Annotated in this window: 48 protein-coding genes and 1 riboswitch (2 of these 49 only partly in view); of the genes, 23 read left to right on the plus strand and 25 right to left on the minus strand. The window is 39.6% G+C overall.

Annotated elements, in window-relative coordinates; all coding sequences use genetic code 11:
* The 6 genes from gnpA to BM390_RS01000 all read left to right on the plus strand — a co-directional run.
* On the plus strand, positions 1–1,256 hold the 3' portion of the coding sequence (gnpA, locus tag BM390_RS00975) for a 1,3-beta-galactosyl-N-acetylhexosamine phosphorylase (RefSeq protein WP_062319459.1). It extends 901 nt beyond the left edge of the window; 1,256 of the gene's 2,157 nt are visible here — the last part of the coding sequence; its start codon lies off the left edge, out of view; its stop codon occupies positions 1,254–1,256.
* A 98-nt stretch (positions 1,257–1,354) separates the two neighbouring features.
* Complete coding sequence (locus BM390_RS00980; protein WP_089852720.1) at positions 1,355–2,203, plus strand: protein phosphatase 2C domain-containing protein; 849 nt, start codon at positions 1,355–1,357, stop codon at positions 2,201–2,203.
* A 153-nt stretch (positions 2,204–2,356) separates the two neighbouring features.
* Entirely contained in the window at positions 2,357–3,529 is a 1,173-nt protein-coding gene (locus BM390_RS00985; protein ID WP_089852721.1) for an SIS domain-containing protein, read from the plus strand.
* Positions 3,530–3,553: 24 nt separating this feature from the next.
* A complete protein-coding gene (fba, locus tag BM390_RS00990; protein ID WP_062319465.1) occupies positions 3,554–4,411 on the plus strand; it encodes a class II fructose-1,6-bisphosphate aldolase in 858 nt (285 codons plus the stop codon).
* Between the two features lie 48 nt (positions 4,412–4,459).
* Positions 4,460–5,569 carry a radical SAM/SPASM domain-containing protein gene (locus BM390_RS00995; RefSeq protein ID WP_062319467.1) on the plus strand — a complete coding sequence of 370 codons (1,110 nt, stop codon included), beginning with the start codon at positions 4,460–4,462 and terminating at the stop codon, positions 5,567–5,569.
* Between the two features lie 13 nt (positions 5,570–5,582).
* Positions 5,583–7,046: an arylsulfatase gene (locus BM390_RS01000; RefSeq protein ID WP_062319468.1), complete on the plus strand. Its 1,464-nt coding sequence runs from the start codon at positions 5,583–5,585 to the stop codon at positions 7,044–7,046.
* Positions 7,047–7,102: 56 nt separating this feature from the next.
* On the opposite strand, the gene BM390_RS01005 is transcribed toward BM390_RS01000, so the two are convergent.
* The 7 genes from BM390_RS01005 to BM390_RS01035 form a co-directional block, all read right to left on the minus strand.
* On the minus strand, positions 7,103–8,041 hold the full coding sequence (locus BM390_RS01005) for a hexose kinase (protein WP_062319470.1): 939 nt from the start codon (positions 8,039–8,041) through the stop codon (positions 7,103–7,105).
* 10 nt (positions 8,042–8,051) lie between these two features.
* Positions 8,052–9,200: an N-acetylglucosamine-6-phosphate deacetylase gene (nagA, locus tag BM390_RS01010; RefSeq protein WP_089852722.1), complete on the minus strand. Its 1,149-nt coding sequence runs from the start codon at positions 9,198–9,200 to the stop codon at positions 8,052–8,054.
* Between the two features lie 57 nt (positions 9,201–9,257).
* On the minus strand, positions 9,258–10,100 hold the full coding sequence (locus BM390_RS01015) for a PTS system mannose/fructose/sorbose family transporter subunit IID (protein WP_062319473.1): 843 nt from the start codon (positions 10,098–10,100) through the stop codon (positions 9,258–9,260).
* Positions 10,090–10,881, minus strand: a complete 792-nt coding sequence (gene agaW / locus BM390_RS01020) for a PTS N-acetylgalactosamine transporter subunit IIC (protein WP_062319475.1) — start codon at positions 10,879–10,881, stop codon at positions 10,090–10,092. Before agaW ends, BM390_RS01015 begins: the two co-directional genes overlap by 11 nt.
* A gap of 22 nt (positions 10,882–10,903) precedes the next feature.
* Positions 10,904–11,383: a PTS N-acetylgalactosamine transporter subunit IIB gene (gene agaV, locus BM390_RS01025; protein WP_062319477.1), complete on the minus strand. Its 480-nt coding sequence runs from the start codon at positions 11,381–11,383 to the stop codon at positions 10,904–10,906.
* Between the two features lie 41 nt (positions 11,384–11,424).
* Positions 11,425–11,850 carry a PTS sugar transporter subunit IIA gene (locus BM390_RS01030; RefSeq protein WP_177220592.1) on the minus strand — a complete coding sequence of 142 codons (426 nt, stop codon included), beginning with the start codon at positions 11,848–11,850 and terminating at the stop codon, positions 11,425–11,427.
* A gap of 201 nt (positions 11,851–12,051) precedes the next feature.
* Positions 12,052–12,771 (minus strand): GntR family transcriptional regulator, encoded by a 720-nt coding sequence (locus BM390_RS01035; RefSeq protein ID WP_062319479.1) that lies wholly within the window; start codon positions 12,769–12,771, stop codon positions 12,052–12,054.
* Between the two features lie 190 nt (positions 12,772–12,961).
* Here BM390_RS01035 and BM390_RS01040 point away from each other — a divergent pair, with 190 nt between their 5' ends.
* The 4 genes from BM390_RS01040 to BM390_RS01055 all read left to right on the plus strand — a co-directional run bounded on the left by BM390_RS01040 (position 12,962) and on the right by BM390_RS01055 (position 15,177).
* On the plus strand, positions 12,962–13,435 hold the full coding sequence (locus BM390_RS01040) for a DUF2975 domain-containing protein (RefSeq protein WP_062319481.1): 474 nt from the start codon (positions 12,962–12,964) through the stop codon (positions 13,433–13,435).
* Between the two features lie 9 nt (positions 13,436–13,444).
* Positions 13,445–13,660: a helix-turn-helix domain-containing protein gene (locus BM390_RS01045; protein ID WP_062319484.1), complete on the plus strand. Its 216-nt coding sequence runs from the start codon at positions 13,445–13,447 to the stop codon at positions 13,658–13,660.
* A gap of 24 nt (positions 13,661–13,684) precedes the next feature.
* Positions 13,685–14,164 (plus strand): hypothetical protein, encoded by a 480-nt coding sequence (locus tag BM390_RS01050; RefSeq protein ID WP_062319486.1) that lies wholly within the window; start codon positions 13,685–13,687, stop codon positions 14,162–14,164.
* A 77-nt stretch (positions 14,165–14,241) separates the two neighbouring features.
* A complete protein-coding gene (locus BM390_RS01055; RefSeq protein ID WP_089852724.1) occupies positions 14,242–15,177 on the plus strand; it encodes an aldo/keto reductase in 936 nt (311 codons plus the stop codon).
* A 65-nt stretch (positions 15,178–15,242) separates the two neighbouring features.
* On the opposite strand, the gene BM390_RS01060 is transcribed toward BM390_RS01055, so the two are convergent.
* Positions 15,243–15,587: a hypothetical protein gene (locus BM390_RS01060; protein ID WP_062319488.1), complete on the minus strand. Its 345-nt coding sequence runs from the start codon at positions 15,585–15,587 to the stop codon at positions 15,243–15,245.
* 228 nt (positions 15,588–15,815) lie between these two features.
* Here BM390_RS01060 and BM390_RS01065 point away from each other — a divergent pair, with 228 nt between their 5' ends.
* The 4 genes from BM390_RS01065 (at position 15,816) to BM390_RS01080 (ending at position 20,193) form a co-directional block, all read left to right on the plus strand.
* Positions 15,816–17,852, plus strand: coding sequence for a methyl-accepting chemotaxis protein (locus BM390_RS01065; protein ID WP_089852725.1), 2,037 nt, complete (start codon positions 15,816–15,818; stop codon positions 17,850–17,852).
* Positions 17,853–17,942: 90 nt separating this feature from the next.
* On the plus strand, positions 17,943–18,503 hold the full coding sequence (locus tag BM390_RS01070; protein WP_062319496.1) for a histidine phosphatase family protein: 561 nt from the start codon (positions 17,943–17,945) through the stop codon (positions 18,501–18,503).
* On the plus strand, positions 18,496–19,236 hold the full coding sequence (locus BM390_RS01075; protein ID WP_089852726.1) for a sulfite exporter TauE/SafE family protein: 741 nt from the start codon (positions 18,496–18,498) through the stop codon (positions 19,234–19,236). Before BM390_RS01070 ends, BM390_RS01075 begins: the two co-directional genes overlap by 8 nt.
* 165 nt (positions 19,237–19,401) lie before the next feature.
* Entirely contained in the window at positions 19,402–20,193 is a 792-nt protein-coding gene (locus BM390_RS01080; protein ID WP_062319499.1) for a mechanosensitive ion channel family protein, read from the plus strand.
* Positions 20,194–20,293: 100 nt separating this feature from the next.
* On the opposite strand, the gene BM390_RS01085 is transcribed toward BM390_RS01080, so the two are convergent.
* Positions 20,294–20,734: an OsmC family protein gene (locus BM390_RS01085; protein WP_062319501.1), complete on the minus strand. Its 441-nt coding sequence runs from the start codon at positions 20,732–20,734 to the stop codon at positions 20,294–20,296.
* A gap of 93 nt (positions 20,735–20,827) precedes the next feature.
* Positions 20,828–20,926: riboswitch (SAM riboswitch) on the minus strand.
* Between the two features lie 227 nt (positions 20,927–21,153).
* On the opposite strand from BM390_RS01085, the gene BM390_RS01090 reads away from it, so the two are divergent.
* Complete coding sequence (locus BM390_RS01090; protein ID WP_177220593.1) at positions 21,154–22,500, plus strand: methyl-accepting chemotaxis protein; 1,347 nt, start codon at positions 21,154–21,156, stop codon at positions 22,498–22,500.
* Between the two features lie 63 nt (positions 22,501–22,563).
* Here BM390_RS01090 and BM390_RS01095 read toward each other — a convergent pair whose 3' ends face one another.
* The 5 genes from BM390_RS01095 to BM390_RS01115 all read right to left on the minus strand — a co-directional run bounded on the left by BM390_RS01095 (position 22,564) and on the right by BM390_RS01115 (position 26,950).
* Positions 22,564–23,004 carry a GNAT family N-acetyltransferase gene (locus BM390_RS01095; RefSeq protein ID WP_062319506.1) on the minus strand — a complete coding sequence of 147 codons (441 nt, stop codon included), beginning with the start codon at positions 23,002–23,004 and terminating at the stop codon, positions 22,564–22,566.
* A gap of 81 nt (positions 23,005–23,085) precedes the next feature.
* Entirely contained in the window at positions 23,086–24,093 is a 1,008-nt protein-coding gene (locus BM390_RS01100) for a FecCD family ABC transporter permease (RefSeq protein ID WP_062319508.1), read from the minus strand.
* Positions 24,090–25,091, minus strand: coding sequence for a FecCD family ABC transporter permease (locus BM390_RS01105; RefSeq protein ID WP_089852728.1), 1,002 nt, complete (start codon positions 25,089–25,091; stop codon positions 24,090–24,092). Before BM390_RS01105 ends, BM390_RS01100 begins: the two co-directional genes overlap by 4 nt.
* 115 nt (positions 25,092–25,206) lie before the next feature.
* Positions 25,207–26,154 (minus strand): iron-hydroxamate ABC transporter substrate-binding protein, encoded by a 948-nt coding sequence (locus BM390_RS01110; protein ID WP_062319510.1) that lies wholly within the window; start codon positions 26,152–26,154, stop codon positions 25,207–25,209.
* A gap of 1 nt (position 26,155) precedes the next feature.
* Positions 26,156–26,950 (minus strand): ABC transporter ATP-binding protein, encoded by a 795-nt coding sequence (locus BM390_RS01115; protein ID WP_062319513.1) that lies wholly within the window; start codon positions 26,948–26,950, stop codon positions 26,156–26,158.
* A gap of 273 nt (positions 26,951–27,223) precedes the next feature.
* Between BM390_RS01115 and BM390_RS01120 the strand changes: the two genes are divergently transcribed.
* The 3 genes from BM390_RS01120 to BM390_RS01130 all read left to right on the plus strand — a co-directional run bounded on the left by BM390_RS01120 (position 27,224) and on the right by BM390_RS01130 (position 36,871).
* Positions 27,224–28,255: an NAD(P)/FAD-dependent oxidoreductase gene (locus BM390_RS01120; RefSeq protein ID WP_062319515.1), complete on the plus strand. Its 1,032-nt coding sequence runs from the start codon at positions 27,224–27,226 to the stop codon at positions 28,253–28,255.
* Positions 28,256–28,403: 148 nt separating this feature from the next.
* Complete coding sequence (locus BM390_RS01125) at positions 28,404–29,312, plus strand: DMT family transporter (protein ID WP_246806730.1); 909 nt, start codon at positions 28,404–28,406, stop codon at positions 29,310–29,312.
* Positions 29,313–29,611: 299 nt separating this feature from the next.
* Entirely contained in the window at positions 29,612–36,871 is a 7,260-nt protein-coding gene (locus BM390_RS01130) for a Cna B-type domain-containing protein (RefSeq protein WP_089852729.1), read from the plus strand.
* 61 nt (positions 36,872–36,932) lie between these two features.
* On the opposite strand, the gene BM390_RS01135 is transcribed toward BM390_RS01130, so the two are convergent.
* Positions 36,933–38,063 (minus strand): response regulator, encoded by a 1,131-nt coding sequence (locus BM390_RS01135; protein WP_177220594.1) that lies wholly within the window; start codon positions 38,061–38,063, stop codon positions 36,933–36,935.
* 131 nt (positions 38,064–38,194) lie between these two features.
* Between BM390_RS01135 and BM390_RS01140 the strand changes: the two genes are divergently transcribed.
* Together BM390_RS01140 and BM390_RS01145 are read left to right on the plus strand one after the other, a co-directional pair.
* Positions 38,195–38,743: a GGDEF domain-containing protein gene (locus tag BM390_RS01140; protein ID WP_062319526.1), complete on the plus strand. Its 549-nt coding sequence runs from the start codon at positions 38,195–38,197 to the stop codon at positions 38,741–38,743.
* Positions 38,744–38,773: 30 nt separating this feature from the next.
* On the plus strand, positions 38,774–41,833 hold the full coding sequence (locus BM390_RS01145; RefSeq protein WP_062319529.1) for a hybrid sensor histidine kinase/response regulator: 3,060 nt from the start codon (positions 38,774–38,776) through the stop codon (positions 41,831–41,833).
* A 79-nt stretch (positions 41,834–41,912) separates the two neighbouring features.
* Here the strand turns inward: BM390_RS01145 and mnmH are convergent, their stop codons facing one another.
* From mnmH to BM390_RS01165, 4 genes are all read right to left on the minus strand, one after another.
* Complete coding sequence (mnmH, locus tag BM390_RS01150) at positions 41,913–42,935, minus strand: tRNA 2-selenouridine(34) synthase MnmH (RefSeq protein ID WP_089852731.1); 1,023 nt, start codon at positions 42,933–42,935, stop codon at positions 41,913–41,915.
* A 5-nt stretch (positions 42,936–42,940) separates the two neighbouring features.
* Positions 42,941–43,984, minus strand: a complete 1,044-nt coding sequence (gene selD / locus BM390_RS01155; protein ID WP_062319531.1) for a selenide, water dikinase SelD — start codon at positions 43,982–43,984, stop codon at positions 42,941–42,943.
* Positions 43,985–44,091: 107 nt separating this feature from the next.
* On the minus strand, positions 44,092–44,418 hold the full coding sequence (locus tag BM390_RS01160; protein WP_062319533.1) for a nucleotide pyrophosphohydrolase: 327 nt from the start codon (positions 44,416–44,418) through the stop codon (positions 44,092–44,094).
* 92 nt (positions 44,419–44,510) lie between these two features.
* Positions 44,511–45,440 (minus strand): glycine betaine ABC transporter substrate-binding protein, encoded by a 930-nt coding sequence (locus tag BM390_RS01165; protein WP_062319535.1) that lies wholly within the window; start codon positions 45,438–45,440, stop codon positions 44,511–44,513.
* Between the two features lie 460 nt (positions 45,441–45,900).
* On the opposite strand from BM390_RS01165, the gene BM390_RS01170 reads away from it, so the two are divergent.
* Together BM390_RS01170 and BM390_RS01175 are read left to right on the plus strand one after the other, a co-directional pair.
* Entirely contained in the window at positions 45,901–46,572 is a 672-nt protein-coding gene (locus tag BM390_RS01170; RefSeq protein WP_062319536.1) for an NAD(P)H-dependent oxidoreductase, read from the plus strand.
* Positions 46,573–46,687: 115 nt separating this feature from the next.
* Positions 46,688–47,419, plus strand: a complete 732-nt coding sequence (locus BM390_RS01175) for an alpha/beta hydrolase family protein (RefSeq protein WP_062319538.1) — start codon at positions 46,688–46,690, stop codon at positions 47,417–47,419.
* A 78-nt stretch (positions 47,420–47,497) separates the two neighbouring features.
* Here the strand turns inward: BM390_RS01175 and BM390_RS01180 are convergent, their stop codons facing one another.
* The 3 genes from BM390_RS01180 to BM390_RS01190 all read right to left on the minus strand — a co-directional run bounded on the left by BM390_RS01180 (position 47,498) and on the right by BM390_RS01190 (position 52,205).
* Positions 47,498–49,294 carry an ABC transporter substrate-binding protein gene (locus BM390_RS01180; RefSeq protein WP_089852732.1) on the minus strand — a complete coding sequence of 599 codons (1,797 nt, stop codon included), beginning with the start codon at positions 49,292–49,294 and terminating at the stop codon, positions 47,498–47,500.
* A 67-nt stretch (positions 49,295–49,361) separates the two neighbouring features.
* Positions 49,362–50,834: an ABC transporter permease gene (locus BM390_RS01185; protein ID WP_062319539.1), complete on the minus strand. Its 1,473-nt coding sequence runs from the start codon at positions 50,832–50,834 to the stop codon at positions 49,362–49,364.
* 33 nt (positions 50,835–50,867) lie between these two features.
* A complete protein-coding gene (locus tag BM390_RS01190; RefSeq protein WP_089852733.1) occupies positions 50,868–52,205 on the minus strand; it encodes an ABC transporter permease in 1,338 nt (445 codons plus the stop codon).
* A gap of 216 nt (positions 52,206–52,421) precedes the next feature.
* Here BM390_RS01190 and BM390_RS01195 point away from each other — a divergent pair, with 216 nt between their 5' ends.
* A complete protein-coding gene (locus BM390_RS01195) occupies positions 52,422–54,119 on the plus strand; it encodes an ABC transporter ATP-binding protein (protein WP_062319546.1) in 1,698 nt (565 codons plus the stop codon).
* 78 nt (positions 54,120–54,197) lie between these two features.
* On the opposite strand, the gene BM390_RS01200 is transcribed toward BM390_RS01195, so the two are convergent.
* The 3 genes from BM390_RS01200 to BM390_RS01210 all read right to left on the minus strand — a co-directional run.
* Positions 54,198–55,994, minus strand: a complete 1,797-nt coding sequence (locus BM390_RS01200; protein ID WP_089852789.1) for a M3 family oligoendopeptidase — start codon at positions 55,992–55,994, stop codon at positions 54,198–54,200.
* Positions 55,995–56,091: 97 nt separating this feature from the next.
* Entirely contained in the window at positions 56,092–56,811 is a 720-nt protein-coding gene (locus tag BM390_RS01205) for a YebC/PmpR family DNA-binding transcriptional regulator (protein ID WP_062319549.1), read from the minus strand.
* Positions 56,812–56,919: 108 nt separating this feature from the next.
* Positions 56,920–57,671: the 3' portion of a DUF2264 domain-containing protein gene (locus tag BM390_RS01210; RefSeq protein ID WP_062319551.1), read on the minus strand. The gene runs 391 nt beyond the window's last position; 752 of the gene's 1,143 nt are visible here — the last part of the coding sequence; the start codon falls outside the window, past its right edge — the gene reads right to left on this strand; it ends in the stop codon at positions 56,920–56,922.

The raw sequence follows: 57,671 nt of genomic DNA on the forward strand, positions 1-57,671 counted from the left end.
ATGGGAAAGAAGCGATGATGTTTTTAGGTGACCACTGGGCTGGTACAGAACCATACGGAAAGTACTTTAAGAACATCGGCTTAGATGCGGTTGTGGGTTCCGTTGGTGACGGGACGACGTTACGGATGATTGCCGATATCCCACATGTTGACTATCATGAAGGACGCTTTTTACCTTACTTCTTCCCAGATACCTTTAACGAACATAACAATCCAGTCATTGAAGCGAATCAGAACTGGCTTCAATCAAGACGTGCGATTTTGAGAAAACCGATTCAACGGATGGGTTATGGTGGTTATTTATCACTTGCTTTAGATTTCCCAGACTTTGTTGATCGCGTGGAAGAAATTACGGATGAATTTAGAGATATGCATGATCATGTGAAAGAGGCCGATCCTTATGTTGCACCGTTTAAAGTAGCGATATTAAACAGTTGGGGTGGTCAACGGAAATGGATGAGTCACCATGTACACCACGCTATTTGGTATAAACAATGTTATTCTTATTACGGCATTTTAGAAGCGCTAAGCGGCCTACCGTTTGAAGTAGAATTTATTAGCTTTGAAGATATTAAAGCAGACGGTATTTCAGATGACATTGGCGTTATCATTAATGCCGGTGAAGCGCGTACGTCTTGGGTTGGTGACGATTACTGGAAAGACCCAGAAGTTGTCGAGAAAATCCGGGCTTTCGTCCAATGTGGCGGTGGTTTTATCGGTGTGGGAGAACCGACGTCATATGAACATCAAGGCGCGTTCTTCCAGTTACCAGATGTGCTCGGTGTTCAAAAAGAAATCGGCTTTAGCTTGAGTAAAGATAAGTATAATGACCAACGAACACCTGATCACTTTATTTTACAAGATCAACACGAGGCGATTAATTACGGTGAAAGTACACGCTACGTGTATCAAACATCAAAATCAGCTACCGTACTAGATATTGAGGCAGATGATATTAAGTTAGCGACCAATACATTTGGTGACGGACGAGCGGTATATTTAGCAGGCTTACCTTATTCACCAGAAAATGCCCGGTTATTAAAACGTGCCTTATACTGGGCGGCTTCTAAAGAAGACGTCTTCCATGAGTGGCATACGACGAATATTTATACGGAATGTGCCGCTTATCCAGAATCGGGTACCTTTGTCGTTATTAATAACGCTTATGAAGAACAAGTGACGCAAGTGACGAAGCCGAATGGTATGGTTATCGATGTTACGCTCGCACCAATGGGCTATCAATGGTTTGAAATATAAGAAATAAAACAGATGCGTGTATGTCTTTTCATACACGCATCATTAGAATTTGAATGAATATAAACGTTTGAATCAAGACAGTGATGAGGAGGGGTAGTGTGAGAATCATTGATTATGTCAATGATCGTGGGAACCGTTGTAAAGAGGACCGGATTGGCTTTGGTGAAAACTATGCCTATGTGATGGACGGAGCAACAGGCCTCACAACGGGACTTATCGATCAGTATTTATCAGACACCGTCTGGTTTGTCGAACATGCCACCAAATACTTAAACGAAACATTAACACATGATGTTGCCATAGAAAGTACGCGCCTGTTTCAGAATCTTTCCAATGATCTACGCTCAAAATTACGTGCGTATATTCATAGTGAAGACTATCGCGAAGAACAATTGCCATCTGCGGCCATCATCTTATTAAGAAAAATAGGCGAGGAATTGGTCATTGAATCATTCGGTGACTGTACCGCGGTTATTGAATATAAGGATGGTCGCTATGAAGTTGTACACGACGGTCGGGCAACAGAATTAGATCGTGGTATTATTCATCAGATGCAAGTACTCGTAAGAGAAGAGGGCATCTCGATGACGGAAGCAAAGAAAGTCATCCATCCATTGTTATTAAATAACCGCCAATTAAAAAATAAACCAAATGGCTATGCAGCCATGGATATAACAACAGATTATATCGATAAAGGCTTAAAACGTGTCCTTAACTATCAAGATGTTCAATCGGTCTGGTTATTTAGTGATGGGGTGGATAGCTATTATACAGATGTAAATCTCGCGACGGATGCGGTAGATATGGTTCAACAAATGAAACAAACGAGTGTGCATCAAGTCATTGATCGGTTAAGAATAAGAGAAGAAGCGGACGGAATTTGTGAGACTTATCCGCGAATGAAACCAAAAGATGATGCGTCACTCATATATTTAACGTGTGAATAACGAAAAAGAGTTTACAAATAAACAAGGTCGCGATACAATAGACTCAACTGGTTATAACCACATAATAAATAGAGATGAAAAATGGGCGCAATTTAATTGCGCTCAAAAAATATACTAACTGGTTATGACGACATAACCATAAGGAGGGCTTCCATGTTTAATCTTGCAGAGCAAGACTTAGAAAAGTTAGGAGCTGTTCACACGGCTTCTGAGATTGATCAACAACCACATGTTTGGAGAAAGATGTTAACAACGTTAGCTGAACAAAAAGACACCCACCAAAGGTTTATTCAGCAGTTAAAAGAAAAGCATGCACATGTTAGGGTCATCTTTACTGGTGCCGGAACATCTGCTTTTGCGGGTGATACGTTAACGCCTGAATTGAATCAATCAACAACTGAGAGTACCTTTAGGTTTGAATCGATTGCGACAACAGATATTGTGTCAAACCCTTATGCCTATCTAAAAGCACATGTCCCAACGGTGCTCGTATCATTTGCCCGATCGGGTAACAGTCCTGAAAGTGTGGCGGCTGTTAATGTGACAGAAAGTATCATTGATGATTTTTATCAAGTCGTCATCACGTGTAACAGTGAAGGACAACTGGCGGTTAATACGAAGGGTGACGATAAAAGTTTACTCATCCTAACACCCCCCGAGGCTCATGATAAGAGTTTTGCGATGACAAGTAGTTTTACGACGATGATGGTAACGGCCTATTCATTGTTCAGTGAGACCGAGACCGAAGCGGTGATTGAACAAAGTATTAAACAAGCAGAGCAATTACTTGATGTGGTGGGTGACTATGTCGATGTCGTTTTAGAACAATCTTATGAGCGGATGGTCTTTTTAGGGTCAGGCTTATTAGGTCAACTGGCACATGAAGGGGCACTAAAAGTACTTGAACTGACCGCAGGTAAAGTAGCGGCGACGTATGAAACCTCATTAGGGTTTAGACACGGACCTAAATCGATACTAAATGACCAATCTTTAGTCGTTATGTTCATGTCGCAGGATAGTTATACAAGACAATACGATAGGGATTTATTGAATGAACTTGCCAATGACAATTCAGGTATAAAGATTGCCGTTGTTGATTATCAACACGATGACTGGGTAAGTGAGCGAGCGGATTTCGTGATCCATTTAGATGTAGAAAAAGGACCGGAAGTAAATGACTTTAGTCTTGCTTTAGTTTATATTATCTTCCCGCAAGTCTTAGCGATGAAAAATTCGTTGAAATTAAGTATTACGCCAGATAATCCGAGCCCTAGTGGCCTTGTCAATCGCGTCGTTCAGGGTGTTACCATTTATCCGATTAACTAATTATTAGAAATGGAGTGTGAGAACATGAGTCAAATTGTCAATACAAAACAGATGTTACTAGATGCACAAAAAGGGAAATATGCGGTACCAGCTTTTAATATTCATAACATGGAAACAGTTCAAGCTGTTATTGAAACAGCTGTTGAAATGCGTTCGCCAGTTATTCTTGCAGCAACACCAGGTACAATGGATTATGCGGGACGTGCTTATATTCAAGCGATTGTAGAAGTTGCAGCCAAGGAAAATGATATTCCAATCGCCTTACACTTAGATCATCATGAAACAGTCGATAGTATTCAAACGTCACTTGAACTCGGAACAAAATCAGTCATGATTGATGGCTCGCATCATTCATTTGAAGAAAATATTGCCCTAACAAAACAAGTAGTTGAATTAGCGCAAAAGCACGGAGCGACAGTTGAAGCAGAGCTCGGTAAACTTGTGGGCCAAGAAGATGATTTAGTCGTTACCGAACAAGAAGCGGCTTATACTGACCCAGATACGGTAGAAGAGTTTGTGGAACGTACCGGAGTGGATTCGCTTGCGGTTGCGATTGGTACGGGGCACGGTGTTTATGAAGTGGAACCACAACTTGATTTTGACCGTTTAGAAAAAATCGCCCAATTAGTCGATGTTCCGATTGTGTTACACGGCGCTTCAGGTATCTCTAAAGCAGATGTTCAAAAATGTATTGAACTTGGCTGCTGTAAAGTGAATATCTCAACGGAACTCAAGATTCCATTCTCAACAGCGTTACGTGACTTTTTAGTGGCTCACCCAGAAGCAACCGATCCACGTAAATATATGACACCAGCAAAAGAAGAAATGAAAAAAACAGTGCGTGAGAAGATTAGTATTTGTAAGAGTGATGGGAAAGCTTAAGTTTCTATAACAGCGACATTTCTCACTTAAGTAATGGAGGAGCAGACTATGCAAGCTTTATCGATTTTAATTAAGCCAGTATCCTCTAGCTGTAGCTTAGATTGTGATTATTGTTTTTACAACGATCTAGCTGATCAACGCATGACAAAAAACTACGGAAAAATGAATGAAGCGACGATGACCGTCATAATTAAAAAAGCCATGGCGGCCCATCCTCGTGTGATTTCATTTGCCTTTCAAGGCGGCGAACCAATGCTCATTGGTTTGCCGTTTTACTATACCTTTATGTCCTTGGTTAAAAAATATAATACCAACAACATTCCAGTATTTTTTTCTATTCAAACGAATGGCTATCACATAAACGATGACTGGATTGATTTCTTCAAGACGTATCGTTTCCTTGTGGGCATCTCTGTTGACGGCATAAAAGCGATACATAATCAGTTGCGCCAAACGAAAGCAGGCAAGCCGACGTTTGATGTGATTATGAAAAATATCGAAAAAGTAAAAGATGCTGAGATTCCGTTTAATATTCTTTGCGTCTTAACATCAGTAACCGCCAGATATATTGATGAAGTTGCCCGTTTTTTTGATCAACAAGGCTTTAAACATATTCAGTACATCCCATGTCTTGATCGCTTAAATCGCCCAAGAGAAGAACAAAAATTATTAATGACACAAGAACAGTATAGTAAAGTATTGTCGGTATTATTTAACCGGTACTTAACCAGTTACTTGTCAGGAAGTTACGTCAGTAATCGTTTATTTGATAATTTTGTCGGTATTCTTCTCGGCCAACAACCTGAAGATTGTAGTTTAGCGGGGCAATGCACCACCTATTTTGTGATAGAAGCAAATGGCGATGTCTTTCCGTGTGATTTTTATGTGGATGATTGTTATTTATTAGGCAGTATCTTTGAGGAAAGCTATGCGTCACTGTTTCATTCTGATACAGCAAAAGCATTTAGAAAAGAAACCGTATTAGCGGATGATTGCCTTGATTGCCCGTTTCTCACACTCTGCAAAGGTGGATGTAAGCGCTACAAAGTTGGTGGGAAATATGCCTACTGTGAAGCGTATCAAACCTTTTTTAATAAACATCTACATGCATTAGAAATACTCGCCCAAAGGGTGAAGAGTGGACAAGTAAGTGGATGAAAGGAGAGTACGTATGAAACCTAATATTGTTATGATAATGGTCGACCAAATGCGCTTTGATTGTTTAAGTATTTTAGGTCATCCTGTCATTGATACCCCGTACCTGGATGAATTAGCTAGAAATGGAACGATTTTTAAAAATGCTTATGCGGCAACACCCTCCTGTGTTCCAGCACGAGCCGCTTTATTAACCGGTATGTCACAGAAAAATACGGGACGTGTTGGCTATGAGGACAAACTTCCGTGGGATTATTCACACTTTTTACCGTCAGTCCTGAGTAGTGCGGGTTACTATACACAAGCGATTGGAAAAATGCACGTTTATCCGACGCGCAAACTTTGCGGCTTTCATCATATTGAACTGCATGATGGCTACATGCACTATAACCGGTTTAAACAAGCGACAAAGACAGGCGAATCTTTTAATGAAGTGGATGATTATTTACAGTGGCTAAAAGATAAAGCAGGGCATGATGTCGACTTAACTGATTTAGGCTTAGATTGTAATTCCTCAACGGTCACAAGACCGTGGGCGCTTGACGAATCTTTGCATCCAACGAACTGGGTCGTGACCCGTTCGATTGATTTCTTAAGACGAAGAGATCCAACTTTGCCATTCTTTTTAAAGATGTCATTTGTACGACCACATCCACCTCTTGATCCGCCACCACATTACTATGATATGTATTTAGATGAGGACTTACCCGCACCTCCAGTGGGTGAGTGGGCGGAACAATCAGATGATGAGAAATCAGGCTATAACCCGGTGACCGGTAAAGGTATTGTACCTGAAAAAAGATTTAAAAGAGCTCAAGCTGCTTATTATGGTTTGATTACCCATATCGATCATCAAATCGGACGATTTTTAATGGCGTTAGAAGAATATCAATTAAAACAGAACACGATTATTCTTTTTGTGTCTGATCATGGCGAGTTAATGGGTGACCATCATTTATATCGAAAATCTTTACCTTATGAGGGGTCTGCGAAAGTACCGTTGATTATATCTGATCCAGGAAAGTATTTAAAAGCACCGCTCATGCCTGTGTCGCAAAAGGTGACAGAACTAAGAGATGTAATGCCAACCGTGCTTGATCTATTGGATATCCCAATCCCAGCTCATGTTGATGGAAAAAGTTTATTGCCACTCACCAGGAAAGAAGACGCACCTTGGCGTGATTATCTACATGGTGAGCATGAGTTTGGTGAAAAAAGTTATCATTATATTACAACAGGGAAAGAAAAGTATATATGGTTTTCACAATCAGGCGAAGAACAATACTTTGATTTAGTGAATGATCCAGAAGAGTGTATCAATCATGTCGACACACACGCGTATCAAGACAAAGTCACTAGATTAAGACAGAAACTAATTGAAGAGTTGACACCAAGAGAAGAAGGCTATACGGATGGAGAGAAACTCATAGCTGGAAAACAAGCTACACCGAGCTTACCACATTTAAAAGCAAAAAAATAAATGGAAACACCTTCCTGTTATTAAAGACAGGAAGGTGTTTTTTAACGTTGTTTAAGCTATAACACTTGAGTAATTGTAATCTGACGATAGATGTCATCAAAGTTATCTCGATTAATTGCGCCGGTCTGTTTCTCCATCGCATTTAGTACACCTGTTGTCATCGCTGTTTGAATACAGACAGCAGGTTCTAATTGTTGATTGACACTAAACGCTAGTCCGGCCACCGTCGCATCACCTGAACCGACAGGATTGACAGCTGTCACACTTGGCAGTGTTGCCTCATAAATGGAATCTTTCCATTTCACAAGGGCGCCTTGTTTTCCTTTGGATAAGACAATGACATCAATGCCATTAAAAAGGTTATCATGAAGCGCCTGTATTTGATCATCTGTAGTAGGTAAGGATTGATGTAATAGCGCTTCAAGTTCCTCTAAGTTAGGTTTAATGATCAATGGTTTCGTGTTGCTTTCTAAGACGCGTAATAGCGCTTTATTGGACGTATCTAAGATACATTTGGCACCGCTATCGTTAATATGTCTCACGACATCAACGTAAAAGTCATCGGGTAGTCCTTTCGGTAAACTTCCAGAGACAGTCACGGTTGTGATATCTTTTGACAGTATAGCATCTAGATGAGATAAAAAGGCTTCCCCTTCTGTTTTTGTTAGAGAAGGACCTGGTTCTAGAATCTCTGTTTGATGTCCATCATCATGCATAATGGCAATACAGTTTCTCGTCGGTTTGTCTATTGTGAGAAAGGCTTCCGTGACGTCAAGTTTTTCAAGTTCAGTCTTAATGAACGTACCTAATTCCCCGCCCAAGACGCCGGTTGCAGTGACGGGTGCTTGAAGTGATGTTAATACACGTGTGACGTTTAAACCTTTTCCACCCGCTGTTTTAGACACCTCTAACACACGATTCACTTGATTGATCTGAAGGGTATCAAGTGAATACCCAATATCAACGGAAGGATTCATCGTTATAGTTAATATCATGTCGCGTCCTCTATTCTTTCGTATATTTACATTGTCCGTCAATGTAAGTCGCTTGTAAATGAAGGTTATGATCAAGCACGATAAAGTCAGCAGCAGCCCCAGATTTGATGATTCCTGTGTCGTCTAAGCCTAATGACTTGGCAGGACTCGTGCTCGCCATTTTAATTGCTTCATGAGGCGTTGCCACGCCCCAGTCAACAAGATTTTTAACCGCATCTTTTAACTCTAAAATGCTACCTGCCAAACTTCCGGATGGTATCGTTGCTTTTCCGTCTTTCACAATAACATCAAACTCACCAAGTTTATATTGGCCTTCTGGTTTTCCGCCGGCCATCATGCAGTCTGAAATCAACACGGTTTCATCAATACCCCGCGTTTTGATTAGCGTTTTAATCGCAGCTGGATGGACATGGTGACCATCGCCAATGACTTCAACAAAGGCATGCTCTGAATTAAGCGCCGCACCGACAACGCCAGGCTCCCGGTGGTGGAATCCACTCATGCCGTTAAATGTGTGAGTAAAGATAGAGGCGCCTGAGTTAATAGCGTCCATCGCTATGGAATAATCAGCATCGGTATGAGCAAGTGCGACTTTAATATGGTGTTTCTTAGCATATGAAATAAAGGCATGTGATCCAGTTCGTTCAGGTGCAATGGCAATTTTTTTGATCTGATGATGAGATAGTTGTATCCACCGGTCCAAAATATCAGTGGAAGGATCCATAAAGTAATTGGGATTTTGCGCCCCTTTATGTTTTTCGGTAAAGAATGGTCCTTCGATGAAAAATCCTCTTGCTTTTGCTCCTGTTACTTCTTTCATATGTGGCCCAATTGTTTGAATAACGGCATCTAATTGGTCAATCGGTGCTGTTAACGTAGTAGGTAAAAATGACGTAACACCGCACGAAAGAAGGTCTTCAGACATTTTTTTAAACCCAGCTAGATCATTATCCATAACGTCATAACCGTTATAGCCATGAATATGAGTATCAAATAAACCAGGTGCGATAGCGTAATCGCTGTAATCGATGACGTTATAGTGTGCATCTGGTTTGTCTTTAGTAAATGACACGAATTTGCCGTTATCTATTAATAGATACCCGTCGTGAACGATTTGATTATGTAAGTAAACGGTGCCTGCTTTTATTGCGATAGACATAATATTCTCCCCTTATTGTTAATAAAGAAAGGGCATATATATGCCCTTTCTGTCTCTTTACATTATACCTAATAAACTACCAGCTAAGCCAACCACGATGGTCATACCAATCAGTGCTAGAGGTGATTTTCCTTTCTTTAATAACCAGTAGCAAAAGACAGTATAAAGAAGTGGTAACAATCCTGGCATGATCGCATCAATGACTTCGCCTTGAATGTCAACCGGGATCTCACCAGCTTGGATGGTCCAATCAAGTCTTAAATTGATGTAAGAAGCAACAAGGGCACCAACAACAGTAAGGCCAACAATTGAAGCCGCACGGGACACTTTCTTTGTCCCTTCTTTTAGCATGGATATAGCCTTTGTTCCCATACCATAACCATAATGCATTAAGAAGAATCTTAAGCCAAAGTGCACAATGTTAAAGGCAATTAAGAATAAAAGTGGTCCAGCCACATTCCCCTCGGAGGAGAGCGAGGCGGCTATACCGCCGGTAATAGGTAGTAAAGTGAGCCAGAATAAGGCGTCACCTATCCCGCCAAGTGGCCCCATAAGAGCTACTTTGATACCGCGAATAGTTTCACGTTTTTCTTTATTTTCCTCCATCGCAAGGATAACCCCTTGAATAAAGGTAATAAGGAAAGGGTGGGTATTAAAGAACTGCATGTGATCTTGAAGGGCGTTAGATAAATCTTTTTTATTCTTATGGATTTTCTTTAACCCAGGAATAATACTGTAAGTCCAACCGCCACCCTGCATCCGCTCATAGTTAAATGAACTTTGGAGTAGAAGGGAGCGCCAAACCATTTTATTCAAGTCTTTCTTATTCAATACTTTGTCATTAGAGGTGTCTTGAATATCGTTATTGATGAGTTCTTCATTTTCTTTATTATATTCCATCGCTATAATCCTCCTCATCATCGATTGATACATTAGAGTGACCAGCAACTTTTAACTTGGTGTTATTCTGGTTAAAGTAGTCATAAGCAGCAATCGCCACACCAACAATCGCAATAGCTAAAATAGGTAAGTTACCATAAGCAACAGCAACAAAACCAATGGCGAAGAATGGGGCATACACCCACTTAAACATAATGTTCAATAACATCGCAAAACCAATAGCTGGCATAATGCCCCCAGCAACAGATAAGCCATTAATTAACCACTCAGGTAACATATTCACAATGTTTGCTGCTTGTTCTGCCCCGAAAAAGATTGGTAAAAAGGCAATAATGAAGAAGAAAGCAAATAGTAAGATAGGTTGAAGATAGTTCAATCGATCAATACCGTCGGTATTGGCTTGTTTTGCGTGTTCATCCATTTTGTGCATTAATGGAGAAAAACCTGTAAAAATTAATGTAATAATTGCTTGTGCTGCTACGGCGAACGGCACGGCTACACCAACGGCAACCGCTGGGTCTTGATTTGTGAGTATCGCAAAGGCAGTACCAATGACCCCACCGATAACAACGTTAGGTGGTTGGGCACCAGCGAGTGGTACCATACCGGCCCATACAAGTTCTAGAGTGGCCCCTGCCATTAAACCAAGTTTTAAATCGCCTAAGATTAGACCAATAATTGCTCCTGTTACGATTGGTCTATGTATGTGGGTGAGACCATTAAACTGATCAATACCGGCTATACCAGCCCATAGACCAATTAACAACGCTTCCATTAACATAATTGTTCATCCTCCTCTACGGTTATAGTTTAGACATGAGATTAAAGCCTTTATCGCTTGGAACGCCTTTAACTTCTAATTCAATTCCTAAACGATCGAGTTCTTTAAACGTTTTAATATCGTCTTCATCGACAGAGACTGTTGATGAAATTTGTTTCTTACCTTCTGAGAAGTGCAAATTACCCACATTGATCTTCTTGATTGGGACACCTCCTTCAACGAGTTTAAGTGCATCTTGAGCTGTTCTTACAACAAGAAGAATTTTTTGTCGTGGAGCAGCTTTGTGGATAATGCGGATGACTTTATCTAAAGTAAAAAATCTACTCTCAGCTGATTCTGGTAAGACCATTTCCATAAGATTTTGTTGAACCTCATCTTCTGACACTTCATCATTAGCAACAATGACTAAGTTTGCTCCTAATGTATTTGTCCAAGTCATACCAACTTGTCCGTGTACTAATCGATTATCGATTCGCATTAATAAAATATTGGGTGTACTCATAATGATTATGCCTCCTTGTTTAGTTGTGTGTAAGTTAAACGTTAGATACCATCATCGCTAGCGGTGACTTTTTGGGTTGATTTCTGTTGATAATACATAACATTATCCTGACCAGTGTTTATAAGCGATGTCAGTAAAACACCAATCGGTTGTTGGTCCATCATGCTCGCTTCGACCAGCATCGGTAGATTTGTACCAGATACTACTTCGATTGTTCGATCTGTTAATGTTGTTTTAATTAAGACGGATTGATTAAATGGGGTACCACCTGGTAAATCTGTGAAAATTAAAACATCATCGTTGGTTTCTTGAATTTTAGCTTGTAGTTCTTGATTTAACGCTTCTGCCCCCATGGATTCTAAAAAATCTACCGCAGTAAATTTTTCATCGAGTCCAGTAATTAATTTAACGGAGGATAATAAGCCACTCGAGAAATTCGCGTGTCCTGTCACGATTAATTGAGCCAAAAAAACACTTCCTTTCAACTGGTTATAACAAGTTAATATTAGTGTAAGCGCTTAAAGTGAAAATGTCAACTGGTTATAACAAGTTTATTATTATTTTTTTGGATTATGCCTTTCACTTTACAATTCAAGAAAATATTTTAGGGGAAGGAGGAAAGTGTATTATTAAAGGTCCTTTGACATAAAAATACACTGTCGAACTGATCAATTCAGTTCAACAGTGTATTTAAATTTATTCCCGCTAATAATACTCACAGTATATTCAATCAATGTTGCGTTATCATAGGCCAATCGTTCTAACAACATAGCTGGCGAGCCGATTTCTGCGTGTAAGTTTTCAGCTTCTTCGCTCCTAAGACTTGTAACAGAAAACTGTTCAGTCGCTTGTGATACGCCCATGTTATAGTCATCCATAAAAACTGAATACATCGGTCGTTCTTCTAGTGCTTGTTTAGTTAAGTTCGGAAATAAATGTGTCGGTAGATAGGATGTCTCACAAATAAACGGCACATTATCTGCTAGACGCAAACGTTTCACACGATAGACTTCCTGGTCGACATCAAGATGCATCTTGAGTGACAACCGTTGATCGATAGGAACAATATCAAATGAGAGGACCTTCGTTTGCGGGACTTTACCGAGCTTTTTCATCTCCTCTGTAAAGCTATACACTTTCACTAACTTTTGTTTGTAACTTTTCGGAGCGACAAAGGTACCTTTACCATGAAGCTTATAAATGTATTCTTCTTGTTCTAATTCTTGAAGAGCATTTCGGACAGTGATGCGACTTAGGTTGTAAATATCGCAAAGTTCTCGTTCAGATGGGAGCTTTTCATTTTCACTATAGTCCCCTTGCTCAATTTTTTTAATGATATCTTCCATCAGTTGTAAGTAAAGAGGGAGTTTATTTTTTTTATTCACCATGTTATCACAGCCTTATCTATGTTAGTAAGTACTTAGAGCTAGAATAACATGTTTAAAATTTTAAAGCTATTAGAATGTGGAAAACATCACCTAAACCAGTCGTTTTTATTGAAAATCAATAATAATTTATTGAAAAACAATAAATATTAGATTAAAATAGAAAGGAAATAATGATGAGAAGAGGGATCATATGACATATTCGACACGATTGTTGAAGCTTGCTTTAATCGTAATTGGGTCACCCATCGTTATCTTTGCCGGCTATTTAATTTATAGCCTTATTGCGCAACCATTTAACACAAGTTATGATCAGCTGATGTACCCAATTGTGATAGGGATGCTGTTGACAGCTGTCCCATTTTTCTATGCGCTAAGGAGGGCGTATGACTTGTTGAAATTTATTGACCGCCAACAAGCATTCACACCAGTCGCGGTGACGGCTTTAAAACAAATCAAGCAGGCGGCCATTGCTATTGCGGTGATATATACCATCATTTGGCCCTTTGTTTATGGGATTGCTGAAATAGATGATGCACCAGGACTCGTATTGGTTGGTGGGTTACCTATCTTTTTTTCAATGGTTATAGCCATCTTTGCCGCTTTACTTCAAAAGTTATTAAAACAAGCGATTGAAATCAAGCAAGAGAACGATTTAACGATTTGAGGTGTCGTCATGATAAAAATTCATTTAGATATTTTACTCGCTAAGCGCAAGATGAGTGTGACAGAGTTAGCTGAGCGTGTAGGCATTACGATGGCGAATGTATCGATATTAAAAAATGGTAAAGCAAAAGCGATTCGCTTTTCAACTCTAGAGGCCATTTGTGAAGCTCTTCAGTGCCAACCGGGTGATATTATTGAGTATGTGAGAGATGAACCATTGGATTAACGGATTACAAATGGGGGACGTGTCATGTTACAGACTACGAATATAAAAGCAGTGACGAACGAGAAAAATCACTTACGATATGATCTTGGACGCACGATGTTCATTGGGGCAATCTATGCCTTGTTTGGGTTTTTAATCACGGAATTGATTGTCAATACCTTACGAATCAGTCGCTTAACAGGCATAAACCTTGAAACGGTCAATGCCGTTAGTATCGTGCTGACAATCCTGCTTTTTATCGGTTTGATTGTGTTTGCGCTTACTGTTGCAGTGAAACTAGTATCAGGTCATGTTATCGATTTACTTATCATCGTCTTTGCGGTGGTATTTCTCCTCTTTAGTGTAGGGTTATTTGCATGGCTATTTCCCATGCTCAACCAAGCAGATGACCCAGGACCTGGTGCAGGGATTCTTCTATTGTTCTTTATAATCAGTTATCTGATGATTGTCTTTCTTAGCACCATTAGTGGTTTTGTCTACCATCACAATCGAAAGCGCAAGTAAAGACACACGTTTTACTTGCGAAAGTAACGAAAGCGCTTTAGTATTGACCTTAACTAGAATAGAGGAGTGAGATTAGTATGGATAGACAACGATTGGGTCAGACAAGTTTTCATGTGTCACGTGTAGGATTTGGTGCTTGGCAACTCGGTAACTTAAAAGACTGGGGAGAAATGGATGACAAAACAGCGGTTAAGCTTGTGCATGAAGCGATCGACTTAGGGTGTAATTTTTTTGATACCGCGCCTAATTACGGTTTAGGTAAGAGTGAGACGATTTTAGGCGAAGCGTTTAAAGGTAGACGAGAAGAGGTTGTGATTAATAGTAAATGTGGGCACCACATTGATGATGTTCAGAGCTTTGATCGAAAACGTTTAGTTGAATCTGTTGATGGTAGTTTAAAACGACTCCAAACGAACTATTTAGATTCATTATTGCTTCACAACCCACCATTTGACGCACTCTCACAAACAAGTGAAGCATATGGTGTACTAGAAGACTTAAAACGACAAGGAAAGATTAAAGCCTATGGTGCTTCTGTTGATACAGGTAAAGAAGTTGATCAAATTATTACTGAAACTAATAGTGACGTGATTGAGGTTATGTTTAATATCTTCCATCAAGAACCACTTGAAGCAATCAAGCGCGCAAACGATAAAGGCGTTGGTGTGATTGCCAAAGTGCCCCTTGATTCCGGATGGTTATCAGGTAAATATGGTGCAAGTAGTACTTTTACTGGTATTCGCAGTCGTTGGAGCGAAGCGGAAATTAGAGAACGCAGTGAATTTGTTCAAGACGTGCGAAAAATCATTGGCGACAATCAATCGATGGCAAGCGTCGCACTTCAATATATTTTATCATTTGACGCATTCTCATCCGTCATTCCAGGTGCCAGAAATAGCGAACAGTTAAGACAAAACATGTCCGCTACTCATAAGCCACTAAACGGAAGAATAAAACAACAATTACATGATTTATACGAGACAAAAGTGAAGCAGCTAAATCTTAACTGGTAAATTAATAAGCCATCTAACCATTCGTTAGGTGGCTTTTAAAAAATAAAAGAAAAAAATATTTACATTCATGTTAGAACGACACGTTCCACAAAATCAATGACGACAATGATTAAAATAACGGTTTTTACTACGTTATGAAGCTGTGTTGTGATGGTTGGATTCACATCAAAGCCAAACCGTCTAAACAAATAGTGAAAGAAATCTTCATTCTTTCGCGCATAGCCATGATTTTGTTGAAGTGTGGTGAGGATGCAACCATTGTGTAATCTTTCATGGGTATAGTGACCGATAATAAGTAGTAGGCCGATATAGTATGGAAAAACAATCGCTACATAGAATGAAAAAACAATAAAAGCAACGTGCACAACTAGAATTGAGAAATCAAAGGACTTCTTTGATGGCTCTGACATGATGTTCACTCCTTTGAAAAAGTATTATAGTCTTTCTTACCCTAAGAAACAAAGCGGTAAACTGTTGCTATAAGAATAGTTGGGATGTAATTAGTTATTATATCGGTCAGTAATAAATAGACAGAATAAATCAATATTAATATTATTTAATAATAGCGCTTTCCTTTTTACACTTATCGTTTTAAAAATCCGATAATAGTTATATATAAAGGAAAAGGGGATGCGCCTATGAACGCAAAAATAAGTATTCAAAAGAAAATTTTAATTTTTGTCCCAATTGTTTTAGTTAGTTTAGCTTTACTTGCTTATCTTAGTTATCAATCAGCCAAACAAGCTATAGAAGAAGAAATCAACGACAAGATGCTTTATTTGTCGAATGATATTGAACACTTTATCGATGGACAGTTGATGAGTCACCAGCGCCTAGGAGAAACAATGGCTCAAACTATAAAGGCATTCGGTTCAGAATTAACACGTGAACAATATCATCAGCTAATGGCTGATTTTATCCAATTGAATGATGATACTTATGGTATGGGCGTCTGGTTTGAACCGAACCAGTATAACGCAGCATTAGAATACTTTGGTCCTTATGCATATAAGGATGGTGAGTCTGTTCTCTTTACTGATGAATATGAAACGCGGGATTATCATTATCCAGCCCAAGATTGGTATCAATCAGCAAAAGAAACACAGGCTGTCATATGGTCAGAGTCCTATTATGATCAAGCGCTGGATATGACAATGATTACAACGAGCATTCCGTTTGAGGTGAACAATAGATTTACTGGTGTTGTGACAAGTGATATTGATATATCAAACCTTCAGTCGGTTATTAATAATGTTTCAATCGGAGAGTCAGGTCAGGCTTTTTTATTAAATGATCAAGGGCATTTCATCGCCCACCCAACAGAAGCTCTGGCCGCACATTTTATTGGAGATGATGAGCAGTATAGTGAAGTTGCGGATGTGTTAGGAGAACAATCTGATGTCGGTTTTTCAATCAGTAGCAACGAGCAGCCGAGTAAGGTTTACTTAACCAATGTACCTAGAACGAATTGGACGCTAGGATTTGTGATGCCTGAATCTGAAATGTATCAATCACTAGAAGATTTATTGATACGTGTGATCGCCATTGCTGCAGCAATTACTATTATCTTTATTATTATTGCTTTAGTTCTAGCGCGTACGCTTACGCGCCCAATTAAACAACTATCAACAGAAGTTAAAAAAGTCGCTAGTGGTGATTTTAGAGTTATGTTAGAATCCCGTTCACATGATGAAATTGGCGAATTAACCGAAGATTTTAATACGATGATTCAGTCCGTTAGTCAGTTGATTTTTGGTGTGAAACACTCCGTTAGCCAAGTACATGACGCTTCGACGCAACTGAGCGCAGTAGCAGAAGAGACATCCGCATCAAGTGAAGAAATTAGTCGAGCGATGTCGCAAGTATCGGCTGGCACAACCGAGGCGGCTCATTTTGCGGAGGCAACGAATGAAGAAACACTCCAGTTATCAGAGAAGATTCAAAATCTTTTAACACAAGCAGAAGAGCTTAAGAGCTTTGTTGAATCGGTGGAGTTAATCCAATCTGAAGGTGCTTCCCAGATGAATGAACTGAGTACACAAGCAAAAGCATCACTTCGAGTCGTCAATGGTGTTAGCCATTCTATGACAGAACTTGCAAATAAAATTCAAAAAATCGCTTCTGTGGTCACAGTGATTGATGACATTTCAAATCAAACAAACCTATTGGCACTCAATGCCTCGATTGAAGCTGCTCGTGCCGGTGAACACGGAAAAGGCTTTGCGGTTGTCGCAGAAGAAGTCCGTAAGTTAGCAGAAGGAACATCAAAAGCAACAACAGAAATTGCCCAAACGATTGATGAAGTAAGTCAAGGTTCAACGGAAGCTATAAAGGCGATGAGTGAGTCTAAAGACATGACGGAACGTCAAGCGGATGTTATTAATCAGACGACAGCTAGATTTACTTCGCTCGCATTAGAAAACACGAAAGTAATGAAGGCTGTTGAGGCAATCACAACAGACGTCTTAGATATTAACGCATATAAAGATCAAGTCGTTCAGGCTATTTCACAAATTGCGTCGATATTGGAAGAGACAGCAGCCGCAACGGAAGAAGTTGATGCATCAAGTGCTGAACAGTTAGTAGCACTAAAGATGGTGACAGAATCAGCAGAAAGTCTCCAACAAAACGGCGAGGCGCTGAATAGCGAAATAAATAATTTTAAAACAAACTGAAGCCAAAAACCTTGAAGCACCTCCATGCGTCAAGGTTTTTTACTGTGGTATACTAGTTGATAACATATCATACATACAAGGAGTGAGAAAATGAAGCTATTTTTCATCCGTCATGCGGAACCAGACTTTTCCATCCACGATGATAGCATGAGACCGTTAACGGAAAAAGGCCAATATGACAGTAAGCTCTTAGTGAAGACTTTTACCGGTGAAACCATTCATGCAATCTATTCTAGTCCATACATACGCGCTATTGATACTGTCCAACCGTTAGCCATATCTTTAGGATTAAAGGTACAGACAGTGGAGGATTTACGCGAACGAAAAATTTCCGACCATTGGATTGATGACTTTGAAACGTATACAAGAAGGCAATGGGAAGACTTTTCTTATCATTTACCAGAAGGTGAAAGTTTAATGATTGTGCAGAAACGTAATGTTGCAGTCATAATGGATTTAATTAAGCATCATTCAAATGAAACGATTGTGATTGGGACTCATGGAACGAGTCTTAGTACAATCATTCAATACTTTGAGGCAGGTTTTGGTTTAGCAAACTTTTTGGCACTGAAGGATAGAATGCCGCTTGTCATTGAAATGACGTTTAAAGATAGCGTCTATCAAGGATTTAAGGAGGTTGATTATGTTTGATTATAGTTTGATTGAATGGGGGATTTTACTGTTAGCCGGGATTGTGATTGGTTTTTCTAAAACCGGAATTCAAGGTTCAACAATTTTTGTTGTGGTATTAATGGCACTCACGTTCGGCGGGATTGTGTCATCAGGGATGATGTTACTCTTACTAATGGTAGGAGATGTCTTTGCGGTAAAACATTACGGGCATGAGATTTCGATAAAAGACATTTTACACCTCTTACCCCCCGCTGTCATTGGTGTATTACTCGGTGTCTGGTACGGTCAATATGTCAATGATCAACAGTTTAAAATGACGATGGGTGTCATCGTCCTCTTGTGTATTGTCTTGTTAGTATATAAAGAAATTAAAAAAGCGCCCATTAAAATCAGCAACCATAAATGGCTCACGACGCTTGTCGGCGTAGTAAGTGGGTTTTCATCGATGGTTGGTAATGCGGCTGGTCCTATCTTTGCGATTTATATTTTAAGTAAACAGATTGGTAAACGTAAGATGATTAGCTCAACAGCGTGGTTTTTTCTTCTACTGAACATGTTTAAGTTACCTTTCCATGTGTTTGTGTGGCAATCAATCGAATGGAAACATCTATTATTAGCCCTGATTCTTTTACCGGTTATCTTCGCTGGGACACGTGTTGGCATTTGGCTTGTGTCTATTATTAAAGAAGAAACGTATCGGGTGTTTATTTTTGTGACTACGGTGATTTCGGCGATTTATTTATTTGTTTAAATAGAATGAAGTGATTGGTCGAAAAAAATAGGAAATATCGAGTTTTACGCCCTTTTTATAATGTCGAGAACCATTGCGACTTCAATCAGGAGTTGTTGATAACATGTATAAACGCAGGAAACATGTTACAATAGTCATGCTTTATATATCAAAGGAGATGAGAAAATGGATTGGATGAATCTTTTAGTGGATATTGCTAAACCAATTGTGTTAGCCATCATTACATTAATTGTTGGTTTAGCCATCATTAAGGCTGTTGTTAAAGTCATTGGCAGTCAGATCGAAAAGTCAAAACTCGATGATAGTCTAAAGCCGTTCTTACAGTCAGTAATAAGTGCGGTATTAAAAGTGTTACTCGTAATTTCAGTTGTCGGTATTTTAGGTATTCCGATTGCGTCATTTGTCGCTATTCTAGGTGCGGCAGGTTTAGCGATTGGCTTAGCGTTTCAGGGTTCCCTTGCCAACCTTGCTGGTGGTGTCTTACTCCTAACGATTCGCCCGTTTAAAGTCGGCGATTATATCGAAGGAGCTGGATACAGCGGTACAGTTAAAGCGATTCAAATTCTTTATACAGAACTTGTGACGGCAGATAATAAAATGATTTTCATTCCTAACGGAAATCTGTCTAACGCTGGTATTACTAACTACTCCGTTAATAGTACGCGCCGGGTTGATTTTACGTTTGGTGTTAGCTATGATGCGGATAATCAACATGTACTACAAGTGTTAAGAACGATTATCACTAATCATGAATTAGTTATGCAAGACCCAGAACCATTCGTACGTCTAGCTAATCATGGCGACTCTTCTGTTGATTACGCTGTTAAGGCATGGGTAAAAGCAGAAGATTACTGGACGGTTTATTATGACGTATTAGAAGAAGTCAAAGTTACCTTTGACCGCGAAAACATTGGTATCCCTTATCCTACAATGGATATTAATATGACTAATGAGTAAAATAAAAGATTTGAATGACAAACAGCTTGGGGAATAATCCCCAAGCTGTTTTCTATAGATATCGTTATGAGCTCTAGGTGATGTGCGTTATGCACAGAGATTATTTTTTAATATGGAATGTTGATGAGAAAGCGACGGTATTTTCAATCGTGTCCTCAACCGGGCAATGCGCTTCAAGGAAAGCGACAAAGTCACTAACTTTCTCTTCACCGGCATCCGTTTCAATATGATACGTCGCGCGGATATCATAAAAGCCAGGGCGGACATCCGCTTTATCAAAGAAACCATCCAAATCAATATCGCCTTCTAATTCAACTTTAAACCCTTTTAAATCAATATCAAACTTCTCAGCATACGTTGGAGCGACAATCGATTGGCAAGAACCAAGTGCTGCGAGTAACAATTCCACTGGATTGACTGCTGTATCAATTCCGCCGAGGGACTCAGGTTCATCGACGAAAACAGTATGTTGACGTGCGGTATTCTTGACTAAAAACTTATCCTCTAAAGTTGATGTTGCGGTAAATGTTTGTGTTGCCATAATATTCTCCACCTTTTTTCATCTCCTACAACCCTATGAAAAACACCCTTCTCTAAAAAAGAGAAGGGCGTAAAATCCGTTGATCTGTCTACCTCCTCATCTTTAGCGTTTGCTTCTGAAATTGGCACCTTACTATCACTAGCGGTTGCCGAGAGTTCACAGGGTCAGTCCCTCCCTCTCTCTTGATGGGTTGTAAAAGTATGAATTTTCAGTAAATATACACGATTATGATTACTTTGTCAACGTAGTTATGTAAATGAAAATGAAAGTAGCCCGTTTTTTTCTGATTTAGACCTTCTGTTAAGAAATTGCAAAAGTATTTATTTTTTAGGGGAATCGGTCGATATTACTATGGTATGAAAGAAAAACAGACAGGATAGTAAAATAAATAAGAAGAAAGAAGGGGAATTATGTTAGGGATGAAACGAAAACAACGAAAAGATAAAGTAGAACACACAATCACGTCACTAGAACATTATTCGCGTGAATATTTACTACAAATGATTGGTTCAACGGCAGGACTTGGAAAAGTAGAAGTCGAACTCAGTTTTGTGAAAGATGCGATTCATCATGTCAGTGATATATTAAAACGCCAATCAGAAGATAATCTCGCTTTCACTGAAGAGGTCACCGCAACAATGTCTGAGATTGAAACTACTATTGAAGAGAATGTGCGCCGGGCAGAAGATATATTCGAACGAATTGAGGCAGTGACTTTAACGACAGAAGAAAGCTTATCACATATTAAGAGAATGTCAGATATTTGTCTCCAAGTGACTAAGGGGAATGAGACAGTCAATACGCATTTAGATCAGTTACTTGCCAAAGTTGAAAAGATTGGCGAGATTGTCAAGGTCATCGAAGGGATTGCTGATCAGACGAACTTACTTGCACTAAATGCCTCTATTGAAGCGGCACGTGCAGGAGAAGCAGGAAAGGGCTTTGCGGTTGTTTCGGATGAGATTAGGAAGCTCGCTGAGAATACGAAAACATCGCTGACAGAATTTGAGACATTTAAACAAGAAATTGAACATGTATCAAACAATAGTGTCGAGAGTTTAACGATGATTAATCAATCGATGGTGCAGATTCCTAACGCTGTCGAACAAGTGACGGCAGGTCTTTCGGGTAACTATGGAGCGATTGATCACATTAAAATAGATATGGAATCCTTTGTGGCGTCATTTCAACAAGTGAGTAGCTCAGCGACGTCTGTCACCGATGCGGTGAAAGGGAAAGTCGATGAAGAAGAGAAGTTAGCGAAAATGATGGATGGATTAATGGGTCAAATGAGTGAACTGGATTTAGTCCGCCAACAAATGAGAACATTAGATGTTGATATTATTCAGCAAAATCAAGCAGCTTATCAGCAGTTTTTAAGTGAAAATAATCCGATTCAACCAGAAGAACTGATACACATTTTGACTTCAGCACTGAAACAGCACGAACACTGGCTGGATACATTGTCTGATATTGTAGAGTTAAATCAACGGCTACCCATTCAAACGGACAGTCATCACTGTGCTTTTGGTCACTATTATCAAGCGTTAGAAATTATCGATCCGGTTCTTACCCCCATTTGGCAAGCAGTTGAAAAAGAACACGATGCATTACATGAATCAAGTCATGATATTTTAGCAAATGTCGGTAAGGAAGAAGCGAAACAGCAAGTTGCGCTTGAAAAAACAAGGAAAATTTCAAAACAACTATCGGCACATATTAACAAAATGATTAACCATTTACAGTCACAACGACAAACAGTCTAAAGAAAAGAGAAGAGGTTCTTACTAGAACGTCCTCTCTTTTCTTTGTGGATATGAAAATCAGTCCTAGTCGTTGAGTATCTTTTTAACCATCTCCACGTGCGGAATACCGTCTTCCATAAAGACTTCTGAAACCACGTTATATCCAAGGCGTTCATAAAACGGAATGGCGTGTGTTTGGCCATGCAAGAGATACTGTTTAGGTTTCTTTTCATGAGCCATTTTTTCAAGTGCAGCAATCACTTGTTTACCGAGACCATATTTACGGTATGGTTTTAATACGCAAATACGCTCAAGCTTAGCTGACTGACCGATAAACCGTACCCGTCCAGTGGCGGCAGGTACCGTGTCATGGCGGATTAAAACGTGGAGACAATCCGCATCTAACCGGTCATACTGATCAAATTCGATAGCTGCTGGTACCTGTTGTTCTTCAATAAACACGTGTCGTCTAATATTAAAAGCGTGTTGCAGGGCAGATTGTGTTGTAATACGTGTCAATAGCATCCATCCTTTCTGGTGTTCCTATGATTATATCATGATGAGTGATCGATCTGTCTAGTGCTCGTTTCATCATGAACCAACGTGTCAATCAACGTCTCTTAATAGTAAGTAAATAAAATAAGGAGCACCAATAATGGACACAATAATACCAGCAGGAATAATGGTGTTAATCAGACTGCGACCAAGTGTATCAGCTACTAGTAATAACCAACCACCAATCAACATGGTAAGCGGTAAAAATAATTGATGGCGCTGGCCAACTAAACGTTTAGCCATATGCGGAGACATGAGGCCGATAAAGCTAATTCCCCCTGTCACTGCTACACTTGATGCGGCTAAAGTTACCGCACTCAAAAGTAAAAGTAATCGCTCTTTTTTAATTGCGACCCCTAAACCAATCGCTACACCTTCTGAAAGGCTTAAGATATTTAACTTTTGTGCCTTAATAAAAGTTAATGGTACGAAAACGATTAGCCACGGTAACAGGGCATAAACAAACGGCCAATCGGTGCCCCAAATGTTCCCTGCGAGCCATTTGGCGATAAAATCAACTTTTTCTCGCTGGGCACTAGAAATAATCACAACCATTAATCCTGATAAAGCAGTAGAAACACCGACGCCGGTTAAAATTAACCGGAGAGGTTTTAACGGGCGATGACGTTCATAACTGAAGAGGTAGATTAATACAGCTGTCAGCATCCCGCCTAACATCCCCACAAGTGGAACAATGTAAGTAAACAGACCTGGTTCAAGAGGAATAAATAAAAACAATAAACTGATCGAGACACCGGCCCCAGCATTAATGCCAATCAGCCCAGGATCCGCTAAATCATTACGCGTTAAACTTTGGAGAATAGCGCCAGATAAACTCAGTCCCATCCCGGCTAAAACAGTAATAAAAATTCGAGGAAGCCGAAGCTTAAAGATTATAAACTGTTCGTTAAAGCTCCCATTATTTAAAAACGTTTGTATCACTCGGTTGATAGGAATCTTAGCGGTACCGGCATTTATAGCTATCAGCATAGTCGAGACCAAAAGGAGAGCGAATATAACGAGAAATATACGTTGCTTTATTATACGTTGTTTATTCATAGGCCGTGTCCTCCTCGTCGAACAATCATAAGAAAGAAAGGTAAACCAATTAGCGCAATAATTGCCGCAACCGACGTTTCAAAGGGCGCATTTAACGTCCGGCCAAGTGTATCAGCAAGCAACATGAAAATCGCACCGTATAGGGCTGAGAACGGCAGGATATAACGGTAATCTCGGCCAATCATTCCACGTACAATGTGTGGCACCATCAATCCGAGGAAAGTCATATTCCCGACTAAAGCAACCGATGCGCCTGATAAAACGATAACAATGATAAACAAGATGATTTTTGTTTGGGTGACGTGTTGACCGAGTCCGATAGCGACATCTTCATTTAAACTTAGTACCGTCAGTTGCTTAGAGAAAAACATCGCAATCACAATCCCGCAAAAGATAAACGGAGCAATCGTCCATAGCTGTGACCACTGGGTTCCAATCAGTCCTCCAGCTGTCCAGGAGGCGATATCTTTTGACCGATTAAAGTAGAGGCCGATCCCATCGCTTATCGCATACAGTAATGTTGAAATACTAGCCCCAGCTAAAACCATTCGGAAAACCGAGGACTGTTTTTTGGTCATTGTTAGTCCAAAGACAAGCAGTGCCCCAAGAGCTGCCCCGACAAAACAAATAATCAAAGTCAACCACATTGAGGCACTTGGTAATAAGACAACCGATAAGCTTAACGTAAGATATGCGCCTGCCGATAATCCAAGCAAGCCAGGATCGGCTAACGGATTTCGGGTCATTCCCTGCATAATGGCACCAGCAACACTCATCGCACTACCGACAAGAACGGCCCCTATTTCACGTGGAATTCTTATGTCACGTAAGACAAGAACGGCATCTGTAGCTTTATTAGTAAATAAGGCAAGAAAGATATCGGAAAGAATCACATCTTTAGCACCAAAACGGAGCGCTATAAAAAACATAGCAATGAATAAGCTAAGACCAAGCAATAGATGACTTTTTTTAGATAATCCTTTGAAGGTATCTAGCATATCGATCAACTCTTTCTGAAAGTTTAACAAGGGAGGCGATAGACGCACTCCCTTGTTAGTGTACCAAATCGTATAAGTAAACCATAGCTGTTTCGATTGAGAAGATGGCTTTGGTTTATTTCGTTAGGAAAGCTTCTTTAAAGAAGGCGAGTTGTTTTTCTAACGTAATCGGGTCAGTAAATGACGCACCTTCTCCTTGCATCTCAATCACGTTGCCGTTTTGTACGGCAGGAATATTTTTAAATGTGTCTGTTTGTTCAAATGCTGTGTCTGCTTCCTGGTATTTACTTAAGACAAGATAATCACCTACATACTCAGGTAAGACTTCTTGTGATAATGTGAAGTAACCAGATTCAAGTGCATCTTCTTTTACTTTTTCAGGCATCTTTAAATCCATTGTTTGATAAAGAATTTCCGTCCCACGTGCCCAGTTGTTACCATAGACGTAAAGATCTTTCCCAAATGCTTCAATGACTGAGACTGTTGTATCTTCACCGATCTCTGCTTTGATCTCTTCACCAATAGCTGTTGCGCGTGATCTAAAGTCTTCGACCCAAGTGGTTGCTTCTTCTTCTTTATTTAATAATTTCCCGATTTCGATATGTTGGTCTAAATAATTAAGCTTTCCCCAAGTATAAGTGACTGTAGGTGCAATATCTGTTAATTGATCTAAATTTTTTACCGTCGAGAGTGCAATAATTAAATCAGGGTTTAATGAAATGACGCTTTCTAAATTGTCTTCTGATACTTCCGCAACATCTTGCAGTTCTTCTTCAAAAGTAGGGTTACTTTTAGACCATGTATCCACTCCGACAACATTGACGCCAAGTTTTAATACATCTCCGGTATAACCTGATAAGACAACTACACGTTCAGGGTTTGTTGGTACTTCTACAGATCCGGTTTCTGATTCATATAAGAATGTCTCGTTTGTCTCTTCGGGCGTACTGGTATCAGTCTGATCGTTTGTATTTGAGTCTTCAGCTTGTTCCTCGTTGGTATTACATCCCGCAAAAAGAATTAAGGCTGTGAATAAAATAAAGATGGATAGTAGTTTTTTCATGTTAGTAGTCTCCTTTAAATAAGTTATAAGTTAAGCACATCGGCTTATTGTTCGTTGGGTCGGTGCCAATCACTGCATCAATCTGGAAGACGGCTTTTAACACATCTTTTGTAAGTATATCTTCTGGTGTACCCGCTTTTATAATCTCACCATCTTTTAAGGCGACAATATAATCAGAAAAACGTGCGGCTTGATTAATATCATGCAATACCATAATAATCGTCCGTCCTTCTGTTTGATTCAATTTTTCAAGTAAAGTTAATACTTCAAGCTGGTGAGCCATATCGAGGTAAGTCGTTGGTTCGTCCAAAAAGATAATGTCTGTTTCTTGAGCTAAGGCCATCGCAATCCATACGCGTTGCCGCTGACCACCCGAAAGTGAATCAATCGGTCGCTGTTTAAATTCGGCAATTTGTGTCACATCAAGTGCCCAGTTAATGACGTCATGATCGTGCGGACTTAAGCGGCCGAGAGCCGATTGATATGGAAAACGACCATAAGAAACGAGTTCATGAACCGTTAAGCCTTCTGATCCTTCTGGTGCTTGAGGTAAAATCGCCATTTTTTGAGCTAATGTTTTTGTTGGTTCTGTTTGGATCGCTTTCCCGTCTAATGATACAATCCCAGATGCGTAAGGAATCAGACGAGTCATCGCTTTAAGTAACGTCGATTTACCAGAACCATTCGCACCGATAATCGTCGTTATTTGTTTATCAGGTATCGTTAGCGTTAAATCTTTTATGATAGGAGAAGCGCCATAACCAACCTTTAGTTGATTTGTGGTGAGGCGAGTCATAGTTATTACCTCCGTAATGAGAGTGATTCTCAATGTCATTTGTGTTTACTACTATAGCGGGAATTTACTAGTGTGTCAATATAGTAGGTGGTTTTTTTCACCTATTGGTGTTTGAAAAGTGTGAAAATAATAAATTTTATAAAAAATATTGAGAATGTCAGCTACTTCCGATATAATTGATAATGATTATCAATTAGAAACGACGCCGTCATGACTGATATCAAACATTAGAAAGAGACGGAACGTCTAATAAATACGAGAGGAAGTAATCTTATGGAACTTTTTGACGTGACAATTATTGGTGGAGGACCGGCTGGTCTTTATTCTACCTTTTATAGTGGCTTGCGCCACATGAAAACAAAGATTATTGATGCGGAAGACAAGTTGGGTGGAAAACTTCATGTCTATCCAGAAAAAATTATTTGGGATGTCGGTGGTCTCGCGCCACTTACTGGACAAGCGCTCATCGAACAGTTAACGACGCAAGCTTTAACATTTAAGCCAACCGTTATATTAAATGAACAGGTTGTGTCGATTGAAAAAACCGAGGATTATTTTGTGCTGACGAATAAAGCCGGTGAAAAGCATTATAGTCAAACAATCATTGTTGCGGTTGGTGGTGGCATTTTAAAACCAAAAACATTAGAGATTGTCGGGGCTGAACGTTTAGATGTTGAAAATATTCATTATACGCTGACCTCACTCAGCTACTTTAAAGGGCGTACAGTGATGATTTCAGGTGGAGGAAATGCGGCGGTTGACTGGGCGAACTTACTTGAACCCATTGCGAAAAAAGTGATGTTGACGTACCGAAAATCGGCGTTAAAAGGTCATGAACAGCCGGTGAAACAATTACTCAACAGTTCTGTTTGCTACTACCCTGAAACCGAAATTACCCGATGTGTTGCTGATGGTAACCGGATTACGGCGGTCGAACTTACGGATTGTCAAACAGAAAAGACCATACTTAAAGAAGTAGATGATGTGGTGATTAATCATGGTTATGAAAAAGATGCGAGTCTCATAGAAGAGACAGATTTATCACTTGAACGAGAGGGTGAATTCTTCTTAAAAGGTAATAGCCTTGGTGAAACATCTGTCCCTGGATTATTTGCTGCAGGTGATATTATTAGCTATGAGGGGAAAGTTAATCTGATTCTCGGTTGTTTTCAAGATGCGGTGAACGCGGTTAACCAAGCAAAGACGTATCTTAATCCTGAAGCAAATGCTCGCGCGATGGTGTCATCACACCATACCGCTTTTTCGGATAAAAATAAAGAAATTAGAAAACAACTCACCGACTGATGGCTCTCCTGGGCCATCTTTTTTTAAGCAACTTGCTTTCTTCGGGTGTTTAAATTTGGTATGATGACCTTTGTGTGTTTATTCAAACAAGGAGCCGTTAATGGCTCACGTGATCGTACAAGTTAAGTTAAGCAGAGGAGAGAGGCAAGTGAAGAAATTATTAATGAAGCCGAGTATTGCCATTTCAGTAGCAATACTCTGTTCAGTATTATGGGGAAGTGCTTTTCCGGTCCTCAAAGTAAGTTATGATGAACTACAGATGTCAGCGGATGACGTAGTTGCCAAAATGGTCTTTGCTGGTTTAAGGTTTTTACTCGCAGGGCTGTTAGTCCTTATCTTTTTATTCTTTATGAATCGATCAGCTATAAAGATAACAAAGAAACAATTTGGGATTTTACTCGTCCTTGGTGTCATTCAAACAGCCTTCCAGTACTATTTCTTTTATAATGGATTGGCGCGTGTTACAGGTATGCAGGGGGCGATTTTATCTTCCGGTGGCATTTTCTTCACGATTTTAGCTGCCCATTTTTATTATAAAGATGACCGTTTAAGCAAGCAGAAAGTAATTGGAATTCTTGCTGGTTTTAGTGGAATTATCTTAGCTAACTGGGGACAATCACTGACACTTAGCTTCCAGTGGGACGGGGAAGGATTTATGTTGATGGCTGGAGTGACCAGTGCGATTGCGACGATTATGGCAAAGGAGCTTGCGACCGGGATTCATCCATTTGCGATCACAGGTTGGCAGCTTACTCTCGGTGCGGTGGCGCTTCTTCTCATTGGCTTTCCGCAACTTGAACCAGGTGCAATCCAATTTAATGCACTCGGGTCTGGTTTGTTGTTATACTCTGCCTTTTTATCTGCGATAGCCTTTGCTTTGTGGTATTCTCTGTTGAAATACCATCAAGCCGGACGCATCAGTATGTATAAATTTATTACCCCGGTATCAGGGGTATTGTTATCGGCGATGTTTATTCCGGGTGAATCACTCACATGGATGCTCGTTGTTGCGTTTGTGATGGTGGCGTTTGGTATTATCATCGTGAATCGAAAATAATCATTTAAAGTATAAAAAAAGTAAAAGCTTTAACATTAGTCATTCTACTAGTGTTAAAGCTTTTTTTGTGCTGTTTTTTAGTCATAAATACCTACATTTATAGTGGCGTGATCTAAAAAAATTTAGAAAATGTTCAACCGTTTTTTTTAGACTAGACATAGACTGGAGCATTAGGTAGATCAACAGCTAAATTAAGGGTGTGATTATATCATGGTAATACCTTTAACACTTCGAGCAATGCGTTGAATGTATTCTAAATTATAAATGAGCGAATATGATTTAAAAACGGAGGGTGAAAAATGAAAAAAAGTATTAGTATGGTCTTATTGTTTGTATTACTTATTAACACGTTATCAAGCAGTTTAATGATACCCCAAGTTTTAGCTGAGACAACAAAGGTATCAGCAATTGAGTCAATCGTGTTTGAAACGGAAGAGGAAAAACTCTCATTAGATGAGGCGAGTGGGAAAGGTGCAGTGGTGGTTAACTGGACAACCATGTCGATGGATTCAACTGAGTCAATAACTGAAACAATGAAGATACCTGACCGAATAAGCATCACCAACCAATCAGGTGAATTGATTGATGAACAAACGCAGGCAATTATAGGTGAATATAAAATTGAAGCAAATCAATTATCACTTCTATTTGATGCAGGCATTGTTGATACATATAGAGGGAGTATCTCTATTGAAGCAATCGTTGAAGAAGACACAGTAAGAAATCATGTGTACGGCGATAAAGGAGTAGAATCAACAGAGAATACGCAAGAAAACCAACTAGAAGATAATGAAACAGTTGAAACGGAAGAAACGACAGAGATAGCAGAATCATCGGATATGAAGATAACTAGCTTCACAACTGAAGCAGAGGTTACTGATCATTTCTATATTGAAACAACGGTGAAAAAAGATGGTGAGGTTTTAATAGACGGCACAGAAATTATTGTAGCCCCCCCTTTCAGTCATACAGTTTTAGAATTAACCTATGATTTTGAATTAGAAAATGGACATAGCTATGGAGACGGTTCATTTTACACTATAGAAGTACCTTCTATGTTTACAATTCCACAAGTGCCAGAATCTGATTCATCAGAACTCAAACGCGCAGATGGTACGGTATTTGGAGAGTTCTATACAAATGGTAATGATATTGTCATTGTATTTAATGATACGATTACACAGGAGTCTAATATCCAAGGGAATATTACGTTAGAAGCGGCTTTTGATGGTGCTTACGATGGTCCAGCCGAAGGTGAGCCGATTGTCTTTCCATTTGGTGAGAATGACACAGTAGAGTTTCCTATTTCTTTTAAACCAGATGAAAATGGTTTAGATAAACAAGGGATCGGTAACCGCGGTTACAATACAGAAACAATCACATGGACAGTTGATGTGAATAAAAATCTTCAACAAATGTCGAATGTCGTCCTAACAGATCAAACGTCTACAGGTGATCATAGTTTTATGGAAGCATCATTTAAAATTTATGAATTAACCATGAATGCGGATGGGTCATTTGAAGAACCACTGACGGATGTAACAGATGCAGTATTAAATAACGACTTTAATCTTACAGTGGATCCATCAGATAAAAGTTATGAATTAAGAATGGGTGATATTAATAAAGGTTATCGGATTGTTTATGATACAACCGTAAACGACCGCGTCGGTACCGAATATAAAAACAATGTAACGCTTACGTCAGATAGTCCGGATGTGTTAACGACAGATGCGACAGTCGCGGTAACGCGAGGGAAACCACTTGAAAAAGAAGCGACGGATTACGATGATGTCGGTCAAATTGTTGACTGGGAAGTAAAGTATAATTATGACGAAAAAGACATCGGTCAAGAGCAAGCGGTCTTGACAGATACTTTTCAGGATAACAACCAACAATTGATTGATGGATCCATGGAAGTGTATAAAGTATCGATTGACCCAGATACTGGAGTAGAAATAGGTAAAGAACGGTATGAGAACTATACACTAACAAGAACTGCTTCAGGATACGAGATTCAATTTAATGAATCCATTCATGAACCATTCAAAATTAAATACCAAACAGAAACAATCGATCGTGTGTCTGAGGACGGCATAGTAACGAACACAATTGAAGATGATTTTGGTAATGAATCAGAAGGTAGCCAAACGATTGGACAAGGTATTCTTATCAAAAATAATACTGGGGCTAACTATAAGGAAAAAACAACGGATTGGTCTATTATCATTAATCGTGATGAAGAAGTTATGACGAATGTGACTGTCACAGACAAGTTACCAGCTGGTTTTACGTTTGACGAAGCATCGTTAAATATTAATGGATATGAGGGTGAAACAACTGTTACCTATAGTGATGCAAATGACGAAATGACAATAAAATTTTTAGATGATGTTACTCAACGCGTTGACATTACTTATACCACTGATATAGATTTTGATGTTGCTGGAAGAGAAGGTAGTTATTCGAACAGCGCTGTTGCCGAATGGATGCCGGAAGGTGAATCAACCATGGTCACAAAAACGGGTTCAGCTACCTTTGTGCCTGACGGTTACACGAAAAATAACGGTTTTAAGTTTGGCCGCTACAATGTAAAGGAAAAAGAAATCACTTGGACCATTGGTGTTAACTATAATAATGAAACACTTGAAGATGTCGTCGTTACTGATCCTATCTTAGGTAATCAGAACTTTGATATAACAAGTGTGAAAATCTATGAGATGATTTTAACCGGTGGCGCAAATGGCTTTGAAAAAGGAACGGAAGTGACAGGTGATTTTACGATCACTGACTTAGCAGATAGTTTAGGAACGGAGGTGGCTTTCTCTGTTCGATTGGGTGATATTCAAACCGGTTATGTCATCGAATTTACGACAGACTTTTCAGATGAAACGGTCGAAGCACTTTATGAAAACACTGCGACAATAGAAAGTGACAATCATGAAGATACAGTCTTAGATGCATCAGTCAGTCCAAGATATGGCGGTGAATTTACAACGAAATCAGGTCAACAAAATAGTGACAATGGTCGTATTGTGAACTGGACCGTGAACGTCAACCGTAGCCAATCTAAGTTAGATAATGTGGTTATAACGGATACGCCAAGTATCAATCAAACGATCATACAAGAAACTTTAACAATCTACGGTACAACTGCAACGGAAACCAATATTGTTAAAGACTCAGAAGCAGTGCTAGAAGAAGGCATAGATTATACGGTTACCTTTAATGAAAATGAGAACGGTCAAGAAAGTTATGAGATTAACTTTTTATCAAGCATTGAAGAAGCTTACGTACTCGAGTATGACACGTATATTTTGTATGAAGGTGATGGGAATATTTCAAATGAGCTATCAATTGTTGGCCAGCAGGTAGCTGAAGGTGAAGGCGATACTAATGTCAATCAAGCAATCGACTTTAGAAGTATTTCAGGCTCCATTAGTGGTGAAGTTGGCTCGTTAACGATTAAAAAAGTGGATGCTGAAAATAACGAAACAGCTTTAGAAGGTGCAGCATTTCATCTCTATGATGAAGCAGGGGACGTTTTAATTAAAACAGGTACCACAGATAGTAACGGAGAGTTAAGATTTATTAATCTATTGTTTGGTGAGTATCAACTGAAAGAAGTGACACCACCAGAAGGTTATACGGTTAATCCTGCAGTTGGTGATTCACAAAATGTAACTGTGGGGAGTGGCAGTGTTGATAATAACCGGATTATTGAAGTAGAAAACTACGAGATTAAACCTGATATCAGACTCACAAAAATTGATGGGACAACGAATGAAGCATTAGAAAATGTCGGCTTTACATTATATGATGCAGATAATGATCCAGTAGGTAACGAACATGTTACAGATGCTAGTGGGGTGATTTATCTAGAAGATTTAACACCAGGGGATTATTATTTTAAAGAAACGACCGAAAAAGAACACTATCAAGAAAATAGTACCGAGTATTATTTTACAATTAAAGACAATCACACCGTTCTTGATATTGAACGAGACGCCATTACGGTTGAAAATGAGCTCATTCCAGGTAGTGCTTTTATGGAAAAGGTTGATGCGGATACGGTGAGTAGTAATAATGGCCTTTCTGGGGCAAGATTTAGCATCGTGTCTACAGATGAAGGCATTAACTTTAGTAAAACAGTCATCTCAGATGAAAACGGCTTAATTGAGACAGGTGACTTACGACCGGGTAACTATACGATTGAGGAAATCTCTGCTCCAAATGGCTTTAATTTGAGTGATCGCGAACCTATTCCGTTTAACATCGCTTTAAGTCAAACGGATCCAGTGGAGATTTCAACCGAACCGTTTGGAAATAATGTAAAGACAACGGCCGCTGAAATACTGAAGCGGGATGCTGTAAGCAACCGATCATTAGCTGGTGCTAAGTTTGAGCTTAGTTATCAGTCAGGAGACTACTATGATTCTAATAAATCTTTCACGTCTATTACAGGTGAGACAGATGAGAATGGTATCTTAAGGTTTGATAACTTAAAGCCAGGTATCTATGAGCTTGTAGAAACAGAAGCACCAAGTGGCTATATTTTAGATCAGACACCGATAGAAATAGAAGTAACATTAGATGATGTTGCGCTAGGGCAGGTCGTTAGAACGACAGTAGACAATCATCCTTTTGCGGCAATTCGTCTTAAGAAAGTGGATAATGAAACAGGTGCGTCGCTTTCAGGTGCGAGATTTGAATTAATTGATTCATCAGATCAAGTTGTATCTGGTTATGAAACACTCATGACAGACCATAACGGAATGATCGAGCTGACAGGACTTGTGGCTGGTGACTACCGTCTGCGCGAAATAGCTGCACCAGATGGTTACGCGATTCAAACTGGTGGCTATACGTCAGATGTATTTACTGTAAATGATGCTGTGACTGAAACAGAGCTCATTGAGTTAAATGATGTCGGCAATGATATCGTAAAAGGTTCTGTTAAATTAGTTAAAGTAGACGGGGAAACAAACGAGACACTCCCAGGTGTAGAGTTCCAGTTAGAAGCTACCAGTCTCGTGAACAGCGGAACGTATGAAGCGACGACACATACAACAGATGAGAATGGTGAAATTAGCGTTGAAGGTCTTCGCCCTGGTACTTATCGCTTTACCGAAGTCGCTCCACTTGATGGTTATCAACCGCATGTAGGGGAGGTTACTTTTGCGATTAATTTCCCACACGATGAACAGCTCGTTGAGCTCGAGGTCAGTAATTATAAGTTGACGTCTATTCCTGTTCGTAAAGTGTGGAATGATAATAATCAACCAGAAAATAGACCGGATGTTATTACGGTAGAATTACTTCAAAATAATCTGCCAACAGGTGAGACACTTGAATTAACGGCTGAAAAGAATTGGGAAGGCATATTTGAAAATTTAGATGCGATTGATTCAAACAGTGATTTCTATGAATATACAGTAAGAGAAGTTGTCCCTGGAGAGGGGTATTTACTTCAATCAGTGACAGGCAATCAAACAGATGGTTTTGACATCCAAAATGTTGAAACAACAGACATAACGATTGAGAAAACATGGTTAGATGCCTCATCAGATGTGAGGCCAGAAGAAATTACGGTTACGCTCTACCAGGATGATGTGGCATTTGAAACGTTAACGGTTAAAGCCATTGATAATTGGCAAGGTCAATTTGCCGATATTCCTATATATAATTTGGATGGTAGTCCGTTCAATTATCGTGTAGAAGAAAGTGACATACCAAACTATGATCTGTCACAAATTATCGAAACAGAGACAGGATTTGAAATTGAAAACGTCCGTTCAGCATTAACTGATGTGACAGGTGAGAAAGTGTGGTTAGATGATGAAGCTAACGATCGACCAGAAACAATTACCGTTCACTTACTTCAAAACGGAGAAGAACTTACCAGTCAAGAAGTTAGTGATGTAACCGGATGGTCTTATAGCTTTAATGAGCTAGATGCGTTTGATGAGAATGGTGTTGCGCATAACTATACCGTAGAAGAAGCACCTGTTCCTGGTTATGATGTAAGTTATGAAGAAACAGATACAGGGTACGATATCACTAACGTGCGTGTTGGAACGATTGACGTGAGTGGTGAGAAAACGTGGTTAGACGGTGAGTCATCAGACCGTCCTGAATCGATTACCGTGAATCTACTCAGAAACGGTATAGAGATTGATCAACAAGTCGTTAATTCAGCCGATAATTGGCTATACAGCTTCACGGATTTACAGGAGTATGATAATCAAGGTGTTCGCTACACATACACCATCACAGAAGAATCAGTAGAAGGCTACCAATCTGAAGTGGACGGGTTTGATTTGACTAACCTCCGCGTTGGTGAAACATCTATTAGTGGAGAGAAAATATGGTTAGATGATGATAATCCTGAGCGGCCAGAGGACATTACCGTGAACTTACTTCAAAATGGTATCGTCATTGACTCACAACTTGTCAGTGAATCAAGTAACTGGATGTATCATTTTGATCAACTTCATGCCTTTGACGAAGAAGGTGTTCGGTATAACTATACCGTAGAAGAAGCACCTGTTTCTGGTTATGATGTAAGTTATGAAGAAACAGATGAAGGTTTCGACATTACTAACGTACGTGTGGGCAGAACGGAAGTTAGTGGAGAAAAAACGTGGATAGACGGTGAGTCATCAGACAGACCTGAATTGATTACGGTGAATCTGCTCAGAAACGGTATAGAGATTGATCAACAAATGGTCACGTCAGCTGATAACTGGCGATACAGCTTCACGGATTTACAGGAGTATGATAATCAAGGTATTCGCTACACATACACCATCACAGAAGAACCTGTGGAGGGATATGACACAACGATTAACGGTTATGATATTGAAAACCTCCGTGTAGGAACGGTAACGATTAGTGGAGAAAAAACGTGGCAAGATGACGATCCAACGGATCGCCCAGAGTTGATTAAAATCAATCTACTTCAGAATGATGTCGTGATTCAAACACTTGAAGTGACGGCAAAGGATGGTTGGACCTATCAATTTAAAGACATACCAGAATTTAATGAAGTAGGTGAGCGTTACGAATATCGGGTAACAGAAGATGGTGTCCCAGGTTATCACACGGAAATTGATGGCTATAACGTGATTAACACACGAACAGGTGAGACGTCGGTTACTGTTAATAAAACTTGGTTGAATGATTCACTATTGGATCGCCCAGAATTTATCACTGTTCATTTACTCCGTAACGGCGAACGAGTGGATACAATTCAAATAACCAGTGGAATGGATTGGTCCTACACATTCCGAGACCTAGCTGCTTATGATGATTTCGGTAAGGTGTATATCTATACGATTGCAGAAGAATCGATACCAGGTTATGAGACTGTCATCGATGGCTATAACATAACCAATGAAAAAATAGTCGTTAGTATACATGAGGAGCCAGAAGATTCTGATGAAGAAACTTTACCAAACACAGCGACAACATTATTTAACTATTTATTAATGGGCGCTGTATTAATGGTAATTGGATGGATAAGTCTAATGACTTCAAAAAAGAGAACAAATAAATAATTTTCCTTAAAAAGATAAAAGCTATCACGACTGTGTGATAGCTTTTACTCTATAGACAAGGTTAAGTATGGTATTGTCTTTGCCACTCTGCAAACCATTTTTTTATCGTTGTATCCATTGACACGTTTAAATCGTGAAGGTGTTTTTTTAAATCTTTGTATTGATGTTCTACCAGCATGCGATAATTTAAATCCGCATAGAGCTTCATTAATTGAAAAGCTACTTGTTCGTCATCTGGACGATGTTTAATTATTGTTGTATACCAACGCGAGGCTTGTTTAATGTCATTTTTTTTAAAATGAAAGTCGGCGAATAACTTGGCGTGATGTAACCAAATTTCATCTATTTCAAACCGTTCAGCTTCAGCCCAGATATAATCAAGTTCTGCTAAATAAACACCTTTATACATATCTAAATGACGCTGATACTCAGATTGAGTAGCATCCGTTAGTACGGTTGATTTATTAAAAAAAGCACACCATAAGTGTTTATCAACCTTTGCGTGATTTAATTTAACAGCATAGCCCTGATCGATATTAGCGATTGTAATAAAATGACTGAATGGTTTTAATGATTTTCTGACGTTATAGATATTCACATAGAGATTAGCAAATCCCTTATCAGGGTCAACATCTGGCCATAGCGTTTCAACCATTTTACTTTTTGATAAAACGTCCCCAGCATGGTGAAGTAAAAATAGAAATACTTCTTTTGATTTACTCGTGCGCCACTGAATCGTGGCAGTAATAGAAGCATCATCCATAATAAACTCAAGCGATCCTAGCACTTGAATCAATAACTGTCTATTTTCAGAGAGGATGGTATTGTTAGGCGGTAATTGCTGTTCTATTCGTTTAATGGTCTTTTTTAAACGATTTAATTGAACGGGTTTTAATAAGTAATCGAGTGCACTTAATTCGAAAGCTTCGATTGCATAACTTTTATGTGCCGATACAAAAACAATATGTATATGAGGGTACTGTTCATTCAGTTGTTCAGCAAGAGATAGTCCATCAACCTCGGGCATCTCGATATCTAAAAATACCACATCTATTTGTTTTAATGTGTCAGTGTGGTCATCAAGATATGGTGTTGTGGAAGTGAACAATATATGTATATTAGCTAACTTCTTTAATTGATGTGTAAGAAAATCAATGGCCATGGTCTCATCGTCAAAGATACAAACTTTCATCATCGTGCCTCCTTTGTTGTGACCTATTACCTAAAAACGTTATGAACGTGTTTAGATTTAGTCAAGCTGTCGCTGTTATAATTATTAGACGAGTTATTTGAAATATTATGGTAGAATAGGAGTGACTTAAAATGAATATCAATTATTATCTAATTATTATTATTGTGTTAATTGTCATTATATCACAATTATCCATAAACAGAAATAAATATAAACGCCTAGCACTAACAGATGCGACGACAGGATTACCGAATAAACGTGCCCTTAGTAAACTTATGAATAAAAAAAACGGCGAGCATTATGTCATTTATTATATTGATTTAGATACGTTTAAAAAAATCAATGACAGTTATGGTCATGATTGTGGTGACTATGTATTAAAACAAGTAGCCGATCGCCTGTCGTTGATTGTGAAGCAAGATGAAAACGTCTACCGTGTAGGTGGAGACGAGTTTATTTATCCAGCAAAACGGCACAATGAGAAAATACAAGAGACGCTTTCTTTTGCGATACTAGACAGTATAAAACAATCGATTGACTATCAAGATGTGTCGATCAACGTGACCGCGACAATAGGTATATCTGAAAGTTCGGTGTTAAATAAGTCCGTAATGATTGAAGCTGATCAAGCTTTACTTTTAGCTAAAAGATACCGCAAAGGATCGGCTATGCATTATTAATTAACTAAGAACAGTTAAGAAGGTGATTAAATGTTTAAACAAGAACAGTTAATGCAAAAGCGGTATATATTTTTATTGGCGTTAGTATTTATACTGATGCTGATGAGTTTTCGTTTTATTTGGATTCATGCCCATCAAACCGTTGAGTACCCATTAATCGATAACGGTGAACTAGATTTATCTCATTGGACATTTACTGATGAAACTTTATCTCTTAACGGGGAATGGACTTTTTATCCACAAGCTTTCATTGAGACAGAGGGAACAAAGATAGGACAAAAACAAACAACAATTGATGTGCCAAGCGATTGGACATACGTGCTAGACGGTGTTTATCCAGAGTCAGAGGCTTATGGGTATGGGAGTTACAAAGCAACGATTCAATTACCCTCTGATCGTCCGTCTATCTTTGGTGTCAGAATAAAAAGCTTACATACAAGTTCAAGAGTTATCGCAAATGGCGAAGTAGTAAAGACAGTGAACACACCAGCTACATCATTTGAGTCGATACCAACTTTTCGCGGACCTTTTTACGCCTTATTTCCACTCGCTCCTGATACAGATACCCTTCATTTAGTGATTGAGTTGTCAAACTATGATACACCTTATATGGGTGGTATTAATAAGTCAATTACCTTTGGGTCGGACGAAGCCATTGCAAAAGAAGTGAATATGCAAGAAACCCTACAGATGACAGTAATTATCATCTTATTACTACATGCTATCTATGCTTTTTTGCTTTCTATTATTGGTAAACGATTCAAACAAAAAGAACTCGTTTTATTTGGTTTAATGCTTGTCTTTATGGCTCTTGGTAGTGCACTAGATGACGAGACGTTTATTCAGCTACCTATTCAGAATGAGTACAGCTTTAGAATTATGACGTTTTTTTACGTGTGTTTACTCATATTGATGGTGCAGTTTATTCACCGATTATTCCCGATTCATCATCGCTTTGTGAAAGTTGTCACTGTCATTAATGGTGTGATGGGGGGGTTAACTCTAGGGATTGTTCCGTTTGAGTATCTATCTATTCTTCTTGGCTTATACTATGTGTTTTATTTTGTGACCATCAGCTATATGATGTATTCAACGATCCAATATATTAGAAAAGGAGAAACGGACGGGTATTTCATTTTGTTTTTCATCATCAGCTACACGTCTAATATCATTTGGGGTTTTTTAATGCTGAGTGACATCGTTGACTTTCCGTTTTATCCGTTTGATTTTATTTTTGCGATTCTATCAATTGCCTTATTGTTATTTAGCCGTCATCACCACTTACTAATTGTGTCGGAAAATCAGCGCGCAAAGTTAATCGAAGAGGATCAAAAGAAAGATCAATTTTTAGCAAATACATCACATGAGATTAGAAATCCTCTACATGCGATGATTAATATCGCCCAAACTTTATTGAATGAACATGAGGCACTTGATTCGGAGACAAAGTATCACTTATCATTGATGATTAGAATTGGTCATCAGTTGACCTTTACCTTAAACGATATATTGGATATCACAAAACTAAAAGAGCGAGATATTACTTTAGAAAAAGCGATCGTCGATATAAAAACATTGACGGATGAAGTCATTGATATTGTGACATTTATGACGAATAAAACGGAGGTAAGCATTGAAAATCATCTTAATCCAACCGTATTCGTTTACGCTGACCGCCATCGCTTGCTACGGATACTGTTTAATTTACTGCATAACGCAGTGAAATTCACAGATAGAGGGATCATTGTTGTCGAAGCAAAAAAACAACAAACGATGCTTAAAGTGTCTATCATAGACCCAGGAATCGGTATGACCGAAAAAGAAATGGAGCGTATCTTTCAGCCTTATGAAAAGCTCTCGACGTATGAACGAGATGCAGGTGGTATTGGTCTTGGACTGAGTATTTCTAGACAACTTATTGAACAGCACGGCGGTATGCTTCAAGTATCATCAGAAAAAGGTGTTGGATCAGAATTTCATCTGACGTTACCGCTGGCTACTGATAAGCAAGTGAGTGACTCAGAACTCATGAAGCAACCATCATCTATCGTACTGCCCGAAATGAAAGAAGATGCCTCACCCACAAGGCATCGATCTAATAAAGCGTTACCGAAAGTACTTGTTATTGATGATGATAGTGTGAATTTAAAAGTACTTAAAAGTATGCTTGAGCCAGTTTATGATGTTGTTGCGACAACGAGTCCAGAGGCTGCTCTTCAACTTATTGATGAACAACTTTATGACTTAGTTATCTCTGACGTGATGATGCCTAAACTATCTGGTTATCAGTTAACAGAAGAAATCAGAAAACGCTACACACTCTCAGAGCTGCCTATTTTACTTCTTACGGCTAGAAGTCAACCAGAGGATGTGTATACGGGCTTTTTATCAGGTGCGAATGATTATATTGTAAAACCTGTCGATTCGTTGGAATTGCAAGCACGTGTGAGAGCATTGACGGAGTTAAAACAATCGATTCATAGACAACTTCAATTAGAAGCGGCTTGGTTACATGCACAGATTAAACCGCATTTCATTTTCAATACATTGAATGCCATTGCCTCGCTGAGTACGACAGATATTGATCAAATGGTTGATTTAATCCACGCTTTTGGTCAGTATTTAACGAATAGTTTTAGTCTGAATAACACAAAGCAACTTATTCCGCTGTCCGAAGAGTTAGAGTTGGTGGAAGCCTATCTTTATATTAATCAGTTGCGTTTTAAAGAAAGAGTGGCTTATGAGGTGGATGTAAATAAAGTAGAAGGTGTTTATCTACCACCGCTTGTGCTCCAAACTTTAGTGGAAAATGCATTGAAACACGGGATTTTAAAACAGGGCAATGGTGGAATGATTACGATTTCTGGAAAACGGTATGCTTCTCATTATCGACTGGAAGTAATAGATAATGGTGTTGGCATTTCTAGTGATAAGTTAAAAGAAATCTTACGCAATGAGATTGATGAGAAACATATTGGATTAGCTAATACGAATATGCGACTGAAGAAACTGTGCCAGCAACAATTAAATATTCAATCGATAGAAGGTAAAGGAACAACAATTACGATTGATTTACCAATTAATAAATAAAAAGCAGGACCCAATCACGTTAAATGTGACTGGGTCCTGCTATTTTTTGTAACTGTCTACTAAGATAGTGATAAAACCATTAACTTATAGGTAAGTGTTCTTTCACTTGATCTATCGCATCATCCAGTGAAGATGCTTCAATTTCCGTTATTAATTCGTCAGGATAAACCGTTGAATGGTTATAACGTGGATCATAATAATAGTCGAGTAAGTCCCGGACGACAGAACGATAGTCGTGTAACTGAAGAGCTTCTTCAATTCGGTGAGCGACAGGTGTATGTATCCTACGTTTGATAATCGAGAACGCCTCAACGAACTGATGGTGATACGGTTCTGGATGATAGTCTGATAGAATCAAATCAATCCGCTTCTCAATAGGTAAAGAAATAAACAATTGTTGACTCTGTTCTTTATGTTGGAAGAAGCGGTCTGGAATTTTTATTTTGCCAATTCGAGCACTTTCACCTTCAATCACGATATAAGACGCCTCTTGATAATGCATGAGGGCTTCACCTAAGTAAAAATCAAACATGCGTTGGTTCGTTGATGGTAAGCCAATCTGACCGAAGATACTCCCGCGATGACTCGCCATCTGTTCTAAGTTAATGACAGGATACCCTTGTTTTTTTAAGGTGTGTAATATTTTCGTCTTCCCATTCCCTGTATGACCATTTAAGACAAAGAGTTCGGGAATGTGAATGGTTTTAAGCTGCTCTTTCATCCAAAGTCGATAAGCTTTAATGCCACCACTTAGTCGGTTCACATTGATATTCATTAAATCCAACACGGTTGCGGCTGTTTTACTGCGCATCCCACCTCGCCAACAAAAAACAGTGATAGGCTCAGGTAGTTGTTTAAAGGCGTGAATAAAGGCCGGTAACTTCTTAGCGTAAATCTCTAAACCACGGTCTTTGGCGGCCTCTTGTCCTTGTTGTTTATAAATGGTACCAACTTCTGCGCGTTCATCATCGGTAAACAGCGGGATGTTGATCGCACCAGGTATGGTGGCATCGTTGAATTCTTTCGGTGACCTGACATCCACAATGGTTTTTCCAGCTGTTTTTAAATCAAACACATCTTGCGGGTTAATATCTTTAAACATCGTTGTCATCCTTGTACATAAATGTGTCCTGGTGTCCCGTCTGTCACGTCACCAATGATACGTGCATCCATCCCTTTAAGTTTGAGGGATTCTAAAATTGACAGCGCATCACGTTCATGCACACTCATCAATAAGCCACCAGAAGTGACCGCGTCCGCTAAGATTAATTGGTCAATCTCATCAAAGCGCGCGTCAAAGTGAACGGAACTTTTGACATGCTTTAAGTTATTTTTGGACCCACCAGGGATATTGCCATTTTCCGCCAACTCTCTTACACGTGGTAAGACGGGTACATCGGCTTGTTTAACTGTAATCGCTTGATGACTCTCAGTTGCCATTTCAGTTAAGTGACCAAGGAGACCAAAGCCGGTGACATCGGTACACGCATGGACGTTATAGTTGTTCATCACTTCGGCGGCTTCTTTATTTAAGGTTGCCATCACTTCAGTGACGCGTGTTATTTCTGGTTCTGTGAGCTGGTTATTCTTCAGCGATGTCGTTGAAATGCCTACACCAATCGGTTTTGTGAGAATCAATTTGTCTCCGTGTTTAGCGCCAGCATTTGTTTTGACGCGTGCAGGATGAATGGTCCCTGTCACAGCTAGTCCAAATTTTGGCTCTTGGTCATCGATGGAATGACCACCGACAAGATGACAGCCTGCTTCTTTTAACTTATCACTCGCCCCGCGTAAAATCTCTGTCAAAATCGCTTTATCTAAGGAGAAAATAGGAAAGGCGACAATGTTTAAGGCGGTGATTGGTTCACCACCCATGGCATACACATCACTCATCGCATTCGCTGCTGCAATCCGTCCAAAATCATAGGGATCATCAACAATAGGTGTAAAGAAATCAACAGTTTGAACAATTGCTAAGTCATCAGTCAGCTGATACACACCCGCGTCGTCACCGGTATCAAGACCGACAAGTAAGTTTGGGTCGTGAGTCTGTTTAGGCAGTTGATGCAAGACTTCGCGTAAATCACTCGGACCAATCTTACAGCCACAACCACCTTTTGTTGTTAATGTTGTTAATTTTACTTTTTCCATATAGGCGCCTTCTTTCGTTTAGTTCATTATGTAGATACATTTAGTTTAACACGTTGTGTGAATATTTGTCATAAACAAAGGATGGGTCGTTCTTATTCAATCATGATTTAATCTTTATGTTTAAGTGCGGTCGCTGGTGCAGGGTATTTTTTCGCATTCTTTTTCATCTTCGACTGGATAATGCCTGAGACATCTAATTCAAGTGTTGAGCTAAGTGTGAAGGCATAAATGAACACATCAGCGAGTTCATCCTTTATCTCATCTAAGTGATTGTTTACAGCTGCGTCACTCGTTTGCCACTGAAAGCATTCCAGTAATTCAGCAGCTTCAAGTGAGAGAGATAGTGCTAAATCTTTAGCGTTATGATGTTCACGCCACTGACGAGCGTCGCGAAAAGCATCGATTTGTGTGATGAGGTTGTTAAGATCAGTCATTGTTATCTTCCTTTCATGATTAGTTTAAGTTAATTATACACGAAAAAAGCTAGAGCGAGGAGCTCTAGCTTATTAGTGGAATTGTTAAGTGATTATTCGCTTGGTACAAGGTCACTAATGGAGTCAATCTCAACATAGGTTGGAACCGCTAGACCGGTTTTCGCTTTTTCATAAGCGGTACCGAGCTTAACAAATTCCCCTTCGTAACGTTCCACAAACGCCCCGTGAGTGAGTGGTAACCAAGCAGCTGTCGTAATATCAGCAGAACCTGAAGCGATTGATTCAAACATAATTGCTGGGTCGACCGTCGTAACATTAACAGTAAAGCCATGGCTTTCGAGCGCATGTTTTAATACGTAGGCTGGGAATAATTCTGAATCCCACGATGTTACAACAAACTCAATGGTTCCGCCGTTTCCTTCTGCGACACCTTCAGTAAAGGCCTTAACGGTCTCTTCGTTTTCTACTACCCACGTTTCCACAACTTCTGGTACAGAAATTTCTTGTTTTTGTGATTGTAATAGACCTTGTTCAATCGCATCAAGTTCTAAATAAAAGTTTTTGACGATGTCAGCGGCGATTGGAAAATCTTCTTCAAAGCCTAAACGGGTTAATTTATACACGTCTTCTTCGCCACCGAATAATTCATCGGGATCATCTAAATACTTAATGTCATACTTTGCGAACATATAGTGTGGTGACCAAGCTGAGACGATAATCGGTTCTTCGTTTTGAATCGCTTGATCGAGCTCAGTCAGCATCGCTCCTGTTGAAGATGTTTGGTGTGTCCACCCCTGTAGGTTAGCTTCATTGGCGATTATATCATCAATAACACCGGACATACCCGCCCCTGGTTCAATACCTGTGATGGTGTAATCAATGTCTTCGCTGATGGCTGCGCCTGCATCTTGTTCTTGGTCATCCTCATGAGAGTCAGCATTGTCAGAGTCATCACCACATGCGGCAAGGATAAGGACAAGCATTAGGCTTAAACTAAGTAAAATCTTTTTCATATGTTTCATTAAAATCTCTCCCTTAAAATGTATGTGTATGCATAAATGTTGATGTAAAAAATCATTCCTACGTCTTATAGATCGCCAGTTTAAAAACAGAAAAACAATCGATCATTATTTTAACCTCACATTTATCATAAATTAGCTTTTAATACGACTGAAAATAATGCGTACCATATAATGATACCGTACGACGGAAGATTTACGCAAAAACGAGGAGCAAGTCTAGAGATAGATTTAACTGGATGAACGTTGTTCTCCTATATTTATCAATCAGTTCTCATAGACATACGAGCGATTACTCGAAAATACATAGAAGGTTGATGTTGGCATGCGCTTACATTATAATATTTGGAAAAAGTGATGAATGTTCTCATCTATTATAAAAAAAGTGTTTACTAGAAATGTAATGAGGGGACATAGTAGATAAGCGTATAAAATGAAAATTTTTTGATAGAGGAGCTTATCAATGACAACACAAGAAGAAAGACGACAACAGATTATTGACCGTTATCATTTTAGACACGCGACAAAAGCTTTTGATCCGGAAAAAAAGATTCCAAAAGAAGATGTCGACGTTATTTTTGAAGTGGCACGCTTGTCACCGAGCTCCTTTGGCATGGAACCGTGGCAGTTTGTCGTTGTTGAAAATGAGAAAGTGAAACAATTAATTAAAGACCACTCGTGGGGAGCAAAGGCTAAAGTGAGTGACGCGAGCCACTTTGTTTTAATCTTAGCCCGAACCCACGAAGATGTGCGCTTTGATTCTACTTATCTTAAGGAGCATTATTTACATCACTTACATTACCCTAGAGACGTCGTGGAACATATGAAAGATGTGATTGAGAATTTTCAAAAACATGATTTTGCGCTATTTGATGACATGCGTTACTTAGATGATTGGTCGATGAAACAGACATATATTCCACTCGCTAACATGATGAGTGTAGCCGCAGAACTCGGGATTGATTCATGTCCTATTGAAGGTTTTAACCGTGAAACGTTCGATCAACTGTTGCGAGACGTTGGGGTGTACGGGGAATCGTTTACTTTATCAGTAATGGTGGCGTTTGGTTACAGGAAAGAAGCGCCGAAACCAAAACAACGGCGTGACTTGAATGATGTGGTCACCTGGGTGTAAGGTCAGATAACTTTTGTTGATGATGCGAATATTCGCCAATCAACAGGAGTTTTTATGTCGTGTGGCGAAATAATCATAGAAAACAAAAGTGAAGATCATGAAAGGAGGAAAGCAGATGGAGAAAGTATACCCACTTCAAGTGGACGGATATACGATGCACGGGGTGTTAACCGTTGTAGAAGAACAAGCCCCCTTGGTAATCTTTAGCCATGGTTATAATGGAACAGAAAAGCATCTGGCGGGATTTTGTCAGTTCTTAGCTCAATACGGGATTAATAGTTACCGGTTTGATTTTCTTGGCGGGTCGGTGAATGATTCAAGTGAAATGAAGACAGAAGATATGACAATTCTGACGGAGATGCGGGACTTACTGGCGGTCGTTGATTATTTTGAACAAGCGCCGTTTGTTGATGCTAAACAGCTGTATCTCTTTGGTGCATCGATGGGGGGGCTTGTCTCTAGCCTAGTCGCTGAGGCCAGACCAACAGTCGCCGGCTTATTTTTAATGTTTCCCGCCTTTTCTGTTGCGAGAGACTGGCAACAACGATACAAAACGAAAGCAGATATTCCAGAACGTCTCGTCTTTTGGGGCATGCCGCTTGGGTACCGGTTCTTTGATGTATTACTTGATTTTACTTTAGAAGATGAAATCGGCACTTACCAAGGACCGGTCTATATCATTCATGGGGATGAAGATGCGGTCGTGAGCCATGCGGTCACCGATTGGGTGAAGCCACTTTATCGGCAATTAGATGTAAAAATCTTACCTGGTGAAGGACATGGATTTTCAAAAGCTGGAGAAGAGGAAACAGGCGAGGCGTTACTACAGTTCATTCAGCAGCATTAATATAGAGGGAAATGTTAAAGGTGCGGGTGTTAGGTATTATTAAACAAAAAAAGCGAGCCAAGACGGCTCGCTTTTCTTCTATTCACTTGCATTATCGAAGTAGTCTTGAATAAATTGTTCCACTTGTGCCTCATTATGTTCGACGGTAAGTCCAGTATCGACGAGTGGACTGACAGTAGAGACGGCTTTTAGTTTATTGCCTTGATAGAAGGAGATAAACTCTTCTTGGTCTATTGAGTGAAGCACAGCTTGACGTAATGCTTTACTTGTAAGGGGTCCTTCATCTGTATTCATCGCAACATACGTGACACCGTTACTTTGGTTTGTTTGAAGGTAGAGTGATGCATCCTCTTCGACGGTTTCATAACGGTTTTCCTTAATGCCATAGAGGACATGAACTTCTCCATTTCTTAAGGCAGAAAGCGCACTTTCAGCATCTTGAATAAACTTGACTAACACGTCATTAATCTTAGGTTCATGATCGGTTTCTGGCATGTAAGCAGGGTTTTTAACAAAACGTGCCTCATAATCATTCTTACTAATTAATAGATATGGGCCACTGGCATATAACGTGTTGTCAATGTCATTACCTTCAATGACTGTCCGCTGGTCGCCATAAGCAATATCTGTATTCACATCATAATCTTCCACATTAAACGTATTGATCTTTTCGACTTGGTCTTTCGATACAATCCCCGCTGATTGGTGAGCAAGGTAATTGAGCACTTGCGGGAATGGATTCGCCGTCGTGATTTTAACAACTTGATAGTTCCCCACCGCATTGTTGACGTCATCTTCAGAATCGACTAAAGCATTAATAGGCGATGCTAAGCCTTCAGATAAAACATCTTTAATGGATGTGCCATCGGCATTTGTTTGGTCGAGTTCTGTTATGTCTGTCACGACTTCAATCGTTTCCATACTTTCATGCAGACTATAGGTACGGTGATCCGGGACAGAGTTTCTATCCTTAGCACGATTAAGTGAGAAGACGACGTCTTCAGCTGAGACGAGTTCACCTGAGTCAACGGCCGTGTCATTTTCGACTTTGGCGAAGTTAATATCATCGCGTAAAATGAAATAATAATCCGTATTACCGTCACCAATGGCGTAATTGTATGATAGAGATCCATCAGATACAACCTGATCATCATCTGTTAAATTAACGAGTCGGACATACATATTTGTGTTGAGCGTATTAATAGAGCCGTCATTTCCTTTAATTGGGTCAAGTGACGTTAACGTACTGATCGATTGGTGGAACAGCAGTGGGTCTGTTTCACGCTTTGATTCATCATTAAAGTCATATTGTTCCCAGACAGCGGCACGTGAACGTGGTAAACGTACAGTGTCAACATCAAGGATATCCTGGTTGATGCCTTGAGCTTTATATGAGATATAAAGCGGCGCAATATATGCTTCATCTAAAACGATATGTTGTTCTAATTCTGTATACGTTTGTTGATAGTCCTCTGGTAATTCTGTTGCTGCTTGGTTAATCAGTTCATCAGCTTTTTCGTCTTTAAAGAGACTGTAGTCACCATCTGAAGTGAAAAGTGAGCGTACCGCATAATCCGGGTTACCAGTTACCGTCGTCCAACTTGTGACCGCTAAATCATAGTTTTTCGCATCACGTTGGGTCGCAAAACTACCGTAATCAGGCTGGATGTTTAATTCAACATCAAAACCACTTTTAGTCAGTTGGTCACGCAAGATATTGACATCATCCTCACTTGTGGCTAAACCTAAAATATTGATAGTTGGCAGTTCCTCGGTTGTGTTGGTGTTGTCATCTGATACGTCCGATTCGGTGTTCAGGCATCCGGTTAAACCGAGTAGTACCGTAGTGAGTAATAAAAAGAGCCATTTTTTCATCTGTGTTTCCCCCTTAAGATTTATATATAGCTAACATCTAAAATAAGATGGTGAATCACGTTAAGCATTAATGCATCTTCGGATCAAGCGCATCGCGTACACCATCACCTAAAAAGTTAAACGATAAAACGAGCAAAATAATGGATAGTCCTGGAAAAATCGCCAAGTACGGTTCTGTTTCTAAATAGGTACTGCCAACACGTAAGACATTGCCCCATTCAGGTACGTGTGGTTCAACCCCAAGGCCAAGAAAACTTAAGCTACTCGTTGCAATGACAGCCGTTCCAATGGCGAGTGTGGCACGAACAATCATCGGTGCGAGGGCATTAGGAACGATATGTTTAAAAAGTATCTTCCATTCAGATTCCCCAATCGCACGGGAAGCCTCAATATATTCGAGATTTTTAATCATGAGGACGTTCGCCCGCATCGTCCGGGCAAACATGGGAATTGCCCCAATACTTAAGGCAATAACTAAGTTCGTTGTATTTGATCCAAAAGCGGCGATAATCGCAATCGCTAGAAGAATACCTGGAATCGCGTATAACGCATCGAGTATCCGCATAACGGTTTGGTCCACAAGTGGATGGAAATAGCCACTGATCGCCCCAAGCACGCCCCCAATGAGCATAGGGATAAGCGTGGTTAACACGCCGATGGATAAGGAAATCACACCACCACGGACAACCCGTGAATATACGTCACGACCAAAGTTATCTGTTCCAAATGGATGCGTGAGACTAGGTTCCAACAATAAGGTTTGATAGTTATTTTCTACCGCAAAGCTTTCAACGAAAGTAAAAGTGCTCATCCATGATAGTGAAAAAATGATGACAATAAACAACAAACCTAACATCGCCGTAAAGCTTCGGGTAATCTTTTGCCAAAATTGACTGGATTGTTCGCGTTTAGATACATCCGTTTGAATGTAATGAATATACAGCTGATAACTGAGTAAGAGCCGGATAACATTTCCGGTAAGCGCGGTGATGACGAGAAAAATAATCAATAAACGCATACGTGCTGTTAACTGTTTAGTTTCCATTAAGTCAGGTTTTAAATAGTGTATCAACAGGCCATCAGTAACGGTAAGGACTACCAGACTGATAAGAATGACCAGAAAACTGTTGGTGACATAGGGCTTAAATATATTTAGAGCTGTAAGAGCAACTAAAAAGACATCAGCGATAAAAATATACGTCATAAAGGTATAACTGATGGTTTCTTTCTCTTGTCTTAGCCTAAAACCAAAGCTTGCGGTAAAGACATTACCAGAAAAAAGACTAAAGACCTGAAGTAAGGTGAGGGCGCGTGTTAATTTAGAGTGAGCCACTGGTGTTATACCTTCTTTAACTAGTCTGTGTAAGAGTACGCTTTGGATGATGCTCTCAATTAAAAAGGCGAGTGCTAACAACGTGTACACGGTCGTAAGATGAATAAACGCTTGATATAAGAAAAATATAGTGAACACAAGTGACAATACAAGCGCAAACTGTCCGTGTTTATAACGGTCATGTTGTTTGATTTGTTGGGTCGTCATGAGTCTCCTCCTCTCTTCGTGTATGTTATAGGTTTAATCATTGAGTTCAGCTCGTAAGCGTGGATTAAGCAAGGCGTATAGTAAATCAACGAGTAAATTCACCACAGAAATCATCACCGCAATATAGACAACCCCAGCAAGAATTGCCGGAATATCGGGAATGAACTGTTTGTCCACGATATAACTACCGAGCCCTTGAATATTAAAAACCTTCTCCGTTACACTGGCCCCACCAAGCATGGCTCCAAACTGTAAGCCAATAACGGTCAAAATGGGAATCCAAGCATTAGGGAGCGCATGTTTTGTGAAGATACGCCTGTTCGACAATCCTTTCGCTTTAGCGGTCACAATATAATCTTCATGCATGACTTCTAAAATTTCTGATCGCGTCATCCGAGCGATGGTTGCTGAGAGGCCTGTTCCTAAGACAATGACCGGCATGATGAGTGATGCGAATTGTCCAGGAATATACGTCGATGGCAACCAGTCTAGTTCAATCGCAAACGTTAAGATAAAGATGAGACCTTGCCAAAAGCTTGGAATTGATAAACCAATGAGTGCAAGGAACATAAAACTGTAATCCCAAAAGCTTTGAACTTTAACCGCAGAGATAATGCCAATCGGTACGGCAATAGCAATAGCTAAGACAAGAGAAAGAAAAGCCAACGTAAGGGTGACCGGGAAGCGGTTTTCAATGTTGAGTAACACATCTTCATTACCTTGATACGTTGTTCCTAAATCAAACGTGATAAAACCATGCAAGCGATCCGTTAGTTGCACGAGATACGGCTGGTCTAAACCAAATAATGCCTCGAAGTTTTCACGTTGTGCTGCGGTTGCTTGATCTCCTAGTATATTCTGGGCGGGGTCCTGTGGTGAAAAATAAAGCAAAGTAAACACAATGACAATCACCGAGAAGATAACAAAGACAGTCGCTACGAGTCGTTCAAAAATAAACCGAATCAATCCGTGATGATAAATCAAATAAAAGAGATAAAGAAAAAAGCCAGGCACAAGTGTCAAGAGTAAAAAACGTCGTGATTGCAACAACTGTTCAAAAAATTGCGGGTAATTTAATCTGTATTGTTGTTCTGTTTTTTTTAGAAGCGCATATTCCTTAGAAATAAATGCTTGTTTTTCATTTTCATTCGGATCGCGATTGAAATAATCTATTCGCTGATCATAATCCGTTGAGAGTTGCTGGATCATCTGTTGGTCTAAAAGAGTTGCTGTCGCAGGTTGCTTACGTTTTTTAAACTGAAAGTACAGCAGTGCTGGTATGTGAATCACGATACCTAACAACCAATGAATGAGGCGCAAGCCAACTGAGGCTTGACTAACGTGAAACCCTTTGATTAAACGTGTCGTCATGTTTTAATCTTCCTCCTTTCAAAATACTTGATAATTCCTACCTGTTTAGTATACAATAACTTAAACAAGATTATAGATAGTCTTTAAGGTAATGTCAAATATAAAAATTTAATCTGTCTTAATGTATGTCTTCATTCAGACACTATGCATATATGAAAGAGGACAATAAACAAGACGTACCTTAAGGTACGTGACTAAATAGAAGTAGGTGAGTGTATGTCAGTATTAACAACTGAAAATTTATCGGTTGACTTTAAACGAATGAATGAGACTCATCGCGTCGTCAACCAGATTAATTTTTCAATTGCGAAAGGTGAGACGCTAGGCATCGTAGGAGAATCAGGTTCTGGTAAAAGTGTGACGGCGAAAGCGGTGATGAAATTATTAGATGAACAACAAACAGAGGTAGCGATAGAAACGCTTGACTATAATGGAAACGATATCGCCAGTTTAAATCAGAAACAAATGACAAAAGTGCGAGGGAAAGAAATTAGTATGATCTTTCAAGATCCGATGAGTGCTTTTAACCCAACGATGAAGATCGGGAAGCAATTGATTGAAACAGCGCGGGTACATTTGCAGCTTTCAAAAAAAGAGGCAACGCATCGTGCCCTCGATATGCTTAAGAAAGTAGGCATTGACCGAGTCGACGAACGTTTTCATCAATATCCGCATGAATTCTCAGGTGGCATGTTGCAGCGGGCAATGATTGCGATGGCGCTTATTTGCCGTCCGAAACTACTGATTGCGGATGAACCGACCACTGCTTTAGATGTAAGGATTCAAGCACAAATCTTGAAACTAATGAAAGATCTCCAACAAGAAATAGAGATGAGTATTATATTAATAACCCATGACTTTGGTGTCGTCGCTGGGATGTGTGACCGTGTTGTTGTGATGAAGGATGGTGAACTTGTAGAAGAGAATGATGTTACTTCTATCTTTAACGCGCCTAAACATCCTTACACGAAAAAGCTGTTAGAAGCACTGCCACGTTTACACGAGGATAAAGTATTAACAAAAGAGTCCAAAAATGAAGAGACACTATTATCTGTATCAGGGTTAACAAAGGTGTTTCAGCTGAAGAACGGAAAGAAACTCCAAGCAGTTGAAGATGTGAGTTTTGATATTAAACGAGGGGAGACACTTGGACTCGTTGGTGAGTCAGGATCAGGTAAATCAACAACAGGACGATTAATTCTCCAATTAGAATCTTTAACGGCAGGTAGTGTCACCTATAAGGGGATGCGGATTCACCGCTTTAATAAACAAGAACGGCTTAAATTAAGACGCGATATTCAAATCATTTTCCAAGATCCAAAAGCATCACTAAACCCGCGAATGAAAGTGATGGACATTATCGGTCAACCACTGGATGTCCATCAATTATATAAAGACAAAGATGCTCGTAAGAAACGGATAGAAGAATTATTGCTGCTTGTCGGATTAGAACGTGAGCATATGTACCGCTATCCACATGAATTTAGTGGGGGGCAACAACAGCGGATTGGGATAGCCAGAGCACTGGCTGTTGAACCGGAGTTTATTGTCTGTGATGAAGTCCTATCAGCGCTAGACGTATCGATTCAAGCGCAAATGGTCGAGCTTTTAAAAGACTTACAAGAAAAGTTAGGTCTGACTTATTTATTTATCGCCCATGACTTGGCAATGGTGAAACATTTATGTGACCGGGTTGCGGTGATGTATGACGGAAAACTGATTGAACTCGGATCATCTGTTGATGTTTATAATCAACCGCTGCACTCCTACACACAAGCACTCATTGATGCTGTACCTATACCAGACCCAGGCAAAGAAAGAGAAAAGTTACACGCCTATCAACCAGGAAAACTTAACTTTGTGTTTGATAATCGTTGGGTTGAAAAGAGTAAGGGACATTGGGTTAGAGAATAAAGGGTCATTGATAAAACAAGGTATAAAAAACAAGGACAACATTAAGTGTTGCCCTTGTTTAGGAGAGAGAAAGTAAATTTAATTATTTTCTAACTGATCAGCTAACGCGATAAACTGATCGACATCTTTAGCCATTAATTTCACGCCTTCGGCCCAGAAGTCAACGTTAGTCACATCAACGCCTAAGTGTTTCATCGCAAGATCTTCAACCGTCATGGCTCCAGTATCTTTAAGTAAGGCAATATATTTCTCTTCAAAGTTTTTAGGTTGCTTTAAGTATTCTGCGTAAATACCTAAACTGAATAAGTAACCGAATGTGTACGGGAAGTTATAAAACGGGACATCATCAATAAAGAAGTGCAGTTTACTACTCCAAAAATGAGGATGATACGTATTAAGTGCCCCGTGGAACGCTTCTTTTTGTGCTACAGTCATTAATTTTGACAGTTGTTCGTGTGAGACAACGCCATTTTTTCGTGCTTTGTAGAAGTTGTCTTCAAAGATAAATCGGGCATGAATGTTCATAAACATAGCCGTTGCCCCTTCAAGTTTATTATTTAATAATGATAGTTTTTCTTCATCTGAGCGTGCCGATTGAACGGTCGCATTCGCAATGATTGTTTCAGCGAAGGTACTTGCCGTTTCCGCCACGTTCATCGCATAATGTTGATTCAAGTACGGGACATCGGTTAAGACGTCAGAATGAAAGGCGTGTCCTAATTCATGGGCAAGCGTGCTCGTATCAGATGCAGAACCAGTAAACGTCATAAAAATCCGCGACTCATCAAATTCAGGTAAGCTCGTGCAGTAACCACCCGGACGTTTATCGTTACGATCTTCAGCTTCGACCCAACGATTTTCTAACGCATGTTTAGTAAAAGCAGTCAGTTTAGGGAAGGCGCTAAAATGTTTGATGATAAAGTCACAAGCTTCGTCATAAGTAAATGTCATAGCTTCGTGATCGCCTACAGAGAGTGGCGCATCAACATCTTGCCATGCCAATGAATCTAACTGTAGTAGCTGTTGTTTTTTCTTTAAGAACGTCACAAATGGTTGTTTGTTGTCTGAGACAGCTTGCCACATCGCCTCTAGTGTCGCTTTTGACATCCGGTTATATTCAAGTGGTTCTTCTAAATGATCTTTATATTGATGCTTCTCTTGTAGTGTCATGCGGTAACCATCTAAGTGATTTAACACATCGGCGAATATTGGAGCCTGATGATTAAATGCTTCTTCCCAGGCCGTGAACAGTTGTTTTCTTACCTCAGGATCATTGTCTTGCGACATTCTATTCATTGCTTGTCCGATGGACAAGTTGACGGTTTCTCCTTGCTTGTTTGTCCACGGGATTGTCATCGTTGAGATAATCGTGTCATACACCTGACTCCAAGCAGCAAGTCCATCTTTATTTAACTCCGCAATTAAAGTTTCTTCTCGTTCTGAAAGAAGACGGGCACCTTTTTTGCGCTGCTCTGTTAGGACAAAGTTCATTGGTACTAAGTCGTCATCGGCTAAAAACTGAGCAAATGTTTCTTCATCAAGGTCGACGAGTTTTTGGGTGAAGTGATTCCCAACTTTATTTAATTCGCTAAAGAGCACCATGATTTCACCCTTAATAACAGGCGCATAAGTATCTTTTGTGTTCGCATCATGAGCCATATTAGCAAATGTAGATGCTTGTAGTAAGGCTTTTTCTAGTTTTTCTTGTTCGGTTAAGAGTTGTTTGAAGTCTGATAACCGATTGGTAAACTGATTGACGTTTGCTTTAAACGCATCTAATTCTTGTGCTATTGTTTGAAGTTTTTCTTTAAGGGCAGGTGATGCGGTGCCACCAGAAAAAATCGCATCTAAATCCCATGTTTGTGCATAATTCAACATAATCACCTTTTCCTTTTGTTATTTTTTCTCGATATAAGCTATGAAGGAAAGAAAACTTAACGCATCTACGCTAAGTTTTCTTGACTGTGACCTATTAGTCGTCCAGTTGGACATTATGATAAACATTTTGAACATCTTCTAAATCTTCTAAGGCATCAATCATTTTTTCAAATGTCTCTAAGTCCTCACCAGATAGTGTGAGTTCGTTTTGTGGTAACATCGCCAGTTCAGCGACAGTAAAGTCTTCGACCCCTGCTTGTGTTAGAGCTTCTTGTACCGCATGAAATTGATCAGGCTCGGCGTAAATAATGACCGCACCATCTTCATCGACAACGTCACGTACATCAAGGTCCTGTTCCATCATCAGTTCAAAAATTTCATCAACCGTTTTACCTTCAATACCTAAGACAGCAGTATGGTCAAACATATAGCTCGCTGAGCCATTCGTTCCCATGTTACCTCCATTTTTACCGAATGTCATCCGGACATCAGCAGCCGTACGATTCACGTTATTCGTTAACGTATCGACAATCACCATCGACCCACTTGGGCCAAAACCTTCATAACGGAGTTCATCGAAGTTCTCTTCACCGCCACCTTTTGCTTTATCAATGGCACGGTCAATTATATGTTTTGGTACACTATAAGTTTTCGCGCGTTCCAAAACAAATTTGAGCGCTTGATTAGATTCAGGCGAAGGTTCGCCTTGTTTTGCGGCCACGTAGATTTCGCGTCCGAATTTCGCATAAATCCGGCTGGTGTTTTTATCTTTACTGGCTTTCTTTTCTTTAATATTGTTCCATTTACGTCCCATTATTACACGCTTCTTTCTTCTTTAGCTTTAGTACATCATCGTTATTTATTATACACGAAATGAGAAGTGGATAAAGAAAAAACAAGAAAAAAGTACACAACAACCAAGTTAATTATCAAGCGGATAATCGTTTTTTAAGTCTTCACCATTAAATAGTCGTTTGGTCGTCCAAGGCTGTGCTTTATCTTGCCAAAAAGGTGCTGTTTCTTTTAAACCAAGGGGTAAAAAGATAACGGATGCAAGATAAAGACTTCCCGTTGAGATATAAACCTCACCAAGTCCAGGCTGGTGTCCACTGACACCAATGGTTAAATAGCCTGCTTCATTAAAGGTGTTAGACTTTTCTAACGTTTGTTCAATCACCGCATCCAGTGCCGCTCGCAATTGTCCAGGTGAAAGATCAGTTAGATCTTCACGCCAAGCGTGATGCGCAAGATTATGAAAGATGCCCGTTCGATACGCAAGCGATCGACCAGTCGCAGGAAACGTACCTGTTGGTGAAATCATGCGTTCAAGTATAGTGCTGTAGCGCTTGCTGCGGGTTAAAATCGGTTCTTTTAATATATCCCAATCAGGGTGCAAAACGCCCGTTTGTGTCACGATATCGACAAGCATCGGATGAATGACGATACTATTATAATAATCTTGATGATAACGCGGACCATCACTGTAGGTGCCATCACCCACATACCAGGCATTAAATTGTTTCAAACTGAAGTCAATACGCATCGGATCCCAATCCTCTTCTCCCACGCCATATAAGAAAGTTTCAATCATAGCTGAAAATAACAACCAGTTAGAGTAAATAGGCTTGCGCGTTCGGGTTTGTTTCAAACAGTGAATGATTTGTTGTTTCGTCT

This window comes from Halolactibacillus miurensis (assembly GCF_900116255.1).
Lineage (GTDB): Bacteria > Bacillota > Bacilli > Bacillales > Amphibacillaceae > Halolactibacillus > Halolactibacillus miurensis.

Bases quoted from the DNA above. Each gene is read 5' to 3' on its own strand.
- BM390_RS01205 (WP_062319549.1), bottom strand. From the start codon at position 56,811: ATGGGACGTAAATGGAACAATATTAAAGAAAAGAAAGCCAGTAAAGAT.
- BM390_RS01070 (WP_062319496.1), top strand. From the start codon at position 17,943: ATGAAGCTATTTTTCATCCGTCATGCGGAACCAGACTTTTCCATCCAC.
- BM390_RS01075 (WP_089852726.1), top strand. From the start codon at position 18,496: ATGTTTGATTATAGTTTGATTGAATGGGGGATTTTACTGTTAGCCGGG.
- BM390_RS01120 (WP_062319515.1), top strand. From the start codon at position 27,224: ATGGAACTTTTTGACGTGACAATTATTGGTGGAGGACCGGCTGGTCTT.
- BM390_RS01005 (WP_062319470.1), bottom strand. From the start codon at position 8,041: ATGATATTAACTATAACGATGAATCCTTCCGTTGATATTGGGTATTCA.
- BM390_RS01145 (WP_062319529.1), top strand. From the start codon at position 38,774: ATGTTTAAACAAGAACAGTTAATGCAAAAGCGGTATATATTTTTATTG.
- BM390_RS01165 (WP_062319535.1), bottom strand. From the start codon at position 45,440: ATGAAACATATGAAAAAGATTTTACTTAGTTTAAGCCTAATGCTTGTC.
- BM390_RS01045 (WP_062319484.1), top strand. From the start codon at position 13,445: ATGATAAAAATTCATTTAGATATTTTACTCGCTAAGCGCAAGATGAGT.
- fba (WP_062319465.1), top strand. From the start codon at position 3,554: ATGAGTCAAATTGTCAATACAAAACAGATGTTACTAGATGCACAAAAA.
- BM390_RS01110 (WP_062319510.1), bottom strand. From the start codon at position 26,154: ATGAAAAAACTACTATCCATCTTTATTTTATTCACAGCCTTAATTCTT.
- BM390_RS01000 (WP_062319468.1), top strand. From the start codon at position 5,583: ATGAAACCTAATATTGTTATGATAATGGTCGACCAAATGCGCTTTGAT.
- BM390_RS01080 (WP_062319499.1), top strand. From the start codon at position 19,402: ATGGATTGGATGAATCTTTTAGTGGATATTGCTAAACCAATTGTGTTA.
- BM390_RS01170 (WP_062319536.1), top strand. From the start codon at position 45,901: ATGACAACACAAGAAGAAAGACGACAACAGATTATTGACCGTTATCAT.
- agaW (WP_062319475.1), bottom strand. From the start codon at position 10,881: ATGTTAATGGAAGCGTTGTTAATTGGTCTATGGGCTGGTATAGCCGGT.
- BM390_RS01180 (WP_089852732.1), bottom strand. From the start codon at position 49,294: ATGAAAAAATGGCTCTTTTTATTACTCACTACGGTACTACTCGGTTTA.
- BM390_RS00985 (WP_089852721.1), top strand. From the start codon at position 2,357: ATGTTTAATCTTGCAGAGCAAGACTTAGAAAAGTTAGGAGCTGTTCAC.
- BM390_RS00995 (WP_062319467.1), top strand. From the start codon at position 4,460: ATGCAAGCTTTATCGATTTTAATTAAGCCAGTATCCTCTAGCTGTAGC.
- BM390_RS01060 (WP_062319488.1), bottom strand. From the start codon at position 15,587: ATGTCAGAGCCATCAAAGAAGTCCTTTGATTTCTCAATTCTAGTTGTG.
- BM390_RS01130 (WP_089852729.1), top strand. From the start codon at position 29,612: ATGAAAAAAAGTATTAGTATGGTCTTATTGTTTGTATTACTTATTAAC.
- agaV (WP_062319477.1), bottom strand. From the start codon at position 11,383: ATGAGTACACCCAATATTTTATTAATGCGAATCGATAATCGATTAGTA.
- BM390_RS01100 (WP_062319508.1), bottom strand. From the start codon at position 24,093: ATGAATAAACAACGTATAATAAAGCAACGTATATTTCTCGTTATATTC.
- BM390_RS01095 (WP_062319506.1), bottom strand. From the start codon at position 23,004: ATGCTATTGACACGTATTACAACACAATCTGCCCTGCAACACGCTTTT.
- BM390_RS01015 (WP_062319473.1), bottom strand. From the start codon at position 10,100: ATGGAATATAATAAAGAAAATGAAGAACTCATCAATAACGATATTCAA.
- BM390_RS01055 (WP_089852724.1), top strand. From the start codon at position 14,242: ATGGATAGACAACGATTGGGTCAGACAAGTTTTCATGTGTCACGTGTA.
- BM390_RS01185 (WP_062319539.1), bottom strand. From the start codon at position 50,834: ATGACGACCCAACAAATCAAACAACATGACCGTTATAAACACGGACAG.
- BM390_RS01195 (WP_062319546.1), top strand. From the start codon at position 52,422: ATGTCAGTATTAACAACTGAAAATTTATCGGTTGACTTTAAACGAATG.
- BM390_RS01105 (WP_089852728.1), bottom strand. From the start codon at position 25,091: ATGCTAGATACCTTCAAAGGATTATCTAAAAAAAGTCATCTATTGCTT.
- BM390_RS01040 (WP_062319481.1), top strand. From the start codon at position 12,962: ATGACATATTCGACACGATTGTTGAAGCTTGCTTTAATCGTAATTGGG.
- BM390_RS01115 (WP_062319513.1), bottom strand. From the start codon at position 26,950: ATGACTCGCCTCACCACAAATCAACTAAAGGTTGGTTATGGCGCTTCT.
- BM390_RS01160 (WP_062319533.1), bottom strand. From the start codon at position 44,418: ATGACTGATCTTAACAACCTCATCACACAAATCGATGCTTTTCGCGAC.
- nagA (WP_089852722.1), bottom strand. From the start codon at position 9,200: ATGTCTATCGCAATAAAAGCAGGCACCGTTTACTTACATAATCAAATC.
- BM390_RS01035 (WP_062319479.1), bottom strand. From the start codon at position 12,771: ATGGTGAATAAAAAAAATAAACTCCCTCTTTACTTACAACTGATGGAA.
- BM390_RS01050 (WP_062319486.1), top strand. From the start codon at position 13,685: ATGTTACAGACTACGAATATAAAAGCAGTGACGAACGAGAAAAATCAC.
- mnmH (WP_089852731.1), bottom strand. From the start codon at position 42,935: ATGTTTAAAGATATTAACCCGCAAGATGTGTTTGATTTAAAAACAGCT.
- BM390_RS01190 (WP_089852733.1), bottom strand. From the start codon at position 52,205: ATGACGACACGTTTAATCAAAGGGTTTCACGTTAGTCAAGCCTCAGTT.
- BM390_RS01175 (WP_062319538.1), top strand. From the start codon at position 46,688: ATGGAGAAAGTATACCCACTTCAAGTGGACGGATATACGATGCACGGG.
- BM390_RS01065 (WP_089852725.1), top strand. From the start codon at position 15,816: ATGAACGCAAAAATAAGTATTCAAAAGAAAATTTTAATTTTTGTCCCA.
- BM390_RS01090 (WP_177220593.1), top strand. From the start codon at position 21,154: ATGAAACGAAAACAACGAAAAGATAAAGTAGAACACACAATCACGTCA.
- BM390_RS01085 (WP_062319501.1), bottom strand. From the start codon at position 20,734: ATGGCAACACAAACATTTACCGCAACATCAACTTTAGAGGATAAGTTT.
- selD (WP_062319531.1), bottom strand. From the start codon at position 43,984: ATGGAAAAAGTAAAATTAACAACATTAACAACAAAAGGTGGTTGTGGC.
- BM390_RS01140 (WP_062319526.1), top strand. From the start codon at position 38,195: ATGAATATCAATTATTATCTAATTATTATTATTGTGTTAATTGTCATT.
- BM390_RS01135 (WP_177220594.1), bottom strand. From the start codon at position 38,063: ATGAAAGTTTGTATCTTTGACGATGAGACCATGGCCATTGATTTTCTT.